55 protein-coding genes and 3 tRNA genes (1 of these 58 running past the window's edge) are annotated in these 57,671 nt (G+C 42.5%); 25 read left to right on the top strand and 33 right to left on the bottom strand.

All coding sequences use genetic code 11. From position 1 onward, the window contains the following. Both FGL37_RS07895 and FGL37_RS07890 read left to right on the top strand, forming a co-directional pair. Positions 1-1,428 carry the 3' portion of a hypothetical protein gene (locus tag FGL37_RS07895; protein ID WP_051607176.1) on the top strand. It extends 933 nt beyond the left edge of the window, so 1,428 of the gene's 2,361 nt are visible here — the last part of the coding sequence; the start codon falls outside the window, past its left edge; its stop codon occupies positions 1,426-1,428. A gap of 62 nt (positions 1,429-1,490) precedes the next feature. Then, positions 1,491-2,102, top strand: a complete 612-nt coding sequence (locus tag FGL37_RS07890) for a trimeric intracellular cation channel family protein (protein WP_037533980.1) — start codon at positions 1,491-1,493, stop codon at positions 2,100-2,102. A gap of 32 nt (positions 2,103-2,134) precedes the next feature. On the opposite strand, the gene def is transcribed toward FGL37_RS07890, so the two are convergent. After that, positions 2,135-2,716 (bottom strand): peptide deformylase, encoded by a 582-nt coding sequence (gene def, locus FGL37_RS07885; RefSeq protein ID WP_028071170.1) that lies wholly within the window; start codon positions 2,714-2,716, stop codon positions 2,135-2,137. A gap of 302 nt (positions 2,717-3,018) precedes the next feature. Between def and FGL37_RS07880 the strand changes: the two genes are divergently transcribed. The 3 genes from FGL37_RS07880 (at position 3,019) to miaA (ending at position 5,925) form a co-directional block, all read left to right on the top strand. Continuing rightward, positions 3,019-3,795, top strand: a complete 777-nt coding sequence (locus FGL37_RS07880; RefSeq protein WP_051607174.1) for a hypothetical protein — start codon at positions 3,019-3,021, stop codon at positions 3,793-3,795. A 61-nt stretch (positions 3,796-3,856) separates the two neighbouring features. After that, complete coding sequence (locus FGL37_RS07875; RefSeq protein ID WP_028071168.1) at positions 3,857-5,029, top strand: Gfo/Idh/MocA family protein; 1,173 nt, start codon at positions 3,857-3,859, stop codon at positions 5,027-5,029. Next, positions 5,026-5,925 (top strand): tRNA (adenosine(37)-N6)-dimethylallyltransferase MiaA, encoded by a 900-nt coding sequence (gene miaA, locus FGL37_RS07870; protein ID WP_081817943.1) that lies wholly within the window; start codon positions 5,026-5,028, stop codon positions 5,923-5,925. Before FGL37_RS07875 ends, miaA begins: the two co-directional genes overlap by 4 nt. A gap of 49 nt (positions 5,926-5,974) precedes the next feature. Here miaA and FGL37_RS07865 read toward each other — a convergent pair whose 3' ends face one another. The 5 genes from FGL37_RS07865 to FGL37_RS07845 form a co-directional block, all read right to left on the bottom strand. Then, positions 5,975-7,528 (bottom strand): Rne/Rng family ribonuclease, encoded by a 1,554-nt coding sequence (locus FGL37_RS07865; protein WP_028071167.1) that lies wholly within the window; start codon positions 7,526-7,528, stop codon positions 5,975-5,977. Between the two features lie 304 nt (positions 7,529-7,832). Continuing rightward, positions 7,833-8,669 (bottom strand): tetratricopeptide repeat protein, encoded by an 837-nt coding sequence (locus tag FGL37_RS07860; protein WP_028071166.1) that lies wholly within the window; start codon positions 8,667-8,669, stop codon positions 7,833-7,835. 19 nt (positions 8,670-8,688) lie between these two features. Then, complete coding sequence (locus FGL37_RS07855) at positions 8,689-8,973, bottom strand: HU family DNA-binding protein (protein ID WP_028071165.1); 285 nt, start codon at positions 8,971-8,973, stop codon at positions 8,689-8,691. 247 nt (positions 8,974-9,220) lie between these two features. Beyond that, complete coding sequence (locus FGL37_RS07850; RefSeq protein ID WP_232048654.1) at positions 9,221-10,288, bottom strand: aminotransferase class I/II-fold pyridoxal phosphate-dependent enzyme; 1,068 nt, start codon at positions 10,286-10,288, stop codon at positions 9,221-9,223. Positions 10,289-10,430: 142 nt separating this feature from the next. After that, positions 10,431-11,411: a D-2-hydroxyacid dehydrogenase family protein gene (locus FGL37_RS07845; RefSeq protein ID WP_028071163.1), complete on the bottom strand. Its 981-nt coding sequence runs from the start codon at positions 11,409-11,411 to the stop codon at positions 10,431-10,433. 394 nt (positions 11,412-11,805) lie between these two features. Here FGL37_RS07845 and FGL37_RS07840 point away from each other — a divergent pair, with 394 nt between their 5' ends. The 3 genes from FGL37_RS07840 to FGL37_RS07830 all read left to right on the top strand — a co-directional run bounded on the left by FGL37_RS07840 (position 11,806) and on the right by FGL37_RS07830 (position 14,377). Beyond that, positions 11,806-12,420, top strand: coding sequence for a hypothetical protein (locus FGL37_RS07840; RefSeq protein ID WP_028071162.1), 615 nt, complete (start codon positions 11,806-11,808; stop codon positions 12,418-12,420). A 7-nt stretch (positions 12,421-12,427) separates the two neighbouring features. Beyond that, the gene (locus tag FGL37_RS07835; RefSeq protein WP_138096737.1) at positions 12,428-13,498 is read left to right on the top strand and encodes a sensor histidine kinase; all 1,071 of its coding nucleotides are present in this window, start codon (positions 12,428-12,430) and stop codon (positions 13,496-13,498) included. Positions 13,499-13,627: 129 nt separating this feature from the next. Continuing rightward, on the top strand, positions 13,628-14,377 hold the full coding sequence (locus tag FGL37_RS07830) for a LytR/AlgR family response regulator transcription factor (protein WP_028071161.1): 750 nt from the start codon (positions 13,628-13,630) through the stop codon (positions 14,375-14,377). A gap of 29 nt (positions 14,378-14,406) precedes the next feature. Here the strand turns inward: FGL37_RS07830 and FGL37_RS07825 are convergent, their stop codons facing one another. From FGL37_RS07825 to FGL37_RS07815, 3 genes are all read right to left on the bottom strand, one after another. After that, complete coding sequence (locus FGL37_RS07825; protein ID WP_197734462.1) at positions 14,407-14,871, bottom strand: hypothetical protein; 465 nt, start codon at positions 14,869-14,871, stop codon at positions 14,407-14,409. Between the two features lie 10 nt (positions 14,872-14,881). After that, entirely contained in the window at positions 14,882-15,358 is a 477-nt protein-coding gene (locus FGL37_RS07820) for a hypothetical protein (protein ID WP_028071160.1), read from the bottom strand. 139 nt (positions 15,359-15,497) lie between these two features. Continuing rightward, positions 15,498-16,634: an SH3 domain-containing protein gene (locus FGL37_RS07815; protein WP_160169523.1), complete on the bottom strand. Its 1,137-nt coding sequence runs from the start codon at positions 16,632-16,634 to the stop codon at positions 15,498-15,500. Between the two features lie 210 nt (positions 16,635-16,844). Here FGL37_RS07815 and FGL37_RS07810 point away from each other — a divergent pair, with 210 nt between their 5' ends. The 5 genes from FGL37_RS07810 to FGL37_RS07790 all read left to right on the top strand — a co-directional run bounded on the left by FGL37_RS07810 (position 16,845) and on the right by FGL37_RS07790 (position 23,232). Next, positions 16,845-18,182: a metal-dependent hydrolase family protein gene (locus FGL37_RS07810; RefSeq protein ID WP_028071158.1), complete on the top strand. Its 1,338-nt coding sequence runs from the start codon at positions 16,845-16,847 to the stop codon at positions 18,180-18,182. A 151-nt stretch (positions 18,183-18,333) separates the two neighbouring features. Continuing rightward, entirely contained in the window at positions 18,334-19,143 is an 810-nt protein-coding gene (locus tag FGL37_RS07805; protein ID WP_028071157.1) for a hypothetical protein, read from the top strand. Beyond that, on the top strand, positions 19,143-19,907 hold the full coding sequence (locus FGL37_RS07800; RefSeq protein ID WP_028071156.1) for a methyltransferase domain-containing protein: 765 nt from the start codon (positions 19,143-19,145) through the stop codon (positions 19,905-19,907). The genes FGL37_RS07805 and FGL37_RS07800 overlap by 1 nt, the downstream gene beginning before the upstream one ends. Positions 19,908-19,915: 8 nt before the next feature. After that, positions 19,916-22,069 (top strand): sensor histidine kinase, encoded by a 2,154-nt coding sequence (locus FGL37_RS07795; protein WP_028071155.1) that lies wholly within the window; start codon positions 19,916-19,918, stop codon positions 22,067-22,069. Between the two features lie 77 nt (positions 22,070-22,146). Continuing rightward, complete coding sequence (locus FGL37_RS07790; protein WP_028071154.1) at positions 22,147-23,232, top strand: sensor histidine kinase; 1,086 nt, start codon at positions 22,147-22,149, stop codon at positions 23,230-23,232. Positions 23,233-23,255: 23 nt separating this feature from the next. Here FGL37_RS07790 and FGL37_RS07785 read toward each other — a convergent pair whose 3' ends face one another. The 3 genes from FGL37_RS07785 to FGL37_RS07775 all read right to left on the bottom strand — a co-directional run bounded on the left by FGL37_RS07785 (position 23,256) and on the right by FGL37_RS07775 (position 27,303). Next, a complete protein-coding gene (locus FGL37_RS07785; protein ID WP_028071153.1) occupies positions 23,256-23,720 on the bottom strand; it encodes a response regulator in 465 nt (154 codons plus the stop codon). 141 nt (positions 23,721-23,861) lie between these two features. After that, positions 23,862-23,934: transfer RNA gene (locus FGL37_RS07780), tRNA-Lys, on the bottom strand. 165 nt (positions 23,935-24,099) lie between these two features. Continuing rightward, a complete protein-coding gene (locus FGL37_RS07775; protein ID WP_028071152.1) occupies positions 24,100-27,303 on the bottom strand; it encodes a S41 family peptidase in 3,204 nt (1,067 codons plus the stop codon). A 320-nt stretch (positions 27,304-27,623) separates the two neighbouring features. Here FGL37_RS07775 and FGL37_RS07770 point away from each other — a divergent pair, with 320 nt between their 5' ends. After that, entirely contained in the window at positions 27,624-28,811 is a 1,188-nt protein-coding gene (locus FGL37_RS07770) for an MFS transporter (RefSeq protein ID WP_028071151.1), read from the top strand. Positions 28,812-28,925: 114 nt separating this feature from the next. Here the strand turns inward: FGL37_RS07770 and FGL37_RS07765 are convergent. Together FGL37_RS07765 and FGL37_RS07760 are read right to left on the bottom strand one after the other, a co-directional pair. Then, a tRNA-Arg gene (locus tag FGL37_RS07765) sits at positions 28,926-28,997 on the bottom strand. A gap of 346 nt (positions 28,998-29,343) precedes the next feature. Beyond that, positions 29,344-29,424, bottom strand: a tRNA-Tyr gene (locus FGL37_RS07760). A gap of 286 nt (positions 29,425-29,710) precedes the next feature. Between FGL37_RS07760 and FGL37_RS07755 the strand changes: the two genes are divergently transcribed. The 6 genes from FGL37_RS07755 (at position 29,711) to FGL37_RS07730 (ending at position 35,812) form a co-directional block, all read left to right on the top strand. After that, positions 29,711-30,343 carry a peroxiredoxin gene (locus FGL37_RS07755; protein WP_028071150.1) on the top strand — a complete coding sequence of 211 codons (633 nt, stop codon included), beginning with the start codon at positions 29,711-29,713 and terminating at the stop codon, positions 30,341-30,343. A gap of 81 nt (positions 30,344-30,424) precedes the next feature. Further along, positions 30,425-30,739 (top strand): thioredoxin family protein, encoded by a 315-nt coding sequence (locus tag FGL37_RS07750; protein WP_028071149.1) that lies wholly within the window; start codon positions 30,425-30,427, stop codon positions 30,737-30,739. Then, on the top strand, positions 30,720-30,974 hold the full coding sequence (locus FGL37_RS07745; RefSeq protein ID WP_028071148.1) for a DUF6952 family protein: 255 nt from the start codon (positions 30,720-30,722) through the stop codon (positions 30,972-30,974). Before FGL37_RS07750 ends, FGL37_RS07745 begins: the two co-directional genes overlap by 20 nt. Positions 30,975-31,360: 386 nt before the next feature. Then, positions 31,361-33,814 carry a PIG-L family deacetylase gene (locus tag FGL37_RS07740; protein ID WP_028071146.1) on the top strand — a complete coding sequence of 818 codons (2,454 nt, stop codon included), beginning with the start codon at positions 31,361-31,363 and terminating at the stop codon, positions 33,812-33,814. A gap of 8 nt (positions 33,815-33,822) precedes the next feature. Further along, complete coding sequence (locus FGL37_RS07735) at positions 33,823-34,032, top strand: hypothetical protein (RefSeq protein ID WP_028071145.1); 210 nt, start codon at positions 33,823-33,825, stop codon at positions 34,030-34,032. Between the two features lie 97 nt (positions 34,033-34,129). Beyond that, positions 34,130-35,812: a sodium:solute symporter family protein gene (locus FGL37_RS07730; RefSeq protein ID WP_028071144.1), complete on the top strand. Its 1,683-nt coding sequence runs from the start codon at positions 34,130-34,132 to the stop codon at positions 35,810-35,812. Positions 35,813-35,909: 97 nt separating this feature from the next. On the opposite strand, the gene FGL37_RS07725 is transcribed toward FGL37_RS07730, so the two are convergent. From FGL37_RS07725 to FGL37_RS07690, 8 genes are all read right to left on the bottom strand, one after another. Then, positions 35,910-36,764 (bottom strand): N-acetylmuramoyl-L-alanine amidase, encoded by an 855-nt coding sequence (locus FGL37_RS07725; RefSeq protein ID WP_232048653.1) that lies wholly within the window; start codon positions 36,762-36,764, stop codon positions 35,910-35,912. An 11-nt stretch (positions 36,765-36,775) separates the two neighbouring features. Then, complete coding sequence (locus FGL37_RS07720) at positions 36,776-37,813, bottom strand: DUF3078 domain-containing protein (protein ID WP_028071142.1); 1,038 nt, start codon at positions 37,811-37,813, stop codon at positions 36,776-36,778. A gap of 23 nt (positions 37,814-37,836) precedes the next feature. Further along, positions 37,837-38,598, bottom strand: coding sequence for a hypothetical protein (locus FGL37_RS07715; RefSeq protein ID WP_051607169.1), 762 nt, complete (start codon positions 38,596-38,598; stop codon positions 37,837-37,839). Between the two features lie 61 nt (positions 38,599-38,659). Continuing rightward, a complete protein-coding gene (locus FGL37_RS07710) occupies positions 38,660-39,493 on the bottom strand; it encodes a glucosaminidase domain-containing protein (protein WP_028071141.1) in 834 nt (277 codons plus the stop codon). Positions 39,494-39,508: 15 nt separating this feature from the next. Further along, entirely contained in the window at positions 39,509-40,030 is a 522-nt protein-coding gene (locus FGL37_RS07705; protein WP_051607168.1) for a glucosaminidase domain-containing protein, read from the bottom strand. Positions 40,031-40,052: 22 nt separating this feature from the next. Then, entirely contained in the window at positions 40,053-40,688 is a 636-nt protein-coding gene (locus FGL37_RS07700) for an O-methyltransferase (RefSeq protein WP_028071140.1), read from the bottom strand. 239 nt (positions 40,689-40,927) lie between these two features. Continuing rightward, positions 40,928-41,557, bottom strand: coding sequence for a GTP cyclohydrolase I FolE (gene folE, locus FGL37_RS07695; RefSeq protein ID WP_028071139.1), 630 nt, complete (start codon positions 41,555-41,557; stop codon positions 40,928-40,930). 27 nt (positions 41,558-41,584) lie between these two features. Then, positions 41,585-41,998 (bottom strand): 6-pyruvoyl trahydropterin synthase family protein, encoded by a 414-nt coding sequence (locus tag FGL37_RS07690; RefSeq protein ID WP_028071138.1) that lies wholly within the window; start codon positions 41,996-41,998, stop codon positions 41,585-41,587. A 158-nt stretch (positions 41,999-42,156) separates the two neighbouring features. On the opposite strand from FGL37_RS07690, the gene mqnB reads away from it, so the two are divergent. The 3 genes from mqnB (at position 42,157) to FGL37_RS07675 (ending at position 44,787) form a co-directional block, all read left to right on the top strand. Next, a complete protein-coding gene (gene mqnB / locus FGL37_RS07685) occupies positions 42,157-42,801 on the top strand; it encodes a futalosine hydrolase (protein WP_028071137.1) in 645 nt (214 codons plus the stop codon). Between the two features lie 123 nt (positions 42,802-42,924). Beyond that, the gene (locus FGL37_RS07680) at positions 42,925-43,911 is read left to right on the top strand and encodes a pyruvate dehydrogenase complex E1 component subunit beta (protein ID WP_028071136.1); all 987 of its coding nucleotides are present in this window, start codon (positions 42,925-42,927) and stop codon (positions 43,909-43,911) included. A gap of 120 nt (positions 43,912-44,031) precedes the next feature. Then, entirely contained in the window at positions 44,032-44,787 is a 756-nt protein-coding gene (locus FGL37_RS07675; protein ID WP_028071135.1) for a DUF6263 family protein, read from the top strand. Positions 44,788-44,832: 45 nt separating this feature from the next. On the opposite strand, the gene gcvH is transcribed toward FGL37_RS07675, so the two are convergent. Next, positions 44,833-45,213 carry a glycine cleavage system protein GcvH gene (gene gcvH / locus FGL37_RS07670; RefSeq protein WP_028071134.1) on the bottom strand — a complete coding sequence of 127 codons (381 nt, stop codon included), beginning with the start codon at positions 45,211-45,213 and terminating at the stop codon, positions 44,833-44,835. Positions 45,214-45,313: 100 nt separating this feature from the next. Between gcvH and FGL37_RS07665 the strand changes: the two genes are divergently transcribed. Further along, positions 45,314-46,510, top strand: coding sequence for an anhydro-N-acetylmuramic acid kinase (locus tag FGL37_RS07665; protein WP_028071133.1), 1,197 nt, complete (start codon positions 45,314-45,316; stop codon positions 46,508-46,510). On the opposite strand, the gene FGL37_RS07660 is transcribed toward FGL37_RS07665, so the two are convergent. From FGL37_RS07660 to FGL37_RS07615, 10 genes are all read right to left on the bottom strand, one after another. After that, positions 46,511-47,182, bottom strand: a complete 672-nt coding sequence (locus FGL37_RS07660; RefSeq protein WP_028071132.1) for a DUF2461 domain-containing protein — start codon at positions 47,180-47,182, stop codon at positions 46,511-46,513. It abuts the gene before it with no gap. A 7-nt stretch (positions 47,183-47,189) separates the two neighbouring features. After that, positions 47,190-47,990, bottom strand: coding sequence for a phosphatidate cytidylyltransferase (locus tag FGL37_RS07655; protein WP_028071131.1), 801 nt, complete (start codon positions 47,988-47,990; stop codon positions 47,190-47,192). Position 47,991: 1 nt separating this feature from the next. Next, complete coding sequence (locus FGL37_RS07650) at positions 47,992-48,201, bottom strand: putative signal transducing protein (protein WP_037533976.1); 210 nt, start codon at positions 48,199-48,201, stop codon at positions 47,992-47,994. Continuing rightward, positions 48,176-49,099 (bottom strand): CPBP family intramembrane glutamic endopeptidase, encoded by a 924-nt coding sequence (locus FGL37_RS07645; RefSeq protein WP_037533974.1) that lies wholly within the window; start codon positions 49,097-49,099, stop codon positions 48,176-48,178. The genes FGL37_RS07650 and FGL37_RS07645 overlap by 26 nt, the downstream gene beginning before the upstream one ends. A 241-nt stretch (positions 49,100-49,340) precedes the next feature. Continuing rightward, positions 49,341-52,658 carry a S41 family peptidase gene (locus FGL37_RS07640; RefSeq protein WP_037533972.1) on the bottom strand — a complete coding sequence of 1,106 codons (3,318 nt, stop codon included), beginning with the start codon at positions 52,656-52,658 and terminating at the stop codon, positions 49,341-49,343. A gap of 136 nt (positions 52,659-52,794) precedes the next feature. Next, positions 52,795-53,547, bottom strand: coding sequence for a zinc ribbon domain-containing protein (locus tag FGL37_RS07635; protein ID WP_028071128.1), 753 nt, complete (start codon positions 53,545-53,547; stop codon positions 52,795-52,797). After that, positions 53,547-54,647, bottom strand: a complete 1,101-nt coding sequence (locus FGL37_RS07630; RefSeq protein WP_028071127.1) for a Nif3-like dinuclear metal center hexameric protein — start codon at positions 54,645-54,647, stop codon at positions 53,547-53,549. The genes FGL37_RS07635 and FGL37_RS07630 overlap by 1 nt, the downstream gene beginning before the upstream one ends. Further along, positions 54,637-55,122 (bottom strand): hypothetical protein, encoded by a 486-nt coding sequence (locus FGL37_RS07625; protein ID WP_051607166.1) that lies wholly within the window; start codon positions 55,120-55,122, stop codon positions 54,637-54,639. Before FGL37_RS07625 ends, FGL37_RS07630 begins: the two co-directional genes overlap by 11 nt. Positions 55,123-55,142: 20 nt before the next feature. Continuing rightward, on the bottom strand, positions 55,143-55,904 hold the full coding sequence (locus tag FGL37_RS07620; protein ID WP_081817940.1) for an alpha/beta hydrolase: 762 nt from the start codon (positions 55,902-55,904) through the stop codon (positions 55,143-55,145). A gap of 213 nt (positions 55,905-56,117) precedes the next feature. Further along, the gene (locus FGL37_RS07615; RefSeq protein ID WP_028071125.1) at positions 56,118-56,828 is read right to left on the bottom strand and encodes an SAM-dependent methyltransferase; all 711 of its coding nucleotides are present in this window, start codon (positions 56,826-56,828) and stop codon (positions 56,118-56,120) included. Positions 56,829-56,975: 147 nt separating this feature from the next. Here FGL37_RS07615 and apaG point away from each other — a divergent pair, with 147 nt between their 5' ends. Next, a complete protein-coding gene (gene apaG, locus FGL37_RS07610) occupies positions 56,976-57,362 on the top strand; it encodes a Co2+/Mg2+ efflux facilitator ApaG/CorD (protein WP_028071124.1) in 387 nt (128 codons plus the stop codon). Positions 57,363-57,671: the final 309 nt, after the last annotated feature.

Genomic DNA, 57,671 nt, shown 5'->3' with positions numbered 1-57,671 from the left:
GATGGTGACACAAATATCCATCCCCAAGTTGCAAACTATCTCAAACATCCGTATTTGATCTTTTACAACGCCATGGACGGGGTCAAAAATACAAAGTCTATTTTTGATGAACAGATACACGACTCTGGGGTCAAAACATACCTTTGTATTCCGCTGACTCACAATCATGCCCTATCCGGTATTATGGAAATCTACAGCCGTCAGTTAGATCAGCTGGATACCGAGACCATACATTCCCTGCGTGCACTGGTCCCTTTACTATCCCAGCTATCTCATGACATTACGATGCAATTTAAAAAACGGATCGACGAAATAATTATCAACCGTTTTACCACCATTCAGCCTGCTGTACAGTGGAAATTTAACTATGTGGCTGCACAGTACATACAGGGACTGGAAAATGACGAACAGAATGCGCATATCAAACCTGTCATCTTCGAAGATGTCTATCCTCTTTACGGCGCCATAGATGTCAAGGACTCGACGATCATCCGCAATGCCTCAATCCTGCGGGATTTTAGCTTTAAGGTAAAGCAGCTCGCGCTGCTGATTGACGAATTGTCCCGGGATGGCCGACATCAATTAATTCTGGACTTTTCCAAACGGGTAGATCAGATTACCGATTCGCTGGACCGTATCTCCTTTGACGAATCCATGGTTAAGATCATCGAGTTTTTCCGAAAGGACGTGCAGCCCTTTCTGGATGAAGCCTACAGACAGTTTCCGGCAAAACACGCGATCATATCACACTATGCACAACACTTCTTTACCAATAGGGAGACTGGCGAGTTTTATCGGAATGAATTTGAAACTTCCTTGCGCAGGATCAACCAGCTGATCAGCAAGGAGCTCAACCAGTTCAACCATTTTATTCAAGGCAACTATCCATCTTATTTCCAAAAGTTCCGGACCGACGGCATCGAATACGATATTTATATCGGCAAGTCCATCACGCCCCAACAACCGTTTAGCAAGGAGTTTATCAACATCTTTCGACGCCAGCAAATCATATCGATGGCGAGGATCGCTTTAAAAGCCCATCAGGCAAAACAGAGTTTACCGATCGCGCTGGAAACTACCCAACTGATCTTTATCAACCCGCATAGCATTGATATCAGCTTCCGGGAAGATGAACGTCGGTTTGACGTGGAAGGCTCATTAAATATCCGTTATGAGATTATCAAGAAAAGAATAGACAAAATCCGGATAAAGCGGAGCAAGGAGCGCCTGACTCAGGTCAATAAAATTGCAATCGTTTATCTCTCGGACGAAATTTTGGAGGATCTCAATCTGAGTATTCAGGCCATATACGATATGGGCATCATCGAAAATACAATTGAGCATCTGAAGCTTGAAGAGGTGCAGGGTATTGCAGGTTTAAAAGCCATTCGTCTCACAGTGAATCTAAACTACAAAGATTTCTCCTAAATTTGTGGGAGGGTCTCTTTTCAGGGAAATGTTATGGCAATAATTTTAAAGACAGGAGGACGATGATAACGGATGCCAACTACTTTTATCTGAGCGATTTGCTTGGTACTTTATTTTTTGCAATATCGGGGACTTTGTCTGCCAAACGAAAAGACATAGATATCTTCGGCGCGGCTTTTCTGGGCTTTGTGACAGCCATTGGCGGAGGATCTATGCGCGATGTCTTTTTGAATTTACGGCCGGTCTGGGTAAACGACAGTAATTATTTAATTGCTATCTTCTTGGGAATTCTGATTGCGATTATTTTCAACAGGCAATTATACAGTTATTACCGAACCCTTACACTTTTTGATGCAATTGGAATCAGCTTTTTTACCATTTTGGGGGTACAAAAATCATTGAATTACGAAAGCAGTGTATATGCGGCGATCATCTTCGGTATGTTTACTTCGGTATGTGGTGGCATGATACGCGACATTTTGCTGAATGAAACGCCTCTGATTTTTAAGAAGGAGGTCTATGCGACCGCCTGTCTGGCAGGTGGACTGATGTATATCTTGCTAGTGCACCTCCACTTGGATGTATCCTGGGCAGCATTTATAGGCGCCGCCGTTGTGTTTATGATCCGCATGACCGCTGTCAAATATAAGTTGTATTTACCCCGGCTGGACTGAGGCGGTGGCAAAAGAAAAAGCGTTAGAGGAGACTAACGCTTTTTCTTTTGCTGTGGGAACCGCATTTTGTAGCCTACCCGAATATTACCTTTAGAAATAGCATCCAGTTTGCTTTTCAGCATGGTCTTCTTCAGCGTGCTCAATTTATCGGTAAAAAGCTTACCTTCGATGTGGTCATATTCATGCTGTACGACGCGGGCCGCCAGTCCAGTAAGCTCGACTTCGTGCTCTTCAAAATTCTCATCCAAATAATTGATCCGAATATTTTTGTGGCGCAACACATCTTCGTTGATATCAGGTATACTTAAACAGCCCTCACCAAAAGCCCATTTTTCACCGGATTCTTCAACCATAATGGGATTGATAAAAACCTTCTTAAAGGATTTAAGCAATTCTTGATTCTCCACGTCATCCTCTGCAAAAGGCGTGGCATCGATGACAAACAGACGTATGGGTAAGCCAACCTGCGGTGCAGCCAGCCCCACACCATGTGCGGCATACATGGTGTCAAACATGTCATCGATTAATTTCTTCAAATCTGGATAATCTTCATCTATCTCATCAGCGACCTTGCGCAATACCGGGTCGCCGTAAGCTACTATCGGAAGTTTCATATGTGTATTATTTGTTTTCGTTGCCATAGGAATATTCCACGCAATATGTTTCCAGGCTGTGTGCAGTCCTGACTACCGGCATATTTCCTATGTAAATAAATATTGTTCAGCATTTATTATCTGTGATCAAGGGATCGCACTGCCTCCGGCTGTCCAAACGCCCGGTCTCTCCCTTAATCTCATTTGTATTCATGGGCATTCATTAAGGGCACTCCCACAGTAATTATATTTTGCACAAAGGTACGGATAATAATTAAAAGCTAATATTTCGTCACAACTTCTATAAAAGTTACTTTTGCTATATGAATCCATCGTTTAAAGATCTGGTTAATCGGTTTGCAGCCGAACTCGAGCAGTCTCTTGGAGCAAAGCTGAGCCGGACCGAATGCGATACTTTTATACAGCTTACCGCTCCTGAGACGACGAAGATCTTTCTTTATCCCGAAGAGCAACCGACGCGCCATCAGACCTCCGACCCGAGCATTCATATCGATCAAGATCAGCTGGAACAAAAATTCAGCCTTGTTATTCAGCGCATTGTAGCGAAGATAAAGAATAACCGGCGTATTTTCGCCCGGCACACGGTCGTTGCACGTATTGATAAAAAAGTGAGTATGCAGTTTCTCGTGGAACATCATTTACAGGTTGCCATCCCGGGCAAGTACCGTTATGGTCTATATGAGCAGGGGGAGCTGGTATCTATTGCCGTATTCTCCGGGGGCCGCCGCATGAACGACAGTCCCGAATCTTATCGTTCCTTTGAACTATTGCGCTTTTGCAACAAATCGGGTTACAACGTCATTGGCGGGCTGAGCAAATTGATCAAAGCCTTTTGCGCGGATTTCTCGCCCGGTGATATCATGACATTTACCGACCGCGACTGGAGCCAGGACTCCTCGCTGGAAAAAATTGGTTTCGTAAAAAAAGAAATATCTGGGCCCATTCATTTTTGGGTAGACGCGACAGGTCGTTACCCTTATCGCAGTCAGGAGGAGCTCAGGACGTTGGTAGCCCAACACCCAAAAGGCTTCCTCAAGGAAAATTTGGGAAGCATCAAGATGATTTTATATATTAAATAAGCTAAATTGTGTATATTGTACACTGTTAAATTGAAAAATAAATAATCAAAATAATAATGTTATGAAGAGAAAACTTCGCATGGGTATGGTCGGAGGTGGAAATGACGCCTTTATTGGGGCCGTACACCGTATCGCCGCTTTTATGGATGGTAAGATTGAATTGGTCTGTGGTGCTTTCAGTATAGATCCACAAATTTCAAAACAATCTGGAGAAGACTTATTTGTAGCTCCCGAACGTGTATATCTGAATTATGAAGAGATGATCGAAAAGGAATCTTTGCTTCCAGAAGGCGAGCGTATGGATTTTGTAACGATTGTTACTCCTAACTTTTTACACTTTGCCCCAGCCAAACTGGCAATGGAAAAGGGATTTGACGTTGTTGTCGAAAAACCAATGACCGTATCTGTTGAGGAAGCCAAAGAACTGCAAGCGACGGTTGAGCGTACGGGCCGTACACTATGCCTTACACATACGTATTCGGGCTACCCCATGGTCAAGCAAGCGAAAGCCATGATCAAAGAAGGACATTTTGGAAAAATAAGAAAAATCGTTGTTGAATACCCGCAGGGCTGGTTAAGCCGTTTGACGGAGCGTGAAGGCAATGCCGGTGCGGCCTGGCGTGCAGACCCAAAACGTTCGGGAAAATCGCTGGTTATGGGTGATATCGGTACGCATGCAGCGCACCTTGCGGAATACGTTTCGGGGTTAAAGATTCAGGAGCTATGCGCTGACCTCACTACTTTTGTTGAAGGGCGCTTACTCGACGACGACGGTTCGGTATTGCTACGCTTCGAGAATGGCGCAAAAGGCGTATTGATGGCTTCACAGATTTCTGCGGGAGAAGAAAACGCTGTCCGTATCCGCATTTACGGCGAAAAAGGCGGATTGGAGTGGGCCAATGAGGATCCAAATAATCTGATCATCAAGATGCTGGATCAGCCGCGCCAGCTGTACCGTACCGGAAATGCCTATGCAGCTCCCTATACATTGAGTTCCTTTGCGACACACAATACCCGTGTGCCGGCAGGTCACCCAGAGGGCTTACTGGAATCCTTTGCCAATATCTACCGTAACTTTGCTTCGACTGTGACAGCCAAACGTGAGGGCAGGACACCTACCCCCGAAGAGCAGGATTTCCCGACAGTATACGACGGCGTAAGAGGTATGGCCTTTATCGATACCGTAGTTAAAAATAACGAGGGAACAGAAAAATGGACTAAATTTGTCGTGTGATAGACAGATTAGACCATATACTTTCTCTTTTGGGGCACAGCGTGACCTCAAGAGAGAAAGTTATTGTTATCCTTGGCCCCACGGCATCCGGAAAAACAAAATTGGCCGTACAGCTTGCCCAGCAGATAAACGGTGAAGTTATCAGCGCTGATTCGAGACAGATCTACCGCCATATGGATATTGGCACGGGGAAAGATCTGGCAGAATACCAGGATATTCCTTATCATCTCATCAATATTCGCGAACCCGGAGAACACTATAATCTCGGCCATTTCATTAGCGATTTTCATCACGCTTACCAATCCATTTTAAAGAGAGGCAAACAGGCGATTTTATGTGGTGGTACTGGTTTATACCTACAGAGTGTCATCCAGCGGAATCCGTATGCACAGATCCCTAGCATAGCAGGTTTCAAAGAGGCTCTGGCTGACCAGCCAACGTCAGTTTTGCAGGAGCGCCTGGATGATTATGATGTACCGGCCGACTTTCGCATAGACCGTTCAACCAAAAAGCGGATTATCCGAGCTATTGAAATCATGGAGTTCTTTCAACAACATCCGGGCTTTGCCATCCAACAAAAGAGCCTGGATACGATAGTCTTCGGGCTCAACCCTTCCCTTGAACAACGACGGGCGAGTATTAGCGGAAGACTTCGGCAAAGACTACACACGGGATTTCTAGAGGAGGTGCAACAGCTGCTAACCGCCGGGATCTCTCACGAGCAATTGCAATACTATGGCCTTGAATATAAATACGCCTCCTTGTATTTATTGGGGCAGATGGATCATGAAAGCTTTGTTACAAAACTGGAGACCGAAATCCACCGTTACGCCAAACGGCAGATGACCTATTTCCGGAAAATGGAGAAAGATGGCATCCGGATCCATTGGATATAACAAAAAAGGGCTAGCATCACTGCTAACCCTTTTCGTTAATCTCTTTCTATTATAACTTGATTTCCTCATCTTTTGCGTTGAAGAAGTGGAATTCAGTTAGATAATATGACGTCATTGGATTTACTTTGATCCATTTACCGTACTTCATAAACCATTTCATTCTTTTTGAGATCAGACCAGACTTAATGTAGGCGTCTATATAAGGGTGAACACATAAGGTCACCTTTTTTTCGTTCTGTTCCTGAAGAATAAAACTCAAATTATTTTCTATATCATCCATCAGGACAATACTTGAGCGGATTTCACCTGTACCATCACAAGCGGGACATTTCTCATTTGTGACGATATTCATTTCAGGCCTTACGCGCTGACGGGTGATCTGCACCAAGCCAAATTTGCTGGGTGGTAAAATCGTATGTCGCGCTCTATCCGAAGCCATACACTCTTTTAAGAACGTATACAACTCTTTTCGATGATTGGGTTTATGCATATCGATAAAATCGATGACTACAATTCCACCCATATCACGCAAGCGCAGTTGTCGCGCAATTTCCTTTGCTGCTTCCATATTGACCAGCAATGCGTTGTCTTCCTGATTCTCCTTATTGGCAGAGCGGTTACCACTATTGACATCGATGACATGAAGGGCTTCCGTATGCTCGATGACAAGATACGCACCACCCGGTAATGTTACCGTTTTGCCAAAAGCTGCCTTGATTTGCTTCTCAACTCCAAAATGGTCAAAAATCGGTTCTTTATGTTTGTAAAGCTTCACAATTTTTTCCAGATCCGGAGATATATCGTGTATATATGATTTTGTTTCTTCGAAGATCGAAGGATCATTAACATAAATATGCGAAAACTCGTCTGTCAAGATATCGCGGAGAATAGTGGATGCACGATCCATTTCACCGAGAACCTTTTGAGGCGGTTCAGCATTCCGAAGACGTTTGGTAAATAGCTCCCATTTTGAGATCAGGTCCAATAGATCACGTTGCAGCTCTTCGACGCCTTTACCTTCAGAGACGGTACGGATAATTACACCAAAGTTTGGTGGTTTTATTCCTTCCACAATCTTCTTAAGGCGGTTGCGTTCATTGCTGCCTTTGATACGTTTGGAAATGGAAACAGTACTTGAGAAAGGCACCAAAACGACAAAACGACCGGCTATTGAAAGGTCTGAACTCAGACGAGGTCCTTTTGTTGAGATGGGTTCTTTGGCGATTTGTACTGGCACAAGCATGTTCTTGCTCAAGACATCAGAGATCTTGCCAGCTTTATCGATATCCTTTTCAAGTTTTAAACTATTGAGCAGTTTCTCTTGATAACTGCCATTCTTCACTATACGCGTAAGTTTGAGCAACGACTGCACTTGAGGACCCAGATCCAGATAATGTAGGAAAGCGTCCTTTTCGTAGCCTACATCTACGAACGCCGCGTTTAATCCCGGCATAATCCGCTTGATACGTCCGAGATAGATATCTCCGACAGCAAAATTATTATTGGCGGGTTCGCGGTTAAGCTCAACCAGCTGCTTGTCTTGTAGTAAAGCAATAGTTACCCCTTTATCAGGAGTTGAATCGATAATTAATTCCTTTACCAAAAGCTACTCATTTTTGACGCCTATGCGATATCCTACCGCAATTTTAGGCATCCGATTAAACATTTTAAAGAACGTTGTTACGAAAAAAACAATCTACATACCCTGAAAGACATGTAGATCGTTTCGTAAAAGCTATCTCAGCAAAATGGGCCAAGATGTTTAAAAGCTTATCACAAGACTATTTTTTCTTGTGTCTATTTTTTCTTAAACGTTTTTTACGCTTGTGAGTAGCCATCTTGTGTCTTTTTCTTTTTTTTCCGCTTGGCATAGCTAAATTTTTTAATGATTATAAATAATAAATTAATTACTTGCTCAATTCCGCGATCTTTCGATCGATGAATTGTGATAGGGACGGATCAGCTGCCAGTTCCTTACTTTTTTGAAAAGCAGTTATGGCATCATTTTTCATCCCAATATTTTCATAGCCTGTGGCTAAGTAAAAGTATGACTCTGCATCGGGTTTCTGATCGATGACGGTCTTAAAACGCTCGATGGCTTTGTCAAACTGACGGGACTGTAGAGAAAACAATCCCAAAGTTTTGTTTGCTTCTAAATTTTTAGGATCAGCGGCTACAACCTCCCGCAATAAGGCAATACCTGCCATTGGATTGTTTGTACCTGATACCATTGCGGCACCTAATCCTGTTTTTGCATCCAGACTACTTGAATTGGCTTTTAACGCAGCCTCATATGCACGGATGGCATTTTGGTTCAACGCCTGAGCTAAAGTAGAATCCTGCAAATTTGTATAAGCAGCACGATAAGCATTACCCGCTTTCAGCCAATAATCAAATTTGGGTGAAAGCTTGGCCATCTCCTCATAGACAAATGCCTGAGGGGCAGGCTTTGCAACATCGTCCCACTTATTTGCCAACTGTTGCAACAGCTTTATCTTCTCTTCGCCAGAAGCCTTTGCAACCTGGGCCTCAATATCGGAAATTTCTTTGACTAAACTAGCATCTAACCCCTGTTTTGTCATCGAAGAGATATTTTCCAGGTTCACTTCGTTGGAAGGTTCGGATTCAGATGCTGCAGCAGTGTGTTTTTCTTTGTCCACCAAACCTTTAATAGGTTGCGCAAAAAGCACTGCAACCAACGCTACGACTGCTCCGACTACTATTATCTGTTTGGTTTTCGCCATTTTAATCTATTTTAAAAGATTATTTATTGCCATTTTTTACTTTCTCAACGAAAATTTTAGCTGGCTTGAAGCTAGGAACAAAGTGTTCTGGAATAATGATTGCTGTATTTTTTGAAATGTTTCTTGCAGTCTTCTCAGCTCTTTTTTTGACTACGAAGCTACCAAAACCTCTTACATATACATTTTCTCCACCGATCATTGCGTTTTTGACCACTTTAAAGAACGCCTCTACGGTCTCTTGAACATCTACCTTCTCTAAGCCAGTTTTGTTAGAGATTTCTGCAATAATTTCTGCTTTAGTCATATCTATTTTACTGTAATTATTTATTTTTCAACCCTTAAGCCAACTAATGTTTGGGGATGCAAAAGTATTGTTTTAAAATGAGGAATGGAAATTATTTAAATACTTTTTTGATAAATACGCTTCCAAAAACCAAACATTTACAATCAATTAACCTTATTTTACCACAAACGGTCTGCTAAATAGAATCCAAAAATAAGAACAATTCTCTAATTTACAACAAGTTGATCCAATGCTTGTCACAGAAAAATCAAGATATGCTCATCGCCTTGCCCAGGAGTTCCAAATCTTCCGGTTTATGGTGTGCATTGATGACAATCCGATTCAATAGAGGATCTGTGGGCAAGGGATACGGAAAACTCGACACCAGTATTCCGGCCTCCACTAGCCTTGTATAGAGCCCGGTATCTTGCGATGAAAAAACTGGGAAGTGAGGTATTGACTTTAAGTTACACTTTCCAGCGCTAACATTCGCAAAGTGAAGAATATTCGCCTGTAATCTATCAAATTGTTGCCTATAAATGTGTTCACCATATACAAAGGCGTGGAGCGCGGCGGGAGAACTTGGCGATGCGCCGGTATAGAAGTTGGATCTCCTGAATGCCTCTATACGCTTCTTATTCGCCAAAATCAAGCCTGCGTCGGTAGCTAGGCCCTTTGCCAATGAAGCCACAACAATCAGCTCGATATTTCCTTCCGGCAGATCTTGAGGGAGCAAAGAAAGTCCATCTTTATATAATACACCGATACCGTGAGAATCGTCCAGCAATAGCACAACTTTTTTTTCCTTTGAAATCCGGCTAAAAATGCTAAAGTCATACCGCATCGGTGTCATGTTATCCAAGCTATTGCTGATGATAACAAATGATGTTTCCGATGCCTGGTTAATATAGTCGACGGTTTGCTTACCCCAATTCTCAAAATTGCCGCTGACATCAGGGTTTTGATTTTTCCACAGGGAAGGGTGACAGGAGGGGGCATACAGCAGTTCGCCCTCTGCTGATAATGCTTTTACGACAAATTGTGCCGCCAGATAACCACTTGACAGCAGCAAGCTGTATTCAAAACCAAAGCGCTGTGCGGCATATTGTTCGGCCTCGTCAAATATCGCCTGCTGAACATTATTACTGCGCGAGGTTCCATTGTTAATACCGTACCGCTTTAGTCCTTCAATAAAAAGTTCGGTATATTCGGGATTGGTTGCCAAACCCAAATAAGAAGTTCCTCCGAAAAAAAGGTATTCTCTTCCGTCTAGATATATGGTTCGCCCGGTAGGCTGATTAAGCTTCGTAAAATCCGTCATCTGCAAAATTCTCATGAGCAATACTTTCTGCCTGCAGGGCAGAGACCAGTTATTGCACTCAATATTACGCATTTTAACCCAATAAATAAGATAGGATCTCGATCATGTCTGCTGCAGATCACCTACGATAACAAAGCGCGCCGGACAAATTCACCGGCTATCCATGCGCCGGTGCTATGAGTACTTGAGGGTTCACAATATGCTGAGGACGCCCCTGTGCGAAAGCCACGATATTTTCGAAAGCCAATTTAAACAGTTGCTCGTAGGCATTTTCTTCCACGTATCCCAGATGCGGTGTGCAGATCACATTGGGCAGAAGGAATAGGGGGTGCTGGGGATCCAGCACAGGCTCGGATTCATAGACATCGACTGCTGCAGCGCCCGGGGTACCGTTTCTCAGTGCCTGAAGTAAAGCCCCTGGCTCAATCAGTTCTGCCCGGGCAGTATTCACTAGCAAAGCAGAGGGTTTCATGGAGCGCAGATCTTCAAGTTTTACGATTCCGCGGGTTGCAGGGAGCAAACGTAGGTGCAAGGTAATCACATCGGCAAAGTGGAAAAAGTCAGACTTGCTTGATGCTGCCAGGCATCCATCTTTTACCGCTTCTTCACGGGAGCCTTCGCTTCCCCAAACAATTGCTTCTGCACCAAAAGCTTTTGCGTATCTGGCTACCAGCCGGCCAATTTTTCCGTAGCCCCATATTCCGATGGTTTTTCCTGCGACCGACTGACCGATATTTATCTGCCATTTTCCGGCTTTCATGGCCGCAACAGCTTCTGGCAATCTCCGCAGACCGGCCATGATTAAAAGCCAGGTCAATTCCGCGGGGGCGACTGGCGAACCGGAGCTTTCGGCCACCGCCACACGGTATGCGTTACAGGCGTCCAGATCCAAATGGTTGGAAATTTTACCCGTCTGACTTATAAGCCGGAGCTTTGGAAGCAACTGAAGCAATTCTGCAGTGATTTTGGTACGTTCACGGATCAGGAGCAGCACCTCCGTATCCTGAAGTATAGAAGCTAATTCACTGATATCCGTATAGGATTGTTGCAATATCTGAACATCATGACCATCAAGCAACTTGAAACAATTCAGATGCCTGACAGCATCCTGATAGTCATCTAAAACGGTTATTTGCATCTTCTTGAAGTTATTTAGACCTGTGTCTGGCGACAGACTTTCTTTTCACCCTTTAATTTACGGCATAAAATCGAAAAAGGGCAGTTCGTCGTTGTTTTTTGACATTCCATCCACTCTTATGAACGAGGAGTATTGCTGCCCATATTGGCCAGGAAAAGGAATATGTGAACGTCGTCCTATCGTACCTACAGCAAAGCGGCTCGTCTTTTGGACACTTTTACCCGGAAGAAGGATAATCAAGTGGAAAACCTATATGCAATTACAATTCATCTAGACAATCTGATGGTTCATCCCCAATTAATTGCTGAGATTGCCGATTCTATAGAACTTGGCCAATGATTAGAACATCTTATTATAAACAGCAATATACAGACAAACGCAATTGATATAAATTATGAAAACAGCAATTTTAATTTTGATGTGCCTGTTGGCCACAAAGGCTTCTGCACAGCGCAACTACGAAAAAAACATGACGGAAGCAATGACTTTATGGCGATCTGGACAGGCTCAGCAGGCCGCAGCTAAACTGGAGAGTATCGCCCAGGCCGCTAAAGACAATTGGATTCCTGCCTATTATCAAGCTATGGTACTGACCACAGCCGCCTTTTCGGAGCAAGACCAGGAGCTCCGGGTCAAATATGTCGAAGCTTCGGAAGCCATCCTCGACGATAGCAAACAGGACAATAATGCAGAGTGGCTTGTGTTGAGGGCTATGAACAAAACGGCATTTATGCTAACCGATCCAATGACCAAAGGCAAAGAACTTGCCCCCATCATCATTGGGTACTATCAAAAAGCATTGGCCATCGAGCCAAACAATCCCCGTGCAAGATTAGGAATCGCTGAGTTCCAATTAAATTCAAAGAAATATTTCAATCAAGATATAAGTCAGGAATGTGAGGATGTGCGAAAAGCACTATCTTTATTCGATGAAGAGAAAGTAACGATTCCGTTTGCTCCTTCCTGGGGGCGGGACCGGGCGGTGCAGATATTAAAAGAATGTAAATGACATTGCGGTGAAAAGACTACCTTATAAAACCATTGTACAGGCTTTACTGGCAAGCTTCGTTGTCTGCATGTATTTTGTGGTCGTAGCTAAGCTTGACCGCAGGGATATCCCTTGGTTATCTTTTTTTCTCCATCCCCATATGGCCAGAGGTTTGCTATATGGCTTCTTGCTTTTCCTTGGGAATGTATACCTTTCAAAATGGGTATCCGACAGATATCCGTCGGGCAGAGATTTTGGAAAGAGGATGATCGTTTTTTATACTGGAAGCATCATTTTAACCATACTTGTGGTTTTTGTTGTCAATGCTTTTTTCTCTGGTTTATTTGTTGCCGATGGTCCCAAAAGTTTTTCACAGCGTTTTGTTGATTTTATCTATCAACAGCATGTTATCTATTACTTCCAAATAACGGTCACCTCTTTGTTTATTTCCATGGTTTTCTTTGGCTTTTATTTTTATAAACGATTTAAAGACTACCAGATCAAAGAAAGTCAGCAGGAAAAGCAGCAGATCTCAGCCCAATTTGCCTCATTAAAGAACCAACTCGATCCCCATTTTTTATTCAACAGCTTAAATGTACTGAATAGCCTTATTGAGGAAGATCCCAAAAAAGCGAGCATCTTTACCACAAATCTTTCCAGAATATACCGCTATGTTCTGGAGCATAAAGATAAGAGTCTTGTTCCCTTGCAGGAAGAACTGACTTTCTCAAAAGCGTACCTCTCGTTACTTAGCCTCCGGTTTGAAGATGGCATAGATATCCACATGGAACTTGATGAAGTTGCTCCGCAAGAGCAGCTATTACCGCTTTCCCTTCAATTACTTATAGAAAATGTAGTTAAACATAATGTAATATCCTTTAAAAATCCCTTACTGTTGCGGATCTATCGAAAAGAAGACTATCTGATTGTGGAAAATAAGGTACAAAAAAAGAAAGTGCTGCATCAACAGTCCGGCATAGGACTGAAAAATATTGCGGAGCGTTATGCGTTGCTTTCCGACCGACCGGTCAATATCTGGCAAAATGACAAAACTTTTTGTGTTGAACTTCCGATCATAAAAACCGATCTAGCTATATAAGTCAACGTATGACAAAACTTTGTAACAACCGGACTGGCAGAATCTTCATCGCTAAACAGATTACCGAACCTGTTTCCATTTATTTATCCGAAATTGAGGATTCATTTTTTATTTGAAATACCGCTTTTTATGAGAATATTAATTATTGAGGATGAATTGCCTTCGGCAAGATTACTGCGGCGCAAACTGGAACATTTGGGCTATACTGTCCTCGCTACATTGCAGACGGTGGAAGAGTCCGTTAAGTGGTTTGCCAAAAATGCAGATCCTGACCTGATCCTGATGGACATTCAGCTTGCCGACGGAATTTCATTCGATATTCTTGAGCAGGTAAAACCTGCCGCGGCAATTATTTTCACAACATCTTATGATGATTATATGTTGCGTGCCTTTAAACAGAACAGCATTGATTATCTTCTAAAGCCAATTGATGATACCGAACTCAAAAATGCTATCGAGAAATTTATTCAATTTCGAAAACCTGTTCAGCAAATGGACTTAAGAGCGCTCGAATCCTTCTTTAGCAGAGGTGGGGCGATGTATAAAGAACGGTTTACCATCCGGATAGGCCAGTTTCTAAAAGTTGTCACAACGAAACAAGTCGAATGTATCTATAGCGAGAACAAGGGAACATATGTCTATACGTCGGAAAACGGAAATTATCTTTTGGACCAAAGTCTTGACGCGCTGGAGATGCAACTGTCGCCCACTGACTTTTTCAGGATCAACCGTAGCGCTATTATTCATTTTGATGCCATCAAAAAGATAGCCGTCCATTCCAACGCTAGATTAAAAGTTTTCCTTCACCATTATGGGTCCGAGGACCTTATTGTATCACGGGAAAAGGTCGCCGCCTTCAAAAAATGGTTAGATAAATAAGGGAAAAACACACGCCCTACCCCATGCTATTATAGATTGAGCCGATAGTTTAATGGGATGCTAAACCGCAGCGACACTGCAAAGCCTTTTATCGGCTGATAATCCGTTTTCTTTTTGATGGAAAAACCATAGCCGAAATCCAGATCCAGCAAAGTGGCCAGGCTCACACCAACTTTCGGTGTCAGCGTATAGGGAGTCAGCTCGGCACGGACAAAAGGTGTCAACACGTACGTTTGGGGATAGTATGACAATGCTCCTTCGGGAATTACGGCAAATTTACTTTGTGTCCAGGTGAAATTGGCTGTAGCATCTGCCCGAATAATATGATCCCCCGAAAAAGGAAATGCGAAGTAGGCGCCCGTTTTAACGATACTTCCTTTTTGAAACTGGTAGCTCAGCGTCGGACCGACCAGATAATCCTGCGCTTTCGCTTTGCCGCCAAAAGCAAAATATATCACGATACAACACAGCCAATAAACACTCTTGTTTCGCATCACTCAAGGTTTAATAAATATGAAAATTCAGAGGGATGTTGACCCCCACGGATACCGTAATTCCATCGAGCGGCTTGAAATCCTTCTTGGTGTTATAGTCAAATCCATAACCTATCCCCAGATCCAGAATTGAAAATAAGCTGGCACCGACCTTAGGCGTGATGGTATAGGGAGTCAATTCGGCCTTTACAAAGGGAAACAATACAAAGTCGTTGAGGTAATAGGTAAAGCTGACCTCGGGTATTACGGTCGTTTGATTCTCCATCCAGCTGAAATTGGCTCCGGCATCAATTTTCATGTATTGGAAATCATTGGGCGCGAACAAACCCCAGCCTGAAACTTTCAGAAAATTTCCACTTTGGTACTGGTACCCGACTGAAGGACCCCAGATCCATTTATTATGTTCCTTCCACGACTGATCCTGCGCGTTCGCCAGTGTGACTGCACAGCATAAAAGGACAAACATTAATCGTGTTTTTAGTTTCATCTGACTAAATTACAAACTTATAATCTATTTTACGGAATACAACAGGCAGCCCACAGAATAGTTTTACCCAAAACAGAAAAACCTCCTCGTTTTATTAAGCAATCATAGTCTTTCTGGACTGCACCAAAGGCCCTATCTTTTAAGGTTCGAGTACCTTGATCCGAAGAAACTGGTATCTATCACTCAAGAATCCCTTCTCGGTCCAGTAGGCATCGATATGATTGACTGCTGCGTAAATATGTCCATCCCTGCCCCAAAAAGTGAGATCTTCCTCTCCCGCCGGCATCCAGCACTTAAAGCTAAAAAAAAGCATGGGTGCAATCTTACCTTGTTTCACGTGGAAGAGCTGCAGGTCTCCTGTCGTTTCGTACGGATCGGCATGCAGGGTCATCAAGTATTTTTTGTCTGTCGAGAAATGCGGATAATCGCCACATTCTACGATCAGATGGCCATCGTTTCGATCAAAGAGCCGCACATCTCCACTCTCCCAATAACTGCCGCTTACCGCATAGGCATTCAGAAAATCGTAATGTCCCATATAATCGTATCTGGCGTGAAGCTCGTTGTCTATGTCATGATCAGTAAAGGTCAACCGTCTACCGTTTTTTAAGGGTAAATCCAAGGTCATTCCCGTCTTTTTATAGGAAAGCGTATCCTTCAGCATTTCATCCTGCGCGGTACGTTTAGCAGCCTGGAAGGTTTGTTCGTCTATCAGCTCCAAGTGCAGATACTTGTCCAAGGGCTGTCCCTTTTCATAATAATTTTCCTTATCACCGACCTTCTGTAGTAGAATAAGATTCAGATCTTTGGGCGAAAGTTTGATCTTATCCTGCGTGCCAAGCTTCGCCTTTGCCACATAGACCTTTTCCCATCTCGTAACCTCAATGGTCTGTCCGTCGGCTTCTTTCTGACTACGCTGGATGCGATCCATCACCGCTATCCAATCACCCTCTTCGCCAATAACGTCCAGCTTTGTACCATAAGGGTATCTTCCGAGCGCGGGAGCCTTCTGATCTGCTCCCTGACGCAGCACGGCTCCTTCGCGGTCTATGACATACACGTTTTTAAGCACCGTGGTCTGGTCATAATTGATCGGTAATGCCGGAAATTCCGGTGCTGCCACAGTATCTCTGGCAGAAAGAATAGCAGACTGCGCCGAATCTCTTTGGCGAACTTGCGTATTTTTTGCCGGATTGCCACAGGAGCAGGATAGCCCAGCCAAAACAGCTACGCTCAGGATCATCCGAATCGGTAAAAAAGGCAGTTTTTTCATCATTGTGAAAATAGCGATTCCCATGCCAAAAAAAATACTGGTATTCAGGGGTTATTGCCTATTTTATAAAATTGTTTTGTTTTTTAATCTATCCGCTGAAAAACAAAACGTCAATTTATTAGTTAACCTTAATTAGATGAAGCGAGGCAAATAATTCATTATTAGCTTAATCTTTATCACCCATTGTTTACGAAATGAATTATCGCTTCGCTTATGTATTTACGCCATATATTTACCATCATTTACGTTGCGCTCAGCCTTCATGCTGTAGAAGCACAACAAAAGCTTCTGCTGCTGCAAGATGTCAAACTCATCGATCACTCTTCACAGTCACTTACTGGGCCACGGCATGTACTCATTCGGGGCAATCTGATCGAAAAGATCAGCGATTCTCCTATTAGCCTTCCAGACGAGAATCTGTTTAAGATTGACGCCAGAGGAAAAACTTTGATTCCGGGCTTAATCGACGCGCATGTGCATTTGGTTTTTGGGGCATTGACGATGCCCCAGATGATGACAAGCGATCTCTCCGAAGAGTTTCTGCTCGAGAGAGTGGGACAATCGGCACAGAAAATGTTGCTGCGGGGATTTACCAGTGTCCGTGACGTCGGTGGACCTATATTTCCGCTAAAATCTGCGATCGACAAGGGCAAACTCGCTGGACCACGGATCTGGCCATCGGGCGCGACGATAAGCCAAACCGCTGGCCATGGTGATTTTAGGACGCCGGAAGAGAAATCGCGTCGATTTTTCGGCATCGTGTCAAGAGCGGAAAGATATGGGGCCACTTTTATTGCCGATGGCCGCGATGAAGTATTGACGGCCGTCCGTGAAAATCTCCGCTTTGGCGCGAGCCAAATTAAACTAATGGCCGGGGGCGGCACTTCTTCTGCCTATGATCCAGTAGATGTGACCCAATATACCCTTGATGAAATGAAGGCCGCGGTAGAAGCGGCGGAGGACTGGGGCACCTATGTCACTGTGCACGCCTATACGGCAAGAGCCGTGCGACGAGCTGTCGAAGCAGGTGTCAGATGTGTAGAACATGGCCAATTGCTGGACGAAGAAACCATACGGCTGCTGGCCGAAAAAGGCGTCTGGCTCAGCCTGCAAAACCTGGTAGAAGATACCCCTGATATGGATCCACAACGCCGCATCAAACGTAGGCCAGTGATTGAGGGCCAGACAAAAGTATGGCCGATGGCAAAAAAATATGGTGTTAAGCTGGCTTGGGGAACGGATTTCCTTTTTGAACCCGACTTAAATGAACAGCAAAACTCATTTTTGCTCCGGCTTCAAAAATGGTTTACCAACGCCGAAATTATTAAAATGGTCACACAGGACAATGCAGCCTTGTTACAGCTGGCGGGACTCCGCAGCCCGTATCCCGGTAAGCTCGGTGTGATTGAAGAAGGAGCTATGGCGGACATGCTTCTGGTTGATGGAGATCCGCTCAAAGATCTAAAGCTTTTGGCAGACCCCAACAAAAACTTCCTGCTTATTGTCAAAGATGGCCAGATTTTTAAAAACATTTTGCAGACTCGACAATAAGTGACCTTCGCACGAATATGTGATGTGCTATCTTTAGGGCCATATACGAATAAGGCGGCAACCGTTTAATGGCTTTTTATTTACTTAGGCCGTAAACAGCTTTGGGTTTTATTGATTAGTTTTGTGTTTGAACGACAAATAAATCATTTCGGTGGCATTATTATTCAACGACGGCCGTCCAGTTGTCCGGCTGAGAGCATTTCGTGCAATTGATGATCCTCAAACCTGTGAACGTTTTATAGAGGGGCATGCTCATGTACTGACGGCCATAGGAGTCAAGAAGGTTACTTCATCCAAAAATGAATGGATGTACAATCCAGCATCATTCGTCCTTATCGTCGAATCCCTGGACGGAGAAAAAGTATATGGTGGCGTCCGCATCCATGTGGCTGGCGGTAGCGAAGCTTTGCCAATAGAGCAGGCTACAGGTGCTATGGACGCCCGTATTTATGACCTCGTATACGACTATGCACAACAAGGTACCGGCGAAGGTTGCGGCCTCTGGAACTCCCGTGAGATTGCAGGCTATGGTATTGGCAGTATCTTCTTGACGCGGGCGGGGGCAGCCATAAGCACTCAGCTTGGCATCAAGTCTTTGTTTGCCTTATGTGCTCCCTACACGGTAAAACTCGCCGAAAGTGTGGGTTATCGAATAGATACCAGCGTTGGCAACAATGGGACCTTCTATTACCCCAAACTGGATTTGTTGGCAACGGTCATGATCATGAACAACCTGGATACCTTAACAGAGGCGGATCAGGAAAATAAAGAAGCCATTCTATCGCTGCGCCAAAATTCTGATATCGTCCGTATCGAGACCCTGCGGAAGAAAGAAATTGAAATCCATTATCAGATCGATATTCCTAATCTTGAACGCTGGAATCTGGCAGAAGTGATCAAAAATCTGAAACATACGTCGACAGATCTCACAATAGATCATCGTCATTTAAATATTTTGTGATGGATAAGAAACATTATGGTGCCGGTTATTTACAAGATACCGCAGATTTTCTAAAACAATTAAAAATACAGTCCTATTCCCCTTTTAACAACATCAAAACAGGTGTAATCGCCGATTTGGGCTGCGGAACGGGAATGGATGCCATCAACCTTGCTCAGATGCTGGGCAGTGAAGTGCGTGTCGTTGGAGTGGATCACGACGAGGCGCTAATTGAGCATGCAAAATCTAGCAGTAAGGATATCGGTAATGTCAGTTTCGTGCAAGGGGAAGTGTACCAGCTCGATTTTGAAAATGAAAGCATCGACGGTGTGCGGATGGAACGTGTGGTGCAACACCTCACTGCTCCTGACAAAATGTTTCAGGAGGTATACCGCATACTGCGTCCCGGACAACCTATTGTGATCGTAGAGACCATTTGGAATAGCCTGACGCTATATACCAATCAGGTCGGTATCGAGGCTAAAATAGGTCATTATCTAACAGAAGAAAAGGTCAATAATGGCTGGGCAGGCAACAAGCTTACGGCAGATCTTCTAGCGCATGGATTTCAAGAGGTGCGATTGCAGACGTCCTGTATGGTCTCCCGATCGAGAGAAGAGGCGAACCGCTATCTGTATTTAGATAAAATCCTCCTGGAGATGTTTGATAAAGGAAAATTAAGTCAATCCGAACTCGACGATTTTCAACGGGCTCTTGACAGGGCCGATGAGTGCGGCTGCTTTTTAGTTTCGATGAATTTAGTCATTGCGGAGGCAAAGAAATAGCGATAACGATGAAGCGGTGGTTGGTCTTTCTATGTCTTATTGTTGTCACCTGCTGGAGGCCGGTGCTTGCGCAGCTTACCATTGATCAGCAGGGAAAGCGTCTGCTGGCCGGGCGCCATTTAGAACGCTACATTGGTGTGGAAAATTCGTCATTTTCGGCGATTTTGGCTTCCTCAGCTTTCGTTCCGCTCGACGCGGATGTGCCTAATCTAGGGACGTCGACATCCGCTGTATGGCTACGTTTTCCGATTAAAAACAGTTCGGAGCGAGACCTTGACCTTTTACTGGAAATCGCCTATCCTTTATTGGATGAGGTGGAACTATACAGTCCCAGTGCTGATGGGACCTATCAGTCTTCAGCACTGGGTGAGCATCGCCCTTTTTCTGCCCGAAAATATAAGGTGCCCCAATATGTCTTTGATATACATCTGCCAAAACAGTCTGAAACTGTTCTCTTCCTTCGCATCAAAAGCACAGAACAGATTATCCTTCCGATTTACCTCACCGATGAGCATAGATTCATGTCTCAAATGAATAGTGAAAGCCTTATCAGTGGAATCTATATGGGGATCGTCTTTATTATGGCGATATATAATCTTTTTCTGTTTTTCTCTGTGCGTGACAAAGCCTATCTCTATTACGTGCTTTATATAGTTTGTGCAGGGGTTACCCAGATGGGTATCGAAGGCTACAGTTTTCAGTATCTATGGCCCAGCTGGCCTTATCTGGCCACAAGAGGACCTATTATTTTCGGGTGCCTCTCGGGCCTCAGTGCATTGCTTTTTGCCGACGCATTTCTTCAGTTCTCGAGCAACGCGTTGCGGTCCCGGCGCATCATCTTGATCTTTATCGGTCTGTTTTCTTGCGGGGGTATCCTGGCCTTAAGCCATCTCACTCAGTTCGCTTTCTTTGTCATGCAAGCGACGACGGGGGTCGGTTCGCTATTTGTTCTTTATATATCCTACCGGATTATGATAAATGGCTTTAAACCCGCAAAATTCTTTGTCTACGGATGGACAGTACTGCTGCTGGGTTCGATCATATTTTTACTTAAGGACTATAGTCTGCTGGAGTACAATAATTTTACGGGTAATGCAGTACAGATTGCATCAGTTATTGAAATGGCACTGCTCTCTTTCGGCCTTGCTTACCGGATTAACATCCTGAAACAGGAGAAGGAAACATCGCAGGCTCAAGCCTTGGCTATTTCACTGGAAAATGAGCAGCTCATCCGGCAACAGAATCTTGTCCTTGAACAAAAAGTCAGCGAGCGTACCCGTGAGCTGAAAGAGTCCAACACATCATTGCAGACGACATTGACACAACTGAAAGAAGCACAGTCCCAACTCGTAGCCGCCGAAAAAATGGCATCTTTAGGCCAGCTTACCGCCGGCGTTGCCCATGAGATCAATAACCCTATAAACTTTGTTTCTTCTAACGTAGCCCCATTGAAAAGAGATATCAAGATGATATGGGAAACCCTTGCCGAAGTTGAGCGAATCGCTTTTAATACAGACCTTACGGATAATGAGAAGCAGGTGCAGATCAAGAAGTTTAAAGAGGATCTGGACATTGATTATTTGAAGACTGAAGTAGATTTTCTGCTAAAGGGAATGCATGACGGGGCGCATCGTACTGCAGAAATTGTCAAAAGTTTACGCATCTTTTCGCGTGTGGATGAAGATACGTTACAATTTGCCGATATCAATGAAGGCATTGAATCTACCATGATCATATTGAACAGTCTGATCGATAACTCAATTGCTGTAGAAAAGCGCTATGGAGAGCTGCCCAAGGTCGAGTGCCATGCAGGTAAGCTTAATCAGGTGTTTTTAAATATAATCACCAATGCCATTTACGCGATCAACAAAAAATTTAATGGCCGCGATGGAGGTAAATTATGGGTGGAAACAGGGATCGCTGAAGACCGTTTTTCTATTTTTGTGAAAATCGGCGATAACGGGATTGGTATCCCGCCGGAAATACACGACAGGATTTTTGAACCTTTTTTTACAACCAAGGATGTCGGTGAAGGAACGGGGCTGGGTATGTCAATAGCCTATAATACGATCGCCAAGCACCATGGTAAAATAATAGTTGAATCAGAATTAGGGCAGGGTTCGACCTTCATTTTAAACATTCCAGTGGAGCAAAAGAACTGATTCGAATGAAATTTGTGTAGTGCAAAAAAATATCACTAAATTCAGTCATTTTGGAGAGGGAACCAGACTATAGAATTATGCAGAAGGAACTTGAAATACTTTATATTGATGATGAGTTGAACAACCTTGTGGGTTTCAAAGCAAACTTTAGGTACAATTACATCATCCACACCGCATCGAATACTGCCGAAGCGGAAGCTATACTTCGTTCCAATCCGCATATACGTATTATCTTTTGCGACCAACGTATGCCTGAAGAACAGGGTATCGAGTTTCTCCATCGTATTAAGGGTGTTTTTCCAAAGCCGATCCGGATCTTACTGACAGCATATGCCGATATGAATACCGTGATAGACGCGATCAATAAGGGGCACATCTTTCGATTTGTTCGCAAACCCTGGGAGACCGAAGAAATTATTTCAGCCATCGAGGAAGCCAATAAATTCTATGTAGCCAGCTCCTTATTGGAAACTAAAAACCAAGAGCTCCAACGGGCTTACGACGAGCTTGATAAATTTGCGTACAGTGTAAGTCATGACCTGCGCGATCCGTTAACGGGCGTACTGTCGGCAGTCAAACTAGGGCTGGAGTTTGATGATATCAATCAGATCCACGAGTTGCTGAATTTGATGGACAGCTCGCTGGTCAGCCTAGATGCGTATATAGACAGCCTGCGCGATTACTATTTGCTGCGCAGAGGTGAACTGCTGTTGTCTGACATCAATTTTGAAGAGCTTTTTGACAGTGTGAAGGAGTTTTATAAGATGTATACGCAAAATAAAGAGGTCGCATTTAATATCTGTGTCGAACAAACGGAAAACTTCCGATGCGACAAAGCTGTTCTGGAACTTATTCTCCATAATCTATTATCCAACGCCTTTAAGTATCAACATAAGGGCCGCGCGGACCAATTCGTCAGCCTTTCAGTCGAAGTATCCAACCGCCTGGCGAGGATCGTTGTCCGTGACAATGGCATTGGCATTTCGCCAGAACATATCGATGATATCTTTAAGCTATTTTTTAGGGCAAGCGACCAAGCCAAGGGAATGGGATTCGGTTTATACAACGTACAAAATGCTTTGCTCAAGCTTCAAGGGACTATTGATGTACAATCGCACCCCAATGCGGGCACCACGTTTACAGTCACCATACCAGGAAAATAATCTCTGCTGTCCAAATATAGGCGTTAAGAAAGCAACTTTTGACGCAGCATAAACTCCAATTGGTCATTGGAAGACTCGAGCTTTGCGTTTGTCTCCACGATTTTCTGCCGTTCGGCATAGACTTCATAAGCCCGCTGAATGGTTTGATCGAGCTCCGCTTCGTTCCAGGGCTTATTGAGGTAATGAAATATCTTTCCCTTATTGACAGCATCCACTACCGCGGCCATATCTGTATATCCCGTCAATAGAATCCGCATTGGTGCCGCGTCCATTTTAATGATCTCTTCCAAGAATTGCACCCCTGTCATCTCCGGCATACGTTGATCTGTAATGATAACATGTATCGGGTTACTTTTTACGATAGCAATTGCTTCCGCTCCGCTAATCGCTGTAAACACTTTGTATTTTAATCGGAATGTCGCTTTAAAGGAAAACAAATTGTTTTCTTCGTCATCAACATACAATACCGAAATCTTCCTGTCTTCCATAAGTTTTCGTGTTTGATATACAAATTTACGGAATAAAATAGCTGCATTCACTATTCAATTCGAGTTTTTCATGATCATGAACTGCAGGAGCTGTTCTAATAAAAAAACCGTCCTACTCCTGTAAAACGGCTTTTTAACAAGTGACCCCGCTGAGGCTCGAACTCAGGACCCACAGATTAAGAGTCTGTTGCTCTACCAACTGAGCTACGAAGTCATTCGATAGATCAAATGTAAGGCTCACCGGAGAAAATGTCAAGTATAAGAATGTATTTTTTTCACTTTTATGACATCGTAATGGTTCTCGCCGACATACCTTCGTCAGAATCGAAGAAAGGGAAGATAGAGCGACAATATTGTCGCTCTATCCTGTGACTTGATATTATTTCAGATCGTTTAAAATTTCTTTAACTGCTCTTTCTAGTTGCGGATCTTTATTCTCCATCCTATCCTGAACCGTGTTTTTGACGAAAATATCAGGTGCTACACCGGTTTGTTCCAGATCCTGTCCGTCCAATGTATAGCATCCCCAAGCAGGGAGGCGATAGAAAGAGCCATCGACCAGTCCTTTGCCCGAAGTGAAAATAATCCAGCGATAGGTTTCATTACCAATAATTTTACCCAACTTGAGCGCTTTGAATCCTGCTGCGGTCATCTCCGCATCGCTTAGCGACTGCTCGTTGATCAATAACACAATAGGCTTAGCTGCGGGAGCAAAGTTGCTTTGCGGTGCCCGCTTACCGCCACGGTATTGCCACTGTAGATATGGACGCTGTGACAAAAAGCGTAAAACTTCATCATGAACGTTGCCGCCGGTATTATAACGCAGGTCCAAAATAATGCCCTGTTTATTATTTTCCTGTTCAGCCATATCGATGAGGAAACGCTGTAATTCGCCACCCGACATATTTTTCATGTGCGAATAGGCTATTTTGTTGTTGCTGAGCTGATCGACACGGCTTCGATTATCCTTTATCCACTGATCATAAATCAGCTCCCTGAACGCGGTGCTCGATATCGGGCGTACATGTGTCTGAATATGTTTGCCATTGCGGCTTAAGGTAAGCTGAACCTCCTCTTCTAACGAAGGCCATGTAAAATAGCTATCCCTGTCCAATGCGGCATCCAACTTAACACCATTCACTGCCAACAGGATATCGCCTTCCTTAATATCTACTCCTGTCTTGGCGGCAGGCCCGTTGGGTAGAATATGGCTAATTTTAAGCGGGTTCTGACTATCGTATTCCACACCAATTTCATTGGTGACAAAGCCAAATGCTTTCCGCTCTTCCGCTCCTGCTGAACTGAACCCCAAATGAGATGAGTTTAGCTCGCCAAGCATATCGTTTAAGAGAATGCGAAGATCATTCCGGTCGTTGATGCCAGGCAGATATTTCTCATATTTCTTTTTAATAGCAGTCCAATCTACACCGTGGAAAGTACTATCATAGTAATTCTCCTCCAAATTAGCCCAAGTTTCATAAAACATCTGGTTAAATTCTTTCTCCAGATCTTTATTGAACTTGTAACTCATGTTGATCGCGTCCAGCTTGTTCATCTCCAGATTATACTTCTGGATAACGCCACGGTTCAAAACAAAGTATTTGCCCGCAGCCTCCAGTACCTGCCCCATGCCTCCTTCGTTCACCTTTTCTGTTTTTGAGGTCGCAAAAGGTTCATAAACTGTACGGTATGTGCTGAATTTACCCTCGTGGTCTGAAGAATAGAACACATAGGATTTATCACCTTTTTGAATAACCATGGGGCTGTATTGTGTTCCAGATGTTGGACTCACTTGTTCGATACGGTCGCGCAATCCTTCTAGATCAAGCTGTACAACGACTGCTTTCTTCGCTTCGGCGATGGGAGAACTCTGTTTTTCCTTATCGGAAATTGTCTTATTTTTATCCTTACTAGTGTTTTCTCTTTTTCGAGGATTTTCCTTCTTCGTAGAGGTGTCTTTTTTCACTGCCGGCTGACTAAATAGCTCATCGAATTTCGTACTGCGATAGGGCTGATCAAAATTGCTCAGCGCCATACGGAAAATACTGGAGTTTTGCATGCCTGTAGGATAAGAAGGCTTTGTGCGATTACTGGCAAAATAAATATACTTGCCGTCGGGAGACCAGTAGGGACTAGTCTCCGAAACCCCGGTGTTGGTCAGATTGGATGTCTGCCCGTTTTTTAGATTATGAACGAAGATATCCTGTTCGAAATTACGGATAGCTGTAAATAACAGATAATTACCGTCTGGTGAAAAAGTTGGCTTAGAGTTTTGGAATGCCCAAATTTCATCTTTAACAATAGTCTGGCTCTTTAAACTGCTCAGATCCATGGTACGGACTTCGTCGCGGCCGCTGAGGTACACTGCCTTTGTCCGGTCTGCATTAAAGCTAATGTCGCGATTGTTGCGTTGATCGTGAGTCAGCTGTTTGACGTCGCCTTGACCGTCTGCTGTTCGTGAGAACCAGTTCTGATAACCCTGGAAGGTTTGGCTGTACAACAAGGTTCTGCTGTCTTTAAGCCATCTCACCTCCATCACACGCTCTCCCTGCCCTGGCATCTGCCGAACAAATTTACCTTCACTGTCTGCAACAAACAGCTCTCCGCGCGACACAAATGCGATTTTCTTGCCGTCCGGCGATACATCAAAGTCGCTGATATTACCAGAAATATTAAACTCTTTCAGCTTACCCAGCACCTGATTACGATTTAATGAAATATTGGGCTGTACCGTTTTCTTAGTGCGGACGTCATACAAGTAAAGCTGATATCCTTTTTCAAAGGCGATCTTTTCGCCGTTTGCTGCCACAAATGGGCGTTTTATGGCTTCGGAAAAACTTGTGAGCGCTGTGCTTGTTGTGCCATTCAGCTGGTATAGGTTGTATTCCCCGTTGTTCTCATCCGAAACGTAATATACATTACCTTTTTGATCAACGGTAGGCCATAGGTCTTTGCCAATGTAATCTGTATACTGCTGAAATGCTTTGGTCTTGGGGTTGTAGGCATGTATATCGGGATTGAATGCACCTTTATAGCGCTTGCGATTGGCCGAACTGTAACCTTCCCAGCTATCATTGAACAACAGCTCTCCACCAGGCGTAGGCACGACACCGCTGATATAGTTAAAAAAATGCGGAAATAATCGGGTAGCTGTGCCTCCCGTCAAAGGCAGCTGGTAGGCTCCCATACGATTGTATCGCGTAGACGTGAAAAACAGTGTCTGACTGTCCCAGCTCCAGCTGTCGACTTCGTCTGAAGCATCGTGTGCGGTCAACTGTCGTATATCTCCACCGGCCAATGGCATGACATAAACATCCATATTGCCGTTCTGATTTCCTGAAAATGCTAACCACTTGCCATCGGGCGAAATCCGCGGGTTAATCTCATTTCCTTCCATTCCAGTTAAACGCACGGCAATACCACCCTGACTATCTACTTTCCACAGATCTCCTTCATAACTGAAGACCATTTCTTTACCATCTGGTGTCAATGTAGGGTGGGACAAAAATGTTGGTTGCTGGGCAACAACATAGGCAGCTCCGCCATAGGCCAGAACTGTACTTAAAAACAATCTTTTAATCATATATCCAGGAGGCTAATAATTGTTTGCCTTATACAAAGGTAGAATTGGATCTGAAAAATGTCTTATAAATAGCTGAAATATCGGGAATTTTACATTCGAATTGTATTGGTCAGAGCGACAAATCGGATCTTTAGGTAATCGGTTGGATTCGTATTATTATTATCTTAGTAGGGAAGTTTGCGGCAAGTACAAATCGCTCTGGCAAAGGTGTGATAAAACCGGTTATTCTGTATCATAAGATCTGGATTACAGTTTCTTTGTCTATTGGGTTATAAAAATGAAATACTTATCCGTAACTTTGCGGCCTCAAATTAAAAACAATGAATGCAACCTTAACTGTCTCAGAAGAAGATCTTTATAACAGACGTCACCGTATTCGTATCGCGGTATCTTTATTCTTTTTTTGTCAGGGGATTGCCTTTGCTTCGTGGGCAAGCCGCATCCCTGTTATTAAAGAGCGACTCCATTTGAGCGAGGCTCAGCTGGGAACTATTTTACTGATGCTGCCTGTGGGGCAACTGGCTACTATGGCTCTTTCGGGCAAGCTGGTTACCAAATATGGCAGCGCCAAAGTACTTCGCATTGTGCCGATAGCGTATGTATTGGTTTTGTGTGCGATCGCTTTTGCACAAAACGCCTGGCAACTGGGTGCCATTTTATTCTTGTTTGGGGTGACGGGAAATATGTGCAATATTTCGGTCAACACGCAAGGCGTAGCCACTGAACAGATTTTCAAAAAATCTATCATGACTTCCTTCCATGGTGCCTGGAGTATCGCTGGTTTTACAGGTGCACTGGTGGGACTGCTGACCATGAATCTCGGGCTGGACACATTCACCCATTTTTTGATTATATTACTTTTCGTGGTTGGTAACACCTTAATCAATCAAAAGTACCTCGTCCCGGGAAAGTCTCCACAAAAGGAAAAACGGAGTTTTTTCGCTAAACCGGAAGGAAGCTTATTGCAGCTTGGCATCATTGGCTTTTTCAGTATGGCAACAGAAGGCGCCATGTTTGACTGGAGCGGAGTCTACTTTAAAGAGATTGTGCATGCTCCCGAAAAATTCGTGGTCGTTGGCTATGCTTCGTTTATGGTGATGATGGCCATAGGCCGTTTTGTTGGTGACGGTGCCATCCGCAGGCTTGGACGTAAGAGGACGTTACAATATAGCGGTCTCCTGATGTTTGCGGGGATGATGACCTCGGTTGTATTTCCACAGTTTTTTGTATGCACACTTGCTTTTATGCTAGTGGGCATAGGCGTTGCCTGCAATGTACCATCTGTGTACAGCCTTGCTGGGCAGAATAAAAATGTCCCGTCGGGGGTGGCACTGGCCATGGTCTCTAGCATCAGTTACCTCGGCTTTCTGATGGGACCGCCCTTAATCGGCTATATTGCGGAAGTCTTTAGCCTCCGTTACTCTTACGGTATCTTCGCCTGTTTCGGTCTGCTGATGTTTTTTATGGTTGGGCGATTATCGTTATTCAAAGAAAATCAAGAGGCTTAACCGTACAAAGAAGGCTTTCCGCAGCAGATCCTGCTTACAGTAAACAAAACAGGAGAAATAACTTCCTGCTATTTCTCCTGGAAAAGGAAAACATGACGGCATGCTTCCTTCTTGTAGCCCCGAGCAGAATCGAACTGCTATCAAATGTTTAGGAAACATCTATTCTATCCGTTGAACTACGGGGCCTTTTCAAAAGCCAAACTTAGGTTTATTTTACAAATAAGTCAATAGTAAGATGAAATTCCATCTGATCTTTTTCTAAAAAAGCACGAATTCGTCATTGAATTGCCCCATAGGGCAGCGTCGTTCATGGCCGCTCCGGCAGGACTTATACAGCTCAGCACATAACTGAATCGATCGGCTGTATAACGCCTGTTTTTGGTTCAGAGGCTGCTGTGCCAGCGTCTATGAAAAGGAGTCAAACTAACTGTCCAGCATATATGCTAAATAGGACCTATGCTTCACTTTGTCATTTCTGAGGTGCTATGGGTATTAAAACCGAAAAAATAAGGTGACAGGAAAAGAAAAAATGTGGAGGGAGAAGGATTCGAACCTTCGAAGCCGAAGCAACGGATTTACAGTCCGTCCCATTTGACCGCTCTGGAACCCCTCCAGCATTGTTCTGTGTGGAACAGAACGTCGCAAAAGTAGGTTTTGCATAGCGTTTGTGCAATTATTTCGCGCTATAAATTCGTAACTCCCGCTATATGAATTGCTTTATTTTTTTGACGTGGCCTGCAGTCCAGCAAATAGCGAGGATAGGATTGTGTTAATATAAAAAAAACTTATTGTTATATTCTGGTCATAATAGATTTTGACAATAGTACATTGGTAAAATCAATTCGCTTTTTGGCCGGCTTTGCCTTATCTTTGTATCAACAAAAAAAGAAAGATATATTATGAGTTTCACAGGTAAAAGTTTTCCAAGCATTACAGTAGATGCAATCGATTATTTAGGTGACAATTTGCAGATCAACGTTTTTGAAAAGGCAGTTAAAGAAGGTAAAAAAGTACTTTTGTTCTGGTATCCAAAAGATTTCACTTTTGTGTGTCCTACTGAACTACATGCTTTCCAAGAGGCAGCCGCTGAATTTGAAAAACGCAACACGATCTTAATCGGTGCTTCTTGCGATACAAACGAAGTTCACTTTGCTTGGTTAAATACAGCAAAAGATAACGGTGGTATTGAAGGTGTTGAATACCCTATCTTAGCGGATACCAACCGTAACTTATCGAGCGTATTGGGTATCTTGGACGTTCAAGAAGTCGAGCATCCTGAGTATGGCACTTTAGCTCAAGGTTCTGCTGTTACTTACAGAGCGACTTATTTGATCGACGAGACTGGCCGTGTATTCCACGAGTCTGTAAACGATATGCCTCTTGGCCGTAATGTAAAAGAGTATTTGCGTTTGATCGATGCTTATGCTCACGTACAAAAGTTTGGCGAGGTATGTCCAGCAAACTGGGAAGAAGGTAAGGATGCCATGAATGCAGACAGAAAAGGTGTTGCTGAATATTTAGCAAAACACTAACTATAAAAGGCCTTTGGTCTTAATCAACAGGGGCCTGTACCCGGCTCCTGTTCTTTTCTCTATCAACTTAATAATAAAATCATGTTACAGGAATTAGAAAACGATAATTTACAAGAAATTGTAAACAACAACGATATTGTCATGGTACAATATGCCGCAACTTGGTGTGGCAATTGCAAAATCATGAAACCGAAATTCAAAAAATTGGCCGGCGAAAACGATTCGGTACCGTTTATCATTGCGGATGCCGAAAAATTTCCTGAATCCCGCAAATTAGCCAATGTCAACAACCTGCCGACATTCGCAGCATTCAAAAACGGCAAATTGGTGAATCAGGTACAAACAAATAAGTTGGACGCATTAGTAGAATTATTCAATGAAGCTACCAGTAATTAAACATCTGACAGAATTCATCGAGCAAAATGATGTCGACTATGTATTGGAGACCATTGAGACGTTGGAAGCGCTTACCGAAGCTCCACTGAAAGATGAGGAACTCGACGTAATCGGTGAATTGATTTCAAACCTATACGGAGCTGTAGAGGTTGACAAATTAATCAAAGAAGGTCATTCCAAAAAAGATGCCTTAAATATGTTCATGAAACGTGTTTTAGGTGCAATTGATAAATAATCTACCGTCTGATTTTAAGTGCATTGAAGTGAAGCTTTCTTTTCATACCATTAGCAACACCGCGCTAAATTGTTGACAAAATTTAGCAATGTGGAAAACTAATTGAAGGAATCTGACAGAACTAAATATTTTCTACATATATTTACTATGTTAAAGGTTGCCACTTGGAGCGAAGCGACAAAATAACTATTCTCTAAAACTATTCGTTTCAAGAAAAAATATTTTAATTGTTAAACGGAAATTCCAGCGTGGTTGGGATTTCCGTTTTTTTATGGACTGGAAGCTTTCCTGCTTCATCATTCTGATCCAAGCTGTTTAGCAGAATATATACATTAAAATTACAATGTGTGGATGTACGATTTTCAATGAAATCTTTATCTTTAAACATGCGAAAACCGTTTCTTTCTGTCATCATCATTTTGTCCAGTCTCTTCTCAAAGTCAACTGTACAGGCACAAAATCCGCAATGGAACGCTGCAGAAATCAAGCTAAACCTCGAAAAGCTGAATGTCCTGGGTTCCGTTTTATATTTTGCAGCACACCCAGACGATGAAAACACACGTCTGATTGCCTGGCTCGCCCAGGAGAAAAAATATAAAACCGGCTACCTGTCGTTGACACGTGGTGACGGGGGACAGAACCTGATCGGTACTGAGCAAGGTATCGAATTGGGGCTCATCAGGACACAGGAACTGCTGGCTGCACGCCGGATAGACAAGGGTGAACAGTTTTTCTCTTCAGCTTATGATTTTGGATTTTCCAAAACGCCGGAAGAAACGTTTGCCTTCTGGGACAAGCAACGTGTATTGCGTGAAGCCGTATGGCTGATCCGGAAATTTAGACCAGATGTCATTATCACAAGGTTTCCACCCGACGCCAGAGGAGGGCATGGACATCATCAGGCTTCGGCCATACTCGCTCATGAAGCCTTTAAAGCAGCGGCAGATCCCCAACAGTTCCCAGAGCAGCTGGAGCATGTGCAGCCATGGCAAGCCAAACGCCTGCTATGGAATACCTTCAATTTTGGGGGCCAGGACAATACGGCCGAGGACCAGCTGAAAGTCGATATAGGTGCATATAACGCACTTCTCGGAGCTTCCTACGGCGAAATTGCCGCACATAGCCGTTCATCTCATAAAAGCCAGGGTTTCGGATCTGCAGCACAACGCGGTTCATCCACGGAATATTTTGAATATGTAGACGGTGTGCCGGCATCGACCTCTCTGCTAGAAGGTGTTGACACCTCCTGGAAAAGAGTAAAAAACAGTGCTAAAGTTCAGTCCAGGATTTTGAAAATCATCCAAAATTACCAAGTCGACAGGCCCGAAGCATCCGTATCGGATCTGATCCAACTTCATCAGGAACTGGACCAGATCGATGACGTCTATTGGCGCGGCGAAAAGAAAAAAGAGGTAGAAAAGCTCATCCTTGCCTGCAGCGGAATCTGGTTTGAGAGCATTGCAAGAAATACTGATTACGCCGTAGGAGATCGAATCCACATAGACAATGCGATTATCACCAGAGCAACAGGAGTGGATGTTGAGCTGCTAAAATTAAATGGAAAAGCGATCAACAAGAAGCTCGCTGGCAACCTTCTTTTTAAAGATTCGATCTTTGTAAACGCAGATAATCTGACACAGCCCTATTGGCTGATAGAGGCTCATGCCAAAGGCAAGTTTAATGTTAATGATTTTAGCCTTACAGGCTATCCTGACAACCCCAACAAGCCTAAGGTACACTTCGAACTGGCAGTCAACGGCATGCCAATCGCATTTGACCAGGATATTGAATATAAGTATACGGATCCGGTGCGTGGTGAGCTTTATCATCCGATAGCGATCATGCCGCAGATCACGGCTAAAAGCGAAAGCCCATTGGCCCTGATCCGAAATGGCGAAGCGATAAACATTCGTGTCAGCTTTCAGAAGCATGGGCAAATACCGAATCAAGCGGCCAAGCTCAGAGTGCTTGCCCCTAAAGGATGGGAAATCGTTCCTACGGAACTAGATCTCCAATTTGATGCCCATACAACAGTGCTCTCGAAAGAAATTCATATCAGACCACTAGACGCCGACATTTCTTCTATTGACACCCTCCGCTTTCAGCAGGAACAGAAGGAACCCTTGAGAGAGGTGAAAGCGATAGATTACTCACATATTCCGGAAATTGTCTACTTTCCTGAGACCGCGATTAAAATCAGCAATATCCAGCTGCTTAACGAGGTCAAACACGTGGCTTATGTTCATGGTGCTGGAGACCTTATCCCTGAATCCCTAAATGCCATCGGAATTCACGTGGATGTGCTAAGCAGCGAACAGCTATTAAAAACCGATCTTGCTGCTTATGATGCGGTGATTCTAGGCGTACGAAGCTTCAATGTCAATAAAAATATCGCACAGGTCCAGACCAAGCTTTTGGACTACGTCCAAGGAGGAGGTACAGTACTGACACAATATAATGTTAGCAATGGCCTTGTTTCGAAGAATTTTGGTCCTTATGCTTTTTCCCTTGGAAGAAACCGTGTCACAGATGAACTTGCTCCTGTCCATTATGACGAAAAAGATCCTGTTTTTAACTATCCGAATAAAATCACAACGGCAGATTTTGAAAACTGGGTACAGGAGAGAGGTCTATATTTTGCGGAAAACATTGACAAGCGGTATAGAACGCCTATCGCCATGCATGATCCGGGCGAAGGTTTACATAAAGGCTCTTTATTGGTCACTTCTTATGGTAAAGGCAAGTTTGTTTATACTTCCTTATCTTTTTTTAGACAATTACCGGCTGGAGTTCCCGGAGCTTATAGATTATTTGTAAATTTGTTATCAAAATCAAAATAAATATCATAATGGAAAATCAGATTGACAACAACTGCACAATAATAGATGCTGGTAAAGCAAAAGGAATTATTCTTTTGGTTGCTGTAATATTCGGTGCATTAATTGGCTTCACTGCAAATGAGACATTTCTAAGCATCATTGGCGGTGCTGTTATTGGATTGATCATCGCTGCGTTTTTTAACAGTGTTATCTATCCGCAAAAACCCTCAGATAGATAAACTATATGATGAATAGCTGGAAACGCTTCTATTGGATGGTCGTTATCTGGCTATTTATATGCATTCTTTTTCTGTACTTTTTTACCCTTTACTATACATGAGTACAGCAGATTGGATCGTTTTATTGCTGACGCTTTTGCTAATTGTTACCTACGGTATCTACAAAAGTAGGGGTATAAAAAATATTGATGGCTACCTTTTGGGCAATCGCTCTTTGCCCTGGTACCATGTAGGGCTCTCGGTAATGGCGACTCAGGCGAGTGCCATTACCTTTTTATCGGCTCCCGGTCTGGCATACTCCTCAGGAATGAGTTTTGTGCAGTTCTACTTTGGTCTCCCACTGGCGATGATTGTACTCTGCATTACATTTATTCCGATATTTCACCGATTGAAGGTGTTTACTGCCTACGAGTTTCTGGAAAAACGCTTTGATGTCCGCACACGTGGACTTACAGCGCTGTTATTTCTGATTCAGCGCGGCATATCTACAGGCATAACAATTTTCGCACCTGCACTGATTATTTCCACCATCCTGCATATTGACCTTACGCTGACTACCTTGGCGATTGGAAGCTTTGTAGTCATCTATACCACGTACGGTGGCACTAAGGCAGTTTCGCATACGCAATTACTTCAGATGAGCATTATATTTGGTTCGTTGCTTATTGCAGGTCTGCTCGTCATCCACCTCCTCCCTGCAGATATTGGGCTCTCTAAAGCACTCCATATTGCTGGAAAATCCGGAAAGACCAACGCGTTGGATTTTACATTTGACCTGAACAATAATTATACACTCTGGACGGGATTAATTGGAGGCTTTTTTCTGCAGTTATCGTATTTTGGTACTGATCAAAGCCAGGTGGGGCGATATCTGACGGGGTCTTCCGTTAAAGAAAGCCGTATGGGACTCATCATGAATGGTCTCCTAAAGGTCCCGATGCAATTTGCCATCTTGCTGATCGGCATCCTCGTTTTTGTTTACTACCAGTATCACCAACCGCCTATCTTTTTCAATCAGGTGGAAATACAGAAATTAAAAGAAAGCCCCTATGCCCAAGCTTACCAAGATCTGGAACACAAACATGCGGAGTTGTTTAAAGAGCGGCTTTCCATCGTGAATAGTGTAAATGATGCTATGAATCAGGATGATCAAGATCGAGTTTCCTTATCCCGAGACGCATTACAACAGGTAAATACAGCATTACAGCTGGTAAAAGACAGTACACTTACTTTGATTAAGAGGGTCAATCCAGCCGCAGAAACCAATGACAATAATTACGTGTTTCTATCGTTCGTCACCAGAACCTTTCCAAAGGGTTTGATCGGATTACTCATTGCGGTTATCTTCCTTGCCTCAATGGGATCAACAGCAAGTGCCATCAACTCGCTGGCTTCTACAACGACAATCGATATATACAAACGCTTTGTCAATCCCAACGCAAGCGAAAAACAAGATCTTTTATGGTCACGTATTTTTACCATGGTGTGGGGAATCTTTACCGTTATCATCGCTCTATACGCCAACAAATTGGGCAATCTATTGGAAGCTGTCAATATATTAGGTTCACTGTTTTATGGCACTATTCTGGGAATCTTTATCGTCGCCTTCTATCAGAAAAAAGTTAGAGGTAAAGCGGTTTTCATTGCGGCTATATTGTCAGAGCTTATAGTCATTGGAATCTGGCTATTGGACAAAATACCATTCCTTTGGCTCAATCTGGTCGGCTGCCTGGCTGTAATGATCATCGCCCACTGTGTTCAGCGCCTTTCGAAGCCTTAGCGCGCTACATCCTGAGCTATATTCCCGGTCTTCCATCCATACGTTATCCGAACTGACATACACTGATCGGCACAGGGCCCAAAGAGCTACTTTACAGTTAATACTTCTGGTAAATATTGTATAAGACACTTTTGTCGTAAACGGTCAGTTCGGGTGTGGTATCCCGTATAATAAACTTTCGCTTAAATGCCACAATGGCGGCTTTGAGATTGGAAGTATCGTAACCGATGACTTTAAGAGCATCAATAGGGTTAAAATTCTCAGGGGGTGCAACGAGCTGGCCCTCATCATACCAGATACCAAACCCTTTGGAAGCAAGCTTTTTCCATGGAAAAAACACACTAGGGTCATTTTTACGTGCCGGAGCGATATCAGCATGGCCAATAAAGTTGCTATTGGGAATCAAATAACGGGCTTTTAGGGTATCCAAAACCGTGATCAAGGAATTGATCTGTGCATCGGGAAAAGGTTCCCTGCCATTATTGTCCAGTTCAATGCCAATGGAGCAGGAATTCATATCTGTAATAGTTCCCCATTTAGCAACTCCCGCATGCCATGAGCGTATGTAGTCGTTAAGCATCTGGATAATTTCACCGTTTCGTCCGATCACATAATGTGAACTGACCTTTGTCCGCGGGATCTGAAATGTTTTGATAGTCTGCGCAACGCTGTCCTGCGCAGTATGGTGTATAATCACAAAGTTGGGCTTCCGGACATCATAATGAATTGCTTTCTCCTGTCGCCAATAGGGGTGGGAACCTGTCATTTGGAGCATGATAACCTTTCGCTCGTCCGGAGTCAGCTGATTCGTGTCCGGCTTCGACAGCACCTTTTCTTCCAGTACAGCACCGGCAGCAAATGCCGTGATCAATGGCTTCGATACGGTAGCCTGCACCTTGGACCTACAGCTCGCCAAAGACAACAATACAGAAAGTAAAATTCCAACTGACACCGATCTGACCATTATTTCGGTAAACTATATACAATACCCATAGCCAATGATTGGCTCAACTGTACCCTTGAAATCACATCCGGATCATAGATCATGATACCATTTAGGTTAACATTGATCACCCGACTGACTTTTGCCGTGACGGTAACATCCATACGATGCGTGGGATCCGAAATCTTTTCGTAGTCGGCAAATAAATTGTAACGAGCCTTGACATTCAGCTTGTCGGTAAAGTTTTTATCCAAGTTGGCGGTTAGCTGAAAAGCCAGCGCGTTGGCAAATGTGCGGTCTTCTTTCACGCCAAATCTTTCGCCGGTACCGGCTGCGGGATTGTTCGGATCCCTATAGTAACCATATTTTTGAAAAAATCCCTCTCCAGAACGTGGTTTTACCCGTTCATCCAAAATAAACGTCTGCCGCGCGGTACCTGTACCAAAACGCAATGAAAATTCATTGCTCGGCTTATATTCAAGACCGAAAGATTCAGTCAGATAGGCGGGAGCCATAAATGCATTTTCAATATAATCAATAGTATCTTTTCCGTTTACGGTCTTGTATTTATAACCAGCATCAAATTGTGATTCGAAGGTAACGGATGTAAACAGCGCCCAATTTGTGGAAAGCTTATAGGATAACTTGTTATCCCAAAATATACGGTCGTTATTCTTTTTTGCAATGTTATTGTTGTTCTTGATCTTACCATAACGCAAATCTACCTCCGTCACAAAGTTAAAATTGTCGCGGGTATAGTCAGATTTGTGATTAGCATTGAGGCCTACAGCGATAGAACCTACACCACCACCTTTCCAGTTGTCGTTGAAAGAAGCTTGGTTCAAATTGATCCCAAATTTGGTCCAATGTTTCCAGTAATCCACCTCAAGATCCAGTTTAGGAATAACCGGGCGGATCGTTTTGATATTTAAGGGTTGCTCTTTTTGTACAGAAATTACGGTATCTGGTTTTGCTCTAAGATCTTTTAGATCCTGTGCCTGTATGCTCGTAAAAGAAAGGCAAAGCACAGCGATGCCGACAAAATTGAATAACTTCATTCTGAAAATGTCTATATTTTTGTTTACGGTACTAATTTATAATTAATTGTTGGAAAAGGCTCAATAAAATATTGAGAAGGGTTCAATCGATAACGCGAATAGCAATCTTTAATATAGTTTGTCAGTTCATAGTCGCTCGCAGCAAGAATAAAAAAGTACGACGGTCTAAAAATCCTTCTGAACTTTTCGGATTCGTCAAAACTGAGGCCGGTCACTTTACTGATCAGCTCCTTCGTAAATTTATAATCGATAACATTTTCTTTATAATCATTTTCAATAGTCTTGGTCAGCCTTCGCGCTCTTTTGGCTTCTTTACTGAATAAACTATAAATAGAATTTATACTTAGTCCCGCACCATTAGGACCTACGGAGAAGACATCTCCATATCCAGCTAGACGATATGCTTTATTATAATCTTCTCGCGCTTTTTTTAGTATCTCCTCTGGACTCTTACGTGCTAATACCTGCACCTCATCAATGTAAATAGACTCCCGTAATAAATGAAACAGAAGGAGACCTTTGTCATCAACAGCCAATGTGTCCGGAAAATAGCCTTTGCTCATGGCGACAATCCGGTCCCCAATACGTGCCTGAAGATCGAATTCGCCCTTGATATTATTATAGATGACATTGCCCGTCCGCAGGTTAGCGAGCTTCACATTGCCTAAACGCTGTTTGGTATTTTTATCAAAAACAATACCTTCCACTCTTTTCGTCTGACAGAAAAGTAGCGTATAGCTGCCAAGAACCAGCGCGGATAGCAAGATATATTGTATAAACTTCACTTTCGTAAAACTACTATATAGCTATACAAAACTGAAATATTTAACATCTTTTAAAGCGTAACTATTTAGATATAACTAATAGCTGTCCAAGGGAAAGTGTATCCTCTGTAAGACCATTGAGGGATTTGATCTGCTCAACGGACACATTGTACAGTTTGCTCAGCGAATAGAGCGTTTCCTGAGCTTTGACTTCATGGATACGCATCGCTACAGGGCTCTTGATCGAGTCCGTTGTGGCAAGGGCAGGCGGTGTTTCCTGAACATGTTGTACAATTTCCTCTTTTACAACTTCTTCCCGGATTACCTTTTCACGCGAGGTCTCACCACGGTCGTATTGGTCAAGATGATAGCGTTCAATCATCTCAATCAACAGATCCGGATAACGTGGATTGGTGGCATATCCGGCAGCTTTAAGGCCTCTGGCCCAACCTTTATAATCATTTTTGTCCAGCTTAAAAAGCGCTGCGTAACGAGGCCGGAGAAGAAACTCAGAATGGTCACGGAAAGACTGTTGGGGACTATCGTATACACGGAAACAATCATTGATTCGGTCATCTGGTCTTGTTACCGATTTACCTTTCCATACACCACCACATTTTATACCAAAATGATTATTTGCTTCGCGCGCCAGATAACTATTGCCGTTACCGGATTCCAGTAGAGCCTGGGCAAGTTTAATGCTGGCCGGAATTCCATATTTATTCATTTCGGCAATTGCTATATCCTTATATTGGGCAATATAGTCATTGCCAGCCATACTTGGCCGGCCGATTGCAGAAGATGAAGAAGTTTTTGAATTTGAACCGGATTTAGTGGAGGATAACGTGCCTCTCCGGCTTGAACATGATGTAATCAACACCATGAATACACACATGCCATAAAAAAACTTCTTCATGCAATAACTTCGTACTTATTTTTTTGTTGACGAGAATCTATTTTGCCTGGAATCGTTATCAAACATATCAAGATGATATAATCTGATCGTTTTGAGTACTTTGGCTGTCCAGTCCTTACTTGTAGAGTATCCCGAACGGGCAATTGCCTTGACCCAAGCTTCATATTTCTCTCCCGGATGTTTTTCAAAAAGGCTTTGGGTAGTCTTCTTTCTTTTTACTATTCCTACAAAATCATTATAGGAATCTAATACTGAACGATAACCCTTGTAGGCTGATCGAATAACCGTACTGTTATTCCTACCTTTGACCCCAAAATGGTTGTTCAAATTTTTTGCTATCCTGCTGCGTCCATTTCCGCTTTCATGCATGGCAATGGCCAAGATAACCGATGCTGGAACACCATGTTCCTCCATCATTTCTTTTGCTATTGGACTGTACTTTTCGACATATGCCGGACTTTGAGCTGAAACTTTTGCTGTTCCAAAAATCGCCAAAGCCAGTATCAGTACAAAGCTTTTTAATTGTTTTAAATTCATGAAGAATGTTTTAGTTCACAAATTACTTCTTGCGCAACGCAAAAAGTCCGTCTCGAATTGGCAATATTACCTTTTCTACTCGCTTGTCCTGAGCTAAACGTGCATTCAAATCAATGATCTGCTTTGTTTGATTGTCTGGTTTTGCTTCCAATACCTTACCTTTCCATAAGACATTGTCAATCAAAATAAGTCCCCCAGACGGAACTTGATTTATTATCGTTTCGAAATAATATAAATTTCTCTTTTTATCAGCGTCGATAAACACCAGATCAAATGTTTCATTCAATGTGGGTATTATCGTTGCAGCATCACCAATATGATATCGAATTTTATCCGCAAATTCAGATGCATCAAAATAAGCTTGAACACGTTCCTGCAGCTCCTCGTTGATGTCTATGCTGTGGATGATCCCGTCATGTCTGAGCCCCTCAGCGAGACATAATGTGGCATAGCCAGTAAATGTCCCAATCTCCAGAATACGTTTTGGAGCAACCAATTTACTCAATAAAGAAAGAACCCTTCCTTGATAATGTCCAGATAACATATGGGGCATTGTTTCCTTCAAATAAGTCTCCCGATTTACCCTTTTCAGTAACGAATTTTCTTCGTCTGTAGTATGTTCCAAATAGGACTCTAAATCGTCGGCAACAATTTCCATAACCACAAAGGTATCAAAAAACATCTTTATGAAAAAAATATTTTTTTATAAATACCTAATAATCAACAGCATATAATTACCTCTTTGTAAAGAACTTTCTGTTATAAATGCCTCAAATGCGCAGAAACGCAGAAAACGATTTTTTTTAATTTGCCTCTTTCCGGATGTTGATTCATAAAAAATATGCCCTCGGAACGCTGAGTTACCGAGGGCATATATTTATTATTAAACAATAAAAATTAGGCAAGATCAGCAGTAATCAGCCTCAAAAATTCAGAGCGGGTTACATCGTTCTGGAAGGCTCCTGTAAATGCTGAGGTTGTCGTTACAGAATTTTGCTTTTGGACCCCGCGCATTGCCATACACATATGTTTACACTCCATTACCACAGCGACACCACGAGCTCCCAAAGTTTCCTGAATGCAATCCCTGATCTCGTTGGTTAGACGCTCCTGAACTTGAAGGCGACGTGCAAAAATATCGACGACACGTGGAATCTTGCTCAGCCCCACGATGTGACCATTGGGGATATAAGCAATATGAGCTTTACCGAAGAAAGGTAACATATGGTGTTCACATAGGGAATAAACTTCGATATCCTTTACCACAACCATTTGGCTGTAGTCTTCTTCAAACATCGCACCCCGCAGTACTTCAGCGGCATCAATATCGTATCCGTGGGTCAAAAACTGCAATGCTTTGGCGACTCGTTCCGGAGTTTTGAGCAGACCTTCGCGTTTTGGATCTTCGCCCAGGCTTTCTAATATATCGGTATAATGCGAAGCGATGCGATCTACCTTCTCCGTATTGTATTTGTCGATCTTGATGTATCCATCCAGCTCTTCGCTTTCAAATGAGTGTTGACTCATAGTTTGTACTATTTAATGTATTAAAGATTAGTCGCCAAAATATTCGACGTAGTTATTTTCGGTTTCATGTAAACGGACACAATGCAATGATACGCACTGTTGTTCAAACAGCGGTTTGAGGATATTGAATATCTCTATGGCGATGTTCTCGGTAGAAGCCATGACCCCCTGCATAAAATCAACATCCAAATTGAAATTACGGTGATCTACTTTATCGATGATACTGCGGTTGATGATCTCTTTCATGACCTTTAAATCAATCAAAAAGCCGGTTTCCGGATTTACGTTGCCCTTGACCGTGACAAAAAGGTCATAGTTATGCCCATGCCAATTTGGGTTGGAACACAGGCCAAATACCTGCTCATTTTGTTCATCGCTCCAATCTTCACGATACAGCTTGTGAGCAGCACAAAAACGTTCTCGACGAGTTATAAATACCATAATAGTACAAAGATACGGGTTTACGCTCAATTTTAACATTTCTATTTTCGCAATGCCGTCAGAATACCGTAATATAATAGGATGTAGTTTATGTTTTTGGGAACAGAAACAGATTCATGAAGATTATTCGTAAATTTCGTTTTTATAATGAGATTATCATGAAAGTACTAATCGTAGCTGCAACACAATTTGAACTACAGCCTTTTCTTGAAGTTGCAATTAATTACCCAGAGTGTGACACCCTCATTACAGGTGTTGGAATGGTGGCCACCGCATATGAATTAGGTAGAGTATTGCATCAAAACAACGCATATGACATACTGATCAACGTCGGCATCGGTGGCTGCTTTGATCGCAGCTTACCCATCGGCCAGGTCGTCCAGGTTGTGTCAGACAGGTTTATTGAATTGGGGGCCGAAGACGATGAGGCCTTTTTATCAATCGAGCAGTTGGGATATGGCAAGTCCACATTTCGGTCTCCGTTATATTTAGGAAAAGAAATAGCCCTACCTTTTTTACCGCAAAGGCATGGCATCACGGTGAATAAGGTGCATGGTAATGAAGAAACGATACGCAGGATCGCTACATTGTATCCGGAGAGTTGCGTCGAGAGTATGGAAGGCGCTGCAGTCTTCTTTGCAGGTGAAAAAATGGACCTCCCTGTTATCGAGCTTCGTGGTATCTCCAATTATGTAGAGAAGAGGAACCGTGCCACGTGGAACATTCCCCAGGCGATAATGCATAGTAATAAGGCACTTATACAAACCTTGGATTACTTGCTGAACCAATTTGATAAAATTTGATACAAAAGTCATTTACTTATTAAAAAATGACATAAAACTATAGAAATACGTTGGTTGAATCTTCAAAATATCAATTTTAAATAGTAGATTTGTAATCTAAAAATTGACACTATTTTACAACTGATGAGAGAAATACAATTCAGAGAAGCACTTCGCGAAGCAATGAGCGAAGAAATGCGTAAAGACGACAAAATATTTTTATTGGGTGAAGAAGTTGCAGAGTATAATGGAGCTTACAAAGTAAGTCAAGGTATGCTGGATGAGTTCGGTGCCAAACGGATTATCGATACACCTATTGCCGAACTTGGTTTTGCAGGGATCGCTGTGGGCGCCGCAATGAATGGTCTTAGACCAATTGTTGAATTCATGACTTTCAACTTTTCACTTGTGGCGATAGATCAGGTGATCAACGCCGCTGCCAAAATTTACTCCATGAGCGGTGGACAGTTCTCTATCCCAATGGTGTTTCGCGGTCCGACAGGTAATGCAGGACAGCTTGCGGCACAACACTCTCAGAACTTCGAAAACTGGTACGCTAACACGCCAGGTTTAAAAGTTGTTGTTCCTTCAAATCCTTATGACGCGAAAGGTTTGTTAAAATCGGCTATCATTGACCCAGATCCGGTGATTTTTATGGAGTCCGAGGTGATGTACGGTGATAAAGGTCAAGTCCCGGAAGAAGAATATTACCTAGAAATTGGAAAGGCAAATATTATCCAACAAGGTACTGACGTTACCGTTGTATCTTTTGGCAAAATGCTTCCTCGAGTTGTTATCCCAGCAGTTGAAGAATTGACAAAAGAAGGTATCAGTGTAGAACTGATCGATTTACGTTCGGTACGTCCTATTGATTATCCAACGATTATCGAATCTGTTAAGAAAACAAACCGCTTGGTTATCGTCGAAGAAGCCTGGCCGCTAGCATCTATCTCGACTGACTTAGGTTTCCATGTACAGCGCAATGCATTTGATTATCTGGATGCGCCGGTAATCCGTGTTAACTGTGCAGATGTGCCGCTTCCATATGCTCCGACATTGATTGAAGCAGCTTTACCAAATGTTGCCAAGGTAGTTAAGGCTGTAAAAGAAGTTTCTTACATCAAAAAATAACATAGACATTTTACAGTTAATTATATAAAAAATCCCTTTTATCGATGATAAAAGGGATTTTTTATATAATTTAGTTTTTCACGTATAGTACATGTCCAATTATTAACAAACGAAAGCAAAATGAAAAAACGCACAATGACAAGTCTTATCGCTGTATTTGCATTTATTGCAACTTCTGTATCAGCGCAGCAGAAATATACGCTCAAGGTAAAACCGGAAGAGGGAAAGAAAATCGCACAACAGGTAGCCATGACAATGGATATCGAAACCCAAGGACAACAGATTGCCACCGACTTGACGATGGGATACGATATGATTAATACTGCAAAAAAAGAGGACACCTACTTATTTGAGATCAAGTACACCGGTATTAACATGAAAATGAACAGTGCAGGACTGGAGATGGCCTACGATTCAAAAAATCCAGAAGCTAATGAATTTGCTAAACAAATGCATGCCACAGTTGGCAAGCTATTGGAGAACAACGTCAGGCTTTCTATCGATCAGTACGGTAAATCGACGGATATCACGTTGCCGGAGGGGGTGAACCTTCCATTTGACAAAAGTATGTTTGAGAATATCAGTACTGTACTTCCCGAACAGCCAGTGGGTATTGGAGAGTCATGGACTTCGAAAACAGAATCAGATGAATCAGGAATGCTGGCCGAAAGTAAACTTACCCTTGTTGAAGTGAATGATCAAGGCTATAAGGTGAATGTAGAAGGTAAAATGTTTGGTCCGGACGCAAAGCAAGCTGGCAGTATCCAAGGCTTCTATATTTTGGACAAGCAAACCTGCCTGACGAAAATAACAGAATTGACGAGTGATATCGATATGACTGAAGTAAAAATCAAAACTGTGCTGAAATGCCAATAGGTATAAAAAAAGGGCTTATAGCCCTTTTTTTATATTATACGCTCATTAGGCGTTTATTTCTTCTTTATATTGTTCTGCGGATAGCAATGCATCGACATCGGCTGCATTGTTTAATTTAATTCGTACAATCCAGCCCTCGCCATATGGATCAGAATTAACCAATTCAGGAGACGCATCAATTGCCTCATTAACAGCTAAAATTGTTGCTGTAACCGGTAAAAACAAATCAGAAACTGTTTTTACGGCTTCGATTGTACCAAAGACTTCGTTTGCGGCAATTTCCTCACCCACAGTGTTAATATCAACAAAAACGATGTCCCCCAATTCACGTTGAGCGAAATCGGTAATCCCTACAACTGCTTCATCACCTTCAACACGAATCCATTCGTGATCTTTGGTGTATTTCAATTCTGCTGGAAAATTCATTGTATCTAATTTTTTGATTTTTAATGCCGTGAAGTTACAAAATATCTTCAATTGTCAAAAATGATATTCATCATAAGATTTTTGTGTTTATTTTTAGGTCATGAATCCTCAAATTACTAAGCTTTACGAGATCGCGAAAAAAAAAGAACGCCGGATAATTGGCTTGATGTCTGGTACGTCCCTTGATGGACTTGATATTGCCTTGTGCAGAATAGAAAATGCTGGAAAAAAAAGCAAAATAAGCTTAGAAAAGTTCATCACCATGGATTATGAGGAGGATTTCCGTTCGAAAGTACGCGAAATTTTTGCAAAGCGAATAATCGACCAGCAAGTATTCTCAGGGCTAAACGCTTATGTAGGTATTGTGCATGCCAGGCTGATCAACCAAGCTCTCCAAGCTTGGGGTATCTCCGCAGCTGAAATCGACTGCATCGCAAGCCATGGACAAACGGTCTATCACGCCCCACAGTCACTGACAAAAGACCTCGGCTGGCCCAATAGTACACTACAGATAGGGGATGGGGATCATATTGCGGTAGATACAGGGATAATCACCCTTTCCGACTTTAGGCAAAAGCACATTGCCGCTGGGGGAGAAGGCGCTCCATTAGCGGCCTATGGAGATTACTTACTGTTTTCTCATCCGACAGAAAATCGATTTTTGCTCAATATTGGCGGTATTTCCAATTTTACATTCATCCCAAACCAGTACAGCGAGTTAAAAGCGTATGCTACGGATCTGGGGCCAGGCAATACCTTGATGAACCAATTCATGAAAGCTCATTTCGGCGTAGAGATGGATAAAGATGCCACAACCGCTAAAAAAGGCAGTGTTCATAATGGCCTATTAGAACAGCTATTATCCGAGGAATTCCTTTCATTGGATTTCCCAAAAACGACAGGACCTGAACTCTTTAACTTATCCTATCTTAGAAAAGCGCAGCAAAAGTCGGGTACACTTGAGCTATCGGCACAAAATGTAATGGCTACGCTTAACCGCTTTTCGGCACAGGCCATAGTCAATGCCATCCAAAAGCAGTCCGCCGGATTAGATAATGTTGCCGTATATATCAGTGGGGGCGGGCTACATAACCCCTTGCTTGTAGACCATATCAAGGGGAAACTGGGTAAAATAGCAGTATTGAGCTTTGATGCTTTAGGCATTGATCCTGATGCGAAAGAAGCCCTGCTCTTTGCTCTATTGGCTAACGAAACACTCGCTGGCAACAGATCCCATGTCGCCAACATCAAAGATTCTCCTGCAATATGTATGGGCAAAATAAGTTTACCACAATAGCTAATCACCCGCTATCGCTTCGTGTAAAAACTCTTTAAACGGAAGCATTCTTTTGTAAGAAGTAACAATATCTTGCAGAGCGTTTTTGCCTGAAAGCGCATTAACTGTTAAAGGCTGATCCAAAACAAAGCTCTTTAACTTGATCAGATCAATATAGGGATTATCTTCTCCATAACCGGCAGGAGCACGTTTTAGCAGATCTTCCTTGTAAAGTGTAATCTTTCCGTCTTCTAAAACTTGATTTATAATTTTTGTCAGCTGCTCCCCATTATAGTCAATTTCCTGTCTAATGGCATCAAGGTGTTGTTTTTCAGGCCGCCAATATCCACAAGCTATAAATGAGTTTTCAGCACCAATATGAATGTAGTATTCAGGTCCCTGTAATTTACGTCCATCGACAGATATGCCAGCTCCAAACCAAGTTTTATAAGGTGTTTTATCATTTGAAAAACGCGTATCTCTGTAAATGCGGAATAAACATTTATTGGCTTGTATGGACGTGTTGATTTTCGGATCGATTTCGCTCAGTGCAGCGATTAACTCTGTCAAAAAAACACGGACATCTGCCAAGGCAGCTTCATATTGATTGCGGTTTTCAGTAAACCATTCACGCGAATTATTTTCCTTCAGTTCGCTGAGAAAATCAAAGGTCGATTTTTGAATGTAGGCCATAACGAATTTAAGCAATTAAGATTAAGAATATATACACGATAGGCGCTGCCAGTAAAAGACCATCAAAACGATCCAAAAAACCGCCATGCCCCGGAAGAATATTGCCCGAATCCTTGACGTGCAGACTCCGCTTTAACATCGATTCCACCAGATCCCCCAATGTACCGATGATACTAATGACTGCAGCTACGGTAATCCATTGCCAGAGTGGTAAGGTTGCAAAGTATTTATGCAGGTTTATAGCCACAACAATCGCCAAAATAAATCCACCGAAAAAACCTTCCCAGGTCTTTTTGGGAGAGATTCGTTCAAATAATTTATGCTTACCAAAACTTCTTCCTGCAAGATAGGCTCCTGTATCATTGGTCCAGAGCAAAATCAAAAATCCCAAGGGGATGTAATGGTTAAAATCTCCTTGGATGAATCCGAGCTTGGCAAACAGGAAAAAGGGTAGGCTAACGTAACCGATTCCCAAAAAGGTATAGGCAATGTCATTAAATGGAAAAACCCGCTTCTGAAAAAGGGAAACCAAGTAGGTCAGACTAATCAACGGAACAATCAGCCATAGGAATCTGGCCTGTAACAGATTCATTGCGACTAGTGATCCCAGCACGAACAAAGTCAGGTTAATGACGATACCAAGCATTTTATTTGGCGACCGCTCGTCTGATGTCACAATGCCATAAAACTCATAAAGACACCAAGCGCTGAGTAATGTATAAAATGCGTTGAATACAAAGGGCCCCAACAACGTGGACACCACCATTATAACAACAAAAAAGATTCCCGTTATTGCTCTTGTTTTCATATTAACGATCTCCTTCCGCTTCCTCAATCAATCTTTCGGCGATCTCTATAGCGTTTTCATTGACATAGAGTTCGATTTTCCCGAACAGATAGGAAGAATCCTGCTTGTTCAACACCACTGCAGGGATACCGTTTTCCTCAAGCATTTGTTTGACAATCTCAGCTTCAATGGCGTTCGTAAATATTTTAATTCTCTTCCAATCGTTCTCCATGATTTTCTTTTTGGGTTGACATATAAAATAAGAATACAAAAATAACAGTAAAAACGAAGGCTACAACATATATCCACCAAGATTGAGGCTCAAAGGCATTGAGTTCGTCATAGCTCTTCCCATTTCGCGCATAATAAAAAGCCATGACGGTAGCACTTGCATTATTGACAAAATGCCCAAATATAGGAAGTATGATATTCTTGCTCCACAGATACAGATAACCGAAAAATGCGCCTAACAGCATCCGCGGTATAAAGCCAAAAAATTGCAAATGTATCGCACTGAAAACAATAGCCACTATCCAGATCACCATATGCGGATTGGCAATCCATCGTGCGACGATATGTTGCAATACACCCCGAAACAAAAGTTCTTCACCTATGGCAGGGACTAACGCCAATACCAGAATGTTGAACAGGAAGCCAGCGATAGCTGATTCCATAATGATGCTTTTGATAAGCTCTCCCGATTCTCTCTCACTCTGCTCCATCCAACGCTGTACTGACTCCATAGCATCCGGCAGTTGCATCGATTCGTTCCAGTGCCCAATAGCATTCATGAGCGGCATAAATGCCAACATGGCAAGAAATATATAAGCAAACTGCTCTGGCCTACCCTTAGTTTCCCGTCTGAAATACGAGATACCGTACCCCTCACGCGTGTTCATCAGGTATGCAGGCACGACAAAAGAACCTAAGCTGCTCATTAATAACAGAAATCGCATTTCGTTGGCGGAACCTTGCATCACGATACTCAACGAAAAGTCTTGCCCTGTAAATTTATAATAAAAGAAAAGCAATAGGATATAGATTACCTGGGATAGAAAGGTAAATCCGATAATCATCAGAATCAAACGTAATAAAGACTGAAGAGGATGTGTTGTTCGTTCGGGATGCATTTTTATTAAATATGCTTTAAAGATAAGAATAAAAGGCTGTTCAGGGCATATATCCAAGCAATTCTGTCTTTTATTTACTTAAAATCAGCATTAATTCTGGGGATGAACAGGCTGGTCGATCAGTAGATAATAGATTAAAAAGGGCACATTCAGCAGAATGTGCCCCTTTTGATGAAAATGTTAGGCCGGCTTTTCACCGGATCAGTTTATTTATTAAAGGTATTTCCAATGCTTCTATGGACTAATTAACACGGATTGGATCTACAGGTTTTTGTAGATTTTTGTATGGATAAGTCTTCATCTCTTCCAGCAAAATCTTGACTGTCGTTTCCAATTGTGGATCACGGCCCTCCAAGAGGTCTTTTGGCAGCTGTTCTACGAACACGTCCGGTGCCACACCTTCGTTTTCGATAATCCAATTCCCATTAAGATCATATACACCGAAATTTGGAGAAGTGATACGGCCACCATCCAAAAGCGGCGGATAACCACTAATTCCAACCAAAATGCCCATTGTCGTACGTCCAACCAGCTTACCAAGTCCCTTGAAACGGAACATATATGGCATCATATCACCACCAGAACCAGCATTTTCATTGATAATCATGGCTTTCGGCCCATAAATTCCATTGCCCGGAGTCGTAAATCCTCTTCCATCGCGGATACCCCAGCCAGAAATTAATTCCCGCGACAACAGATCGATGACATAATCTGCTACCCAGCCACCGCCATTGTTTCTTTCGTCCATCAATAAAGCTTTTTTATCCATTTGGGAGAAGTAGTAACGGTTGAAGTAGGTATATCCCTCAGGACCCGTATTAGGCATGTAAACATAAGCGATCTGACCATTACTCAGGTCATTTACTCTCTTACGGTTGCGTTCTACCCATTCCATACTCCGCAGGCTCATCTCATCACTGAACGAAATAGGTTTCACCACCACTTCCCGAGCGCCCACAAGAGAAGGCTTGGAGTTGACCTTTAATGAAACCTGTTTGCCGACTGTATTGTCAAAAAGGCTATAGATATCCCTATCTTCTGTTAATTCAATACCATTTACTGCAACGATATAGTCTCCTTCTTTAATATTCAATCCCGGCTCGGCTAAAGGCGCTTTAAATGAAGGATTCCATTCCAGCCGTGTAAATATTTTGGCTATTTGATAATACCCGTTTTTGACTGCATAATCGGCGCCCAGCACCCCCACAGATACCGAAGGGGTAGAAGGTTGATCGCCCGGATAAATATAATTGTGTCCGACAACCATTTCCCCCATCATTTCGTTTAATAGATAGCCCAAATCCGAGCGATGACTAACAAATGGAAGAAATTTTTCATATTTCGTTTTCATAGCGTTCCAGTCAGCACCATGCATGTTTTCTACATAGAAATATTCTTTTTGCATAGCCCATACCTCATGAAAAACTTGTTTCCATTCAGCTACAGGATCTACTAGTTGCTGGATACCATCCAATTTGACTGCACCTGTTGTCGGAGATGCTACTTTCTGACCCGCAGGAACAATATTATAGCCGTTGCTCGTCTGATACAACATTCTTTTGCCGTCTGCACTGATTGCAAAACTACGAGCATTCTCGACTAAGGTTTTATTTTCCAGGTCTTTAAAATCGTAGGCACCTATAGTGCCTCCGCGCTGGTAAGTTAGCTGATTAGGAACCTGCCCATTTAAGCTCCAATAAGAGCCCACAGGTAAAGGCAGTGCTACGATTCGGTTTTCAATGCGATCAAAATCGACCTCAATGGATTTATCTACGGGCCTAGTTGTGGGAGCTTCTTCCTTCTTATCTTTCTTAGGTGCCTTTTTATCGTTCTCCTTCACTCTTGCGGTCTTCTTGTCCTCTGGTACCTCTGATTTTTCAGCTCTATCATCACGTATCTGTTCTTCATCGCTTTCGTTTTTAAAGAAAGAAGGCGTTTTGCTCGAAAGGATAAAGGCATAAACAGTATAATCAACGTTACGCTGTGTTGCTGACATATGCAGACCAGAATTGGTTAAACCGGTATTGGTACTCGCTGTAAAAAAGAGATATTTACCATCTTGGGAGAAAGCAGTACTACGAACAGAACTCATTCCGTCTGTAATCTGTTGTGTTTTCTTCGTATCTAAATGGTACATAAACACAGCGGGCACACCGTTTTCCAGGGTACGGATATAGGAAATCCATTTAGAATCCGGAGACCAGCTGGGCTGAAAATGGTTGGATACTCTACCCGTCTGCCCGCTTAGTTTATCATCCGCTACCTTTACAATGGCTTTAGAAGCAATGTCTATGTAATAGAGATTAAGATGTGCGTCATTATAAAACAACTTCTTCGAATCCGGAGACCAAGTAGGTTCGAAATAAAAATTACTTTGCCCCAGATTAAAGTACAGAGGTTGATCTTTACCAAATTGATCCACCAATACCAACTGATAAGATCCATTCTTATCGGATATATATGAAACCCATTTACTATTAGGTGACCAGTCTGGAAACCGCTCATGGGATCCGGGGGAATTGGAGAGATTACGGGCTTCCCCTTTTTCTTTGGGGACAGTGAAAATCTCGCCCCGAGCTTCAAATAGCGCCCGCTGCCCAGTAGGAGATAACGTTGCATAGCGAATATCGTCTTTCATATTTTTATAAAAAGGACGCTTAAACATCGCATCTGTATTGACAGAGACATGCAAAGTACTGACTTTATTTGTCTCCAGACTCAATGTATTCAGTCTTCCCGCGTACTCAAAAATCAGATCATTTCCATTTCCATTCAAGGAACGAATGTCGTAATCTCTAAAATCAGTTAATTTTTCAACTTTCTTGGATTTGGTATCATAGCTGAAGATATTTACTATTTTATCACGATCTGAGAGAAAATATACTTTATTGCCCAACCATAACGGCTTAACATCGTTGCTTTTAACATGTGGAATTGCTTCGATTTCCTTAGTCTTTGTATCAAAAATCCAGATCGTTGGCATACCACCACCCCTATACCGTTTAAATGCTACGCGATCACGTTCGGTAGGATCAGTATTTTTAATATATGCCCAATAGCGTCCGTCCGGAGAGGGGCTGCCCTGCGTAGCTTCTGGCATCATCAGTGCCTTATCCATACCCAGCCGCTGAATATGAGAACTGTACAACCGGGGACTCAAAGCATAAGTAAAATCGCGCGATGTCGTGTAATACACTTCATCGTTATTTAGCCAGCCACGTAGTACATCTGAGGCTGGATGATAGGTAATCCGCTTCGGTTCTCCGCCCTCAATGGGCATGACGTATACATCCGTATTACCATCATAATTACCCGTAAATGCGATTTTCTTGCCATCGGGCGAAAATATCGGATTTTGTTCGACTCCGGGATTAGTTGTCAGACGGCGGGGATTGGTTCCATTTTTGTCTGCTATCCAGATGTCTCCACCATATACGAAAGCAATATTGTTGACACTGATGCTCGGGTTTCGAAGTAATAAAGTCTCTTGCGCTTTAGCATTTGGAATGGCTGTTCCTACCAAAAACGCTGCGATAAACTTGAAATGAGTTTTCTTCATAAATATTTAGTGGTTAAAATTTATATGCAAAGCTACGATTTTGCCGATTGATTAGTTACTTATATCAACAAAGTTGCATAAAAAAGAACAAAAAAAGCCCTGCTCGCTGAGCAGGGCCTATATACTGTGAGTCAGATTAAAAACCGTATTCTTGTTCAATTTCCAATACGATACCTTCATCAACCAATACGCGACCGCAGTGTTCGCAGATTATGATTTTTTTGCGCTGACGAATCTCAGATTGCATCTGAGCTGGGATTTTATTGTGACATCCTGAACAGCTGTCACGGTCAATGGAAACAACAGCCAGGCCATTTTTGAAAGAATTACGCAGACGATAATACACTTTAACCAGACGTTCTTCAATATTCGCTTCAGCTTCAGATGCCTTAGCCAATAAGGCATCCTCTTCCTTTTGAGTCTCAGCAGTAATTGTCTCCAATTCCTTCTTTTTACCCTCAAGTTCGTTTTTGCTATATTCAAGATTACTTACCGTAGCATCATAGTTTTCTGTTTTGTTACGAATCTCAAACTCAGCTTCTTTGATTCTCTTTTCACAGACTTGAATTTCAAGTCCTTGGATTTCAATTTCTTTTGAAATAGCGTCGTATTCACGATTGTTTTTAACCTCATTGAGCTGCGACTCATATTTTTTGATAGCAGCCTGAGCATCTTTAATCATGTTTTTGCGCTTAACGATCGAATCTTCTAAATCGTCTAAGTCCGTTCTGATCTTCTCGATACGAGTTTCTAAACCCGCAATCTCATCTTCAAGATCTGCAACTTCCATAGGCAACTCGCCACGAACCTGGCGAATCTTGTCTATTTTAGTATGTATGGCTTGCAAAAGCCATAATGCTTTCAATTTTTGTTCTACGGTTTGTTCCATCAACTGTAGTATTTTATAGGATTTGTATCTATTTCTGTTGTTAAGGTTGCAAAGTTAGGAAATTTTTTCGTAATAATGTCGTACAATAATTCTTGCGTAAATTGTTCGCTCTCAAAATGTCCTGTATCGGCGATGACAATCTCGCGTTCCGCATCAAAAAATTCATGGTATTTGTAATCAGCGGTAACAAAAAAATCTGCCCCCGAGCGCTTGGCTGCATCCAGTAGGAATCCACCTGCTCCCCCACAGACAGCTATGCGGCTGACTTTTTTATCTAATAAGGCGGTATGCCGAATGACATTTAAGTTAAGCTTTTCTTTTAAATATGCCAAAAATTCTTTTTCGTCCATCGGCTCCACCAGGTTGCCAATCATACCAGCGCCGATTTCCGTGGCCGTATTCTGTAAATCAAATAGATCATAAGCCACTTCCTCGTAAGGATGTACTTCGTAAAGCGCTAAAAGCAGCTTTCGCTCAATAGAACGTCTATAGATCACCTCAATACGTGTTTCCTCAACGCGCTCTTGGATACCTGTTTCACCAATAGTGGGCTGCGCGCCCTCCAAAGGTCTAAAACTACCATAGCCTGCTGTATTAAAGCTACACTGATCATAATGCTTTCCAATCTGCCCTGCGCCGGCATCAAATAGCGCTTGTCTTACTTCTTCCACATGACTTCGCGGCACAAACACAACCATTTTTCGCAATACATTACTCTTGGATGCCAAAATAGCCTGGTTAACTAAACCCAGTCGGTCGGCGATCTTTGAGTTTACTCCCCCGACGATATTATCCAAGTTGGTGTGGATCGCATACAACGCGATTTTGTTTTCTATAGCTTTGATTACAGTACGTTCCACGTAATTTTTTCCATTAATTTTCTTTAATCCTTTAAAGACAATAGGATGGTGGGAGATAATCAAATTACATCCCTTATTTATGGCTTCCTGAACAACAGCCTCTGTACAATCCAGTGAAATCAGAATGCTGCTGATTTCCCGGTTTGCATCACCTACGATAAGTCCGGAGTTATCATACGACTCCTGCAAATCCAATGGCGCCAATTGTTCCAAATACTGAATGACTTCTTTAATTTTCATGATCTATTACTACCTCCTTTTCTCTAAACTTGTTGTGCTCCTCTAAAATCCTACGATTTGCATTAATGTTAAACCAATAATTGGCTAATGTGACAAAGTGCATAACTGCAAGCAGCCCAGAAATTGAAAACGGCATCGGGATATTTGTCACCAGATAAACCCACGCATACAAAGAGCCTTTCTTAAACGTTGGATTTTCTTCCACAGCTATCTTACGGTCATAAAACTCATTAATAAGCGAGTCCCTTAAACGGGAAGCAACCTGAAAATTCCAGTAAATATTAACTAAGGGAACTGCTACCAACCAGGATTGCCCAGGTGTCATTAGTCTATTTTCAACGGCCACCAAATTTAACGTCTTGCGGATAGTATTCGCAAACAAGAGCCAAACGATAATCCGTATGGCCAAAATACCGAAAACAATAACTTGCACTTCCGGTTTACTCAATTCATTGATTAATTCTTCTTTTGTCATTCAACTATGCTAATGTATATCTATTTCTCCTGCTCTAACAAATCTACTAATTCCTGCAATTTTTTTATCTGCGGATTGTGATCCGAGATCAGTTCACGTGTTTTAAAATGTCGCTGTTTTGCCCTTTCATAGAAGGGATAAAAGTCATCACGCTCCATAGGTTTCCCTTGTTCATAAGTCAAAATATAGGTCGATGGAATACGTTCCCGTGCTGGATTACTTAGATTGATCCTGTCAGTCATTGTCTTCAGAGGGTGGGGGACATCTCGCGGAAATTTCCCACCATCCTTTACCCAGAACGGCATTACATAGCCATTGCTTTCGGATGCCAACAGGCCGTTGGAACCGTCGGATTTGCTCATCAGCATCATAACAGATTCTTGGTTATCGGGGAGGATAGCATCTACGTAAACCAACTTTTTAATCCTACCAGGTAGACTATCGGCAACCGCTGTGATGACCATGCCGCCATAGCTATGTCCTACTAATACAACGTTTTTAAGATCCTCAAAAAGAATTGTATTCACTACGTCGTTGATATGAGTCTGTAGTCCAACTGAAGTATCGGCCAGATGGTAACGCTCACCCAATCCGGTCAGTGTAGGACGATATACTTTACCACCATCTTTCTCCAGCTCGTTGGCTGTACTTTTAAATTGCCAAGCACCTCCCCAAGCACCATGCACAATGACATAAACAGCAGGCTGTGCATAAGCAATTTTGCCCCATGCAATTATCATAAAAAATGATATAGCAACCGCTATTTTTTTATTATTCAACATATTATATATTTTGTTGATTCCGACATTTATTTATTATACTGCTTAGAACGATCCTATACATCAAATGTAATCCGGCTTGGATGGTCCACAAGACAGAAACTGTAACCACTCACTCACCCTCAATATAACTATTTAACAGCGTTATCGGACCATTTTCAAAAAATCCTGCCTATTAAAGCGAGATGGGGGAGGGGAGGCACCAAACATTGGTCCCTATACATAGAGCAAAAATATTGCCGGCTTCTTATGGTAGTCCTCTTTATGTTTTTTCCATTCCGCCACAGTGCGAGTACGGATATATTCCTCGCCTGAGGTTACATTGCACGCTATACAGAGGCCCGTTGCTGGTTTACATGTCTTGATAATATCTTCCAGAAGCTGATTATTTCTAAAGGGAGTTTCGATAAATATCTGTGTTTGCTTCTCACGCATAGACTGATTTTCGAGTTCTTTGATCTTTTTTGAACGTTCGTTTTTATCAATAGGTAAGTAGCCATGAAATGCAAATTTCTGTCCGCTAAATCCAGAAGCCATTAAAGCTAATAATATCGAACTGGGTCCAACCAGTGGGACCACTTTAATTCCAAGCTTATGAGCTTCCGCAACAATATCCGCTCCGGGGTCGGCCACTCCGGGACAACCGGCCTCCGACATTAACCCAACGTCCTTTCCTCGTTTCAAACCCGAAAAAAACTTGCTAGAATCACTTTTTTCACGGGCATGCTTTCCATAATCATGGATTATCAATGCACTTTGCGGAATCTTCAACCCAGCTTGTTTCAAGAACTTCCGCGCTGTCTTTTCATTCTCTACAATATATTCATCAAGTGAATTGATGGTATCAATCAAAAAAGGGGTGAATGACTTGGGCGCAGCATCTTCGCTCAAGGGGACTGGGATCAAATATAATACTCCATTTGCCATATACAAACCTACTAATTAACGTCCATTTAGAAATAGTATTTTTCAACTTGAGTCCTGCTTACCTTTAAAAATCGTTAAAATTTCGAATTTTAAACTCATTATTAGTAATTTAGCGTAAGTATTTGTTGCAACAATAAACATCATCCAATGATCACACAAATTACAGAAGGCGTAAAAATCTCGGTTGAAACCAGCTATCAGTCGGAGTACTCTAATCCTGACCGTGAACATTTTATGTTTGCTTATCATATCAGCATTGAAAATCTGAGTGATTACACGGTACAGCTCATCAGCAGATATTGGAAAATATTCGATGCCAAGGGAGATTATAGAGAAGTATCCGGAGAGGGGGTCGTAGGCGAGCAGCCTGTAATAGCGCCGGGCCAAATACATCAATACACATCAGGTTGCAACCTGAATAGTGAGTTTGGATTTATGGAAGGTCATTATAACATGGTTCGTGCGTTGGATAATAGTAACTTTCAGGTTGAAATACCTCGTTTCAATCTCATTGCTGATTACGCATTGAATTAAATTTATCAAGTTAATATCATTATTACCAAATTAGCACACTACGAAGTTTTTTTCGCAGCGAATAAGAAAGTATTTCTTTATTTTTGCGAACGTTCTTAGTGAACACATATACGAATGCTAAGTATTGAATGACGTTAGCTGCATCCGAGGTCGTATCGGAAGACACCCAGTAGATTTACACAATCAACAATCAGCAAGATTATTGATTAATATATACATAATTGAAAATCAGAAAAAAATACTTAACATTCTGATTTTCAATAAAATACAGAATTCATAAAGATATAATTATATCTCAGGTTTTGTATT

This window comes from Sphingobacterium thalpophilum, from assembly GCF_901482695.1.
Classification (GTDB): Bacteria; Bacteroidota; Bacteroidia; order Sphingobacteriales; family Sphingobacteriaceae; genus Sphingobacterium; species Sphingobacterium thalpophilum.
Note: the sequence above shows the minus strand (reverse complement) of the source record. Positions and strands in the feature narration are given on the sequence as shown.

Excerpts from the sequence above, each read along its gene's own strand:
- FGL37_RS07890 (WP_037533980.1), top strand. The coding sequence starts at position 1,491 with ATGATAACGGATGCCAACTACTTTTATCTGAGCGATTTGCTTGGTACT.
- def (WP_028071170.1), bottom strand. The coding sequence starts at position 2,716 with ATGAAACTTCCGATAGTAGCTTACGGCGACCCGGTATTGCGCAAGGTC.
- FGL37_RS07880 (WP_051607174.1), top strand. The coding sequence starts at position 3,019 with ATGAATCCATCGTTTAAAGATCTGGTTAATCGGTTTGCAGCCGAACTC.
- FGL37_RS07875 (WP_028071168.1), top strand. The coding sequence starts at position 3,857 with ATGAAGAGAAAACTTCGCATGGGTATGGTCGGAGGTGGAAATGACGCC.
- FGL37_RS07860 (WP_028071166.1), bottom strand. The coding sequence starts at position 8,669 with ATGGCGAAAACCAAACAGATAATAGTAGTCGGAGCAGTCGTAGCGTTG.
- FGL37_RS07855 (WP_028071165.1), bottom strand. The coding sequence starts at position 8,973 with ATGACTAAAGCAGAAATTATTGCAGAAATCTCTAACAAAACTGGCTTA.
- FGL37_RS07850 (WP_232048654.1), bottom strand. The coding sequence starts at position 10,288 with ATGAGAATTTTGCAGATGACGGATTTTACGAAGCTTAATCAGCCTACC.
- FGL37_RS07845 (WP_028071163.1), bottom strand. The coding sequence starts at position 11,411 with ATGCAAATAACCGTTTTAGATGACTATCAGGATGCTGTCAGGCATCTG.
- FGL37_RS07840 (WP_028071162.1), top strand. The coding sequence starts at position 11,806 with ATGAAAACAGCAATTTTAATTTTGATGTGCCTGTTGGCCACAAAGGCT.
- FGL37_RS07830 (WP_028071161.1), top strand. The coding sequence starts at position 13,628 with ATGAGAATATTAATTATTGAGGATGAATTGCCTTCGGCAAGATTACTG.
- FGL37_RS07825 (WP_197734462.1), bottom strand. The coding sequence starts at position 14,871 with ATGCGAAACAAGAGTGTTTATTGGCTGTGTTGTATCGTGATATATTTT.
- FGL37_RS07820 (WP_028071160.1), bottom strand. The coding sequence starts at position 15,358 with ATGAAACTAAAAACACGATTAATGTTTGTCCTTTTATGCTGTGCAGTC.
- FGL37_RS07815 (WP_160169523.1), bottom strand. The coding sequence starts at position 16,634 with ATGATGAAAAAACTGCCTTTTTTACCGATTCGGATGATCCTGAGCGTA.
- FGL37_RS07810 (WP_028071158.1), top strand. The coding sequence starts at position 16,845 with ATGTATTTACGCCATATATTTACCATCATTTACGTTGCGCTCAGCCTT.
- FGL37_RS07800 (WP_028071156.1), top strand. The coding sequence starts at position 19,143 with ATGGATAAGAAACATTATGGTGCCGGTTATTTACAAGATACCGCAGAT.
- FGL37_RS07795 (WP_028071155.1), top strand. The coding sequence starts at position 19,916 with ATGAAGCGGTGGTTGGTCTTTCTATGTCTTATTGTTGTCACCTGCTGG.
- FGL37_RS07790 (WP_028071154.1), top strand. The coding sequence starts at position 22,147 with ATGCAGAAGGAACTTGAAATACTTTATATTGATGATGAGTTGAACAAC.
- FGL37_RS07785 (WP_028071153.1), bottom strand. The coding sequence starts at position 23,720 with ATGGAAGACAGGAAGATTTCGGTATTGTATGTTGATGACGAAGAAAAC.
- FGL37_RS07775 (WP_028071152.1), bottom strand. The coding sequence starts at position 27,303 with ATGATTAAAAGATTGTTTTTAAGTACAGTTCTGGCCTATGGCGGAGCT.
- FGL37_RS07770 (WP_028071151.1), top strand. The coding sequence starts at position 27,624 with ATGAATGCAACCTTAACTGTCTCAGAAGAAGATCTTTATAACAGACGT.
- FGL37_RS07755 (WP_028071150.1), top strand. The coding sequence starts at position 29,711 with ATGAGTTTCACAGGTAAAAGTTTTCCAAGCATTACAGTAGATGCAATC.
- FGL37_RS07750 (WP_028071149.1), top strand. The coding sequence starts at position 30,425 with ATGTTACAGGAATTAGAAAACGATAATTTACAAGAAATTGTAAACAAC.
- FGL37_RS07745 (WP_028071148.1), top strand. The coding sequence starts at position 30,720 with ATGAAGCTACCAGTAATTAAACATCTGACAGAATTCATCGAGCAAAAT.
- FGL37_RS07740 (WP_028071146.1), top strand. The coding sequence starts at position 31,361 with ATGCGAAAACCGTTTCTTTCTGTCATCATCATTTTGTCCAGTCTCTTC.
- FGL37_RS07735 (WP_028071145.1), top strand. The coding sequence starts at position 33,823 with ATGGAAAATCAGATTGACAACAACTGCACAATAATAGATGCTGGTAAA.
- FGL37_RS07730 (WP_028071144.1), top strand. The coding sequence starts at position 34,130 with ATGAGTACAGCAGATTGGATCGTTTTATTGCTGACGCTTTTGCTAATT.
- FGL37_RS07720 (WP_028071142.1), bottom strand. The coding sequence starts at position 37,813 with ATGAAGTTATTCAATTTTGTCGGCATCGCTGTGCTTTGCCTTTCTTTT.
- FGL37_RS07710 (WP_028071141.1), bottom strand. The coding sequence starts at position 39,493 with ATGAAGAAGTTTTTTTATGGCATGTGTGTATTCATGGTGTTGATTACA.
- FGL37_RS07705 (WP_051607168.1), bottom strand. The coding sequence starts at position 40,030 with ATGAATTTAAAACAATTAAAAAGCTTTGTACTGATACTGGCTTTGGCG.
- FGL37_RS07700 (WP_028071140.1), bottom strand. The coding sequence starts at position 40,688 with ATGGAAATTGTTGCCGACGATTTAGAGTCCTATTTGGAACATACTACA.
- folE (WP_028071139.1), bottom strand. The coding sequence starts at position 41,557 with ATGAGTCAACACTCATTTGAAAGCGAAGAGCTGGATGGATACATCAAG.
- FGL37_RS07690 (WP_028071138.1), bottom strand. The coding sequence starts at position 41,998 with ATGGTATTTATAACTCGTCGAGAACGTTTTTGTGCTGCTCACAAGCTG.
- mqnB (WP_028071137.1), top strand. The coding sequence starts at position 42,157 with ATGAAAGTACTAATCGTAGCTGCAACACAATTTGAACTACAGCCTTTT.
- FGL37_RS07680 (WP_028071136.1), top strand. The coding sequence starts at position 42,925 with ATGAGAGAAATACAATTCAGAGAAGCACTTCGCGAAGCAATGAGCGAA.
- FGL37_RS07675 (WP_028071135.1), top strand. The coding sequence starts at position 44,032 with ATGAAAAAACGCACAATGACAAGTCTTATCGCTGTATTTGCATTTATT.
- gcvH (WP_028071134.1), bottom strand. The coding sequence starts at position 45,213 with ATGAATTTTCCAGCAGAATTGAAATACACCAAAGATCACGAATGGATT.
- FGL37_RS07665 (WP_028071133.1), top strand. The coding sequence starts at position 45,314 with ATGAATCCTCAAATTACTAAGCTTTACGAGATCGCGAAAAAAAAAGAA.
- FGL37_RS07660 (WP_028071132.1), bottom strand. The coding sequence starts at position 47,182 with ATGGCCTACATTCAAAAATCGACCTTTGATTTTCTCAGCGAACTGAAG.
- FGL37_RS07655 (WP_028071131.1), bottom strand. The coding sequence starts at position 47,990 with ATGAAAACAAGAGCAATAACGGGAATCTTTTTTGTTGTTATAATGGTG.
- FGL37_RS07650 (WP_037533976.1), bottom strand. The coding sequence starts at position 48,201 with ATGGAGAACGATTGGAAGAGAATTAAAATATTTACGAACGCCATTGAA.
- FGL37_RS07645 (WP_037533974.1), bottom strand. The coding sequence starts at position 49,099 with ATGCATCCCGAACGAACAACACATCCTCTTCAGTCTTTATTACGTTTG.
- FGL37_RS07640 (WP_037533972.1), bottom strand. The coding sequence starts at position 52,658 with ATGAAGAAAACTCATTTCAAGTTTATCGCAGCGTTTTTGGTAGGAACA.
- FGL37_RS07635 (WP_028071128.1), bottom strand. The coding sequence starts at position 53,547 with ATGGAACAAACCGTAGAACAAAAATTGAAAGCATTATGGCTTTTGCAA.
- FGL37_RS07630 (WP_028071127.1), bottom strand. The coding sequence starts at position 54,647 with ATGAAAATTAAAGAAGTCATTCAGTATTTGGAACAATTGGCGCCATTG.
- FGL37_RS07625 (WP_051607166.1), bottom strand. The coding sequence starts at position 55,122 with ATGACAAAAGAAGAATTAATCAATGAATTGAGTAAACCGGAAGTGCAA.
- FGL37_RS07620 (WP_081817940.1), bottom strand. The coding sequence starts at position 55,904 with ATGTTGAATAATAAAAAAATAGCGGTTGCTATATCATTTTTTATGATA.
- FGL37_RS07615 (WP_028071125.1), bottom strand. The coding sequence starts at position 56,828 with ATGGCAAATGGAGTATTATATTTGATCCCAGTCCCCTTGAGCGAAGAT.
- apaG (WP_028071124.1), top strand. The coding sequence starts at position 56,976 with ATGATCACACAAATTACAGAAGGCGTAAAAATCTCGGTTGAAACCAGC.